General features: G+C 34.4%; 66 protein-coding genes and 1 other annotated feature (2 of these 67 running past the window's edge). Of the genes, 57 read left to right on the top strand and 9 right to left on the bottom strand.

Features of this window, described 5'->3' with window-relative positions:
- The 15 genes from BN1225_RS14835 to obgE form a co-directional block, all read left to right on the top strand.
- Nucleotides 1–49, top strand: partial view of a hypothetical protein gene (locus BN1225_RS14835; RefSeq protein WP_187117533.1) — the 3' portion only. 110 nt of this gene lie to the left of the window's left edge; only the last 49 of its 159 coding nucleotides appear in the window; its start codon lies off the left edge, out of view; it ends in the stop codon at nt 47–49.
- 68 nt (nt 50–117) lie between these two features.
- On the top strand, nt 118–504 hold the full coding sequence (locus BN1225_RS04675) for an SPOR domain-containing protein (protein WP_041138644.1): 387 nt from the start codon (nt 118–120) through the stop codon (nt 502–504).
- On the top strand, nt 501–1,175 hold the full coding sequence (gene radC / locus BN1225_RS04670; RefSeq protein ID WP_041138643.1) for a RadC family protein: 675 nt from the start codon (nt 501–503) through the stop codon (nt 1,173–1,175). Before BN1225_RS04675 ends, radC begins: the two co-directional genes overlap by 4 nt.
- Before the next feature lie 94 nt (nt 1,176–1,269).
- Nucleotides 1,270–2,067, top strand: coding sequence for a ChbG/HpnK family deacetylase (locus BN1225_RS04665; protein ID WP_041138642.1), 798 nt, complete (start codon nt 1,270–1,272; stop codon nt 2,065–2,067).
- Nucleotides 2,068–2,203: 136 nt separating this feature from the next.
- On the top strand, nt 2,204–3,055 hold the full coding sequence (mreC, locus tag BN1225_RS04660) for a rod shape-determining protein MreC (RefSeq protein ID WP_041138641.1): 852 nt from the start codon (nt 2,204–2,206) through the stop codon (nt 3,053–3,055).
- Nucleotides 3,048–3,566, top strand: a complete 519-nt coding sequence (locus BN1225_RS04655; RefSeq protein WP_147585173.1) for a hypothetical protein — start codon at nt 3,048–3,050, stop codon at nt 3,564–3,566. The genes mreC and BN1225_RS04655 overlap by 8 nt, the downstream gene beginning before the upstream one ends.
- Entirely contained in the window at nt 3,563–4,147 is a 585-nt protein-coding gene (locus BN1225_RS04650; RefSeq protein WP_052466343.1) for a septum site-determining protein MinC, read from the top strand. Before BN1225_RS04655 ends, BN1225_RS04650 begins: the two co-directional genes overlap by 4 nt.
- A 4-nt stretch (nt 4,148–4,151) precedes the next feature.
- On the top strand, nt 4,152–4,937 hold the full coding sequence (gene minD / locus BN1225_RS04645) for a septum site-determining protein MinD (RefSeq protein WP_041138640.1): 786 nt from the start codon (nt 4,152–4,154) through the stop codon (nt 4,935–4,937).
- Nucleotides 4,930–5,832 (top strand): hypothetical protein, encoded by a 903-nt coding sequence (locus BN1225_RS04640; protein ID WP_041138639.1) that lies wholly within the window; start codon nt 4,930–4,932, stop codon nt 5,830–5,832. The genes minD and BN1225_RS04640 overlap by 8 nt, the downstream gene beginning before the upstream one ends.
- Entirely contained in the window at nt 5,819–6,397 is a 579-nt protein-coding gene (locus tag BN1225_RS04635) for a peptidoglycan DD-metalloendopeptidase family protein (RefSeq protein ID WP_041138638.1), read from the top strand. Before BN1225_RS04640 ends, BN1225_RS04635 begins: the two co-directional genes overlap by 14 nt.
- Nucleotides 6,372–7,073 (top strand): site-2 protease family protein, encoded by a 702-nt coding sequence (locus tag BN1225_RS04630; RefSeq protein WP_041138637.1) that lies wholly within the window; start codon nt 6,372–6,374, stop codon nt 7,071–7,073. Before BN1225_RS04635 ends, BN1225_RS04630 begins: the two co-directional genes overlap by 26 nt.
- A gap of 49 nt (nt 7,074–7,122) precedes the next feature.
- Nucleotides 7,123–7,191: a sequence feature (ribosomal protein L21 leader region), on the top strand.
- 19 nt (nt 7,192–7,210) lie between these two features.
- Nucleotides 7,211–7,519: a 50S ribosomal protein L21 gene (gene rplU / locus BN1225_RS04625; protein ID WP_041138636.1), complete on the top strand. Its 309-nt coding sequence runs from the start codon at nt 7,211–7,213 to the stop codon at nt 7,517–7,519.
- Nucleotides 7,520–7,521: 2 nt separating this feature from the next.
- Nucleotides 7,522–7,836 (top strand): ribosomal-processing cysteine protease Prp, encoded by a 315-nt coding sequence (locus BN1225_RS04620; protein WP_041138635.1) that lies wholly within the window; start codon nt 7,522–7,524, stop codon nt 7,834–7,836.
- Nucleotides 7,837–7,839: 3 nt separating this feature from the next.
- The gene (rpmA, locus tag BN1225_RS04615; RefSeq protein WP_041138634.1) at nt 7,840–8,124 is read left to right on the top strand and encodes a 50S ribosomal protein L27; all 285 of its coding nucleotides are present in this window, start codon (nt 7,840–7,842) and stop codon (nt 8,122–8,124) included.
- 60 nt (nt 8,125–8,184) lie between these two features.
- A complete protein-coding gene (gene obgE / locus BN1225_RS04610) occupies nt 8,185–9,474 on the top strand; it encodes a GTPase ObgE (RefSeq protein WP_041138633.1) in 1,290 nt (429 codons plus the stop codon).
- A gap of 121 nt (nt 9,475–9,595) precedes the next feature.
- Here the strand turns inward: obgE and BN1225_RS04605 are convergent, their stop codons facing one another.
- From BN1225_RS04605 to BN1225_RS04585, 5 genes are all read right to left on the bottom strand, one after another.
- Nucleotides 9,596–10,003 carry a VOC family protein gene (locus BN1225_RS04605; protein ID WP_041138632.1) on the bottom strand — a complete coding sequence of 136 codons (408 nt, stop codon included), beginning with the start codon at nt 10,001–10,003 and terminating at the stop codon, nt 9,596–9,598.
- A gap of 47 nt (nt 10,004–10,050) precedes the next feature.
- On the bottom strand, nt 10,051–10,884 hold the full coding sequence (locus BN1225_RS04600; protein ID WP_041138631.1) for a helix-turn-helix domain-containing protein: 834 nt from the start codon (nt 10,882–10,884) through the stop codon (nt 10,051–10,053).
- Between the two features lie 112 nt (nt 10,885–10,996).
- Nucleotides 10,997–11,239 (bottom strand): zinc ribbon domain-containing protein, encoded by a 243-nt coding sequence (locus BN1225_RS04595; protein ID WP_041138630.1) that lies wholly within the window; start codon nt 11,237–11,239, stop codon nt 10,997–10,999.
- Between the two features lie 53 nt (nt 11,240–11,292).
- Nucleotides 11,293–12,189, bottom strand: a complete 897-nt coding sequence (locus tag BN1225_RS04590; RefSeq protein ID WP_041138629.1) for a helix-turn-helix transcriptional regulator — start codon at nt 12,187–12,189, stop codon at nt 11,293–11,295.
- A gap of 40 nt (nt 12,190–12,229) precedes the next feature.
- Nucleotides 12,230–12,952 (bottom strand): XRE family transcriptional regulator, encoded by a 723-nt coding sequence (locus BN1225_RS04585; protein WP_052466341.1) that lies wholly within the window; start codon nt 12,950–12,952, stop codon nt 12,230–12,232.
- Nucleotides 12,953–13,144: 192 nt separating this feature from the next.
- On the opposite strand from BN1225_RS04585, the gene BN1225_RS14725 reads away from it, so the two are divergent.
- Nucleotides 13,145–13,300 carry a hypothetical protein gene (locus BN1225_RS14725; RefSeq protein ID WP_156133046.1) on the top strand — a complete coding sequence of 52 codons (156 nt, stop codon included), beginning with the start codon at nt 13,145–13,147 and terminating at the stop codon, nt 13,298–13,300.
- 44 nt (nt 13,301–13,344) lie between these two features.
- Here BN1225_RS14725 and def read toward each other — a convergent pair whose 3' ends face one another.
- Together def and BN1225_RS14330 are read right to left on the bottom strand one after the other, a co-directional pair.
- On the bottom strand, nt 13,345–13,914 hold the full coding sequence (gene def / locus BN1225_RS04580; protein WP_041138627.1) for a peptide deformylase: 570 nt from the start codon (nt 13,912–13,914) through the stop codon (nt 13,345–13,347).
- 52 nt (nt 13,915–13,966) lie between these two features.
- Nucleotides 13,967–14,173: a sporulation protein YjcZ gene (locus BN1225_RS14330; protein WP_074434799.1), complete on the bottom strand. Its 207-nt coding sequence runs from the start codon at nt 14,171–14,173 to the stop codon at nt 13,967–13,969.
- Nucleotides 14,174–14,287: 114 nt separating this feature from the next.
- Here BN1225_RS14330 and BN1225_RS04575 point away from each other — a divergent pair, with 114 nt between their 5' ends.
- The 37 genes from BN1225_RS04575 (at nt 14,288) to BN1225_RS04390 (ending at nt 51,761) form a co-directional block, all read left to right on the top strand.
- On the top strand, nt 14,288–14,554 hold the full coding sequence (locus BN1225_RS04575) for a UPF0223 family protein (RefSeq protein ID WP_041138626.1): 267 nt from the start codon (nt 14,288–14,290) through the stop codon (nt 14,552–14,554).
- Complete coding sequence (locus tag BN1225_RS04570; protein ID WP_041138625.1) at nt 14,551–15,759, top strand: FtsW/RodA/SpoVE family cell cycle protein; 1,209 nt, start codon at nt 14,551–14,553, stop codon at nt 15,757–15,759. The genes BN1225_RS04575 and BN1225_RS04570 overlap by 4 nt, the downstream gene beginning before the upstream one ends.
- A 33-nt stretch (nt 15,760–15,792) precedes the next feature.
- Nucleotides 15,793–16,122 (top strand): spore coat protein YlbD, encoded by a 330-nt coding sequence (gene ylbD, locus BN1225_RS04565; protein WP_041138624.1) that lies wholly within the window; start codon nt 15,793–15,795, stop codon nt 16,120–16,122.
- Entirely contained in the window at nt 16,119–16,328 is a 210-nt protein-coding gene (locus tag BN1225_RS04560) for a YlbE-like family protein (protein ID WP_197066534.1), read from the top strand. The genes ylbD and BN1225_RS04560 overlap by 4 nt, the downstream gene beginning before the upstream one ends.
- A gap of 8 nt (nt 16,329–16,336) precedes the next feature.
- Nucleotides 16,337–16,699, top strand: a complete 363-nt coding sequence (locus BN1225_RS04555; protein ID WP_041138623.1) for a YlbF/YmcA family competence regulator — start codon at nt 16,337–16,339, stop codon at nt 16,697–16,699.
- The gene (rsmD, locus tag BN1225_RS04550) at nt 16,690–17,244 is read left to right on the top strand and encodes a 16S rRNA (guanine(966)-N(2))-methyltransferase RsmD (protein WP_041138622.1); all 555 of its coding nucleotides are present in this window, start codon (nt 16,690–16,692) and stop codon (nt 17,242–17,244) included. Before BN1225_RS04555 ends, rsmD begins: the two co-directional genes overlap by 10 nt.
- A gap of 3 nt (nt 17,245–17,247) precedes the next feature.
- Nucleotides 17,248–17,736, top strand: a complete 489-nt coding sequence (gene coaD, locus BN1225_RS04545) for a pantetheine-phosphate adenylyltransferase (protein WP_041138621.1) — start codon at nt 17,248–17,250, stop codon at nt 17,734–17,736.
- Nucleotides 17,737–17,934: 198 nt separating this feature from the next.
- Nucleotides 17,935–18,810, top strand: coding sequence for an aspartate carbamoyltransferase catalytic subunit (locus BN1225_RS04540; protein WP_041138620.1), 876 nt, complete (start codon nt 17,935–17,937; stop codon nt 18,808–18,810).
- The gene (locus BN1225_RS04535) at nt 18,803–20,074 is read left to right on the top strand and encodes a dihydroorotase (RefSeq protein WP_041138619.1); all 1,272 of its coding nucleotides are present in this window, start codon (nt 18,803–18,805) and stop codon (nt 20,072–20,074) included. The genes BN1225_RS04540 and BN1225_RS04535 overlap by 8 nt, the downstream gene beginning before the upstream one ends.
- A 10-nt stretch (nt 20,075–20,084) precedes the next feature.
- On the top strand, nt 20,085–20,840 hold the full coding sequence (locus BN1225_RS04530) for a dihydroorotate dehydrogenase electron transfer subunit (RefSeq protein WP_041138618.1): 756 nt from the start codon (nt 20,085–20,087) through the stop codon (nt 20,838–20,840).
- Nucleotides 20,833–21,753: a dihydroorotate dehydrogenase gene (locus tag BN1225_RS04525; protein WP_041138617.1), complete on the top strand. Its 921-nt coding sequence runs from the start codon at nt 20,833–20,835 to the stop codon at nt 21,751–21,753. Before BN1225_RS04530 ends, BN1225_RS04525 begins: the two co-directional genes overlap by 8 nt.
- Nucleotides 21,746–22,456, top strand: a complete 711-nt coding sequence (gene pyrF, locus BN1225_RS04520) for an orotidine-5'-phosphate decarboxylase (protein WP_041138616.1) — start codon at nt 21,746–21,748, stop codon at nt 22,454–22,456. Before BN1225_RS04525 ends, pyrF begins: the two co-directional genes overlap by 8 nt.
- A gap of 2 nt (nt 22,457–22,458) precedes the next feature.
- Nucleotides 22,459–23,319: an MBL fold metallo-hydrolase gene (locus tag BN1225_RS04515; protein WP_041138615.1), complete on the top strand. Its 861-nt coding sequence runs from the start codon at nt 22,459–22,461 to the stop codon at nt 23,317–23,319.
- Complete coding sequence (pyrE, locus tag BN1225_RS04510) at nt 23,316–23,948, top strand: orotate phosphoribosyltransferase (RefSeq protein WP_041138614.1); 633 nt, start codon at nt 23,316–23,318, stop codon at nt 23,946–23,948. The genes BN1225_RS04515 and pyrE overlap by 4 nt, the downstream gene beginning before the upstream one ends.
- A 195-nt stretch (nt 23,949–24,143) precedes the next feature.
- Entirely contained in the window at nt 24,144–25,124 is a 981-nt protein-coding gene (locus BN1225_RS04505; protein WP_041138613.1) for an extracellular solute-binding protein, read from the top strand.
- A 47-nt stretch (nt 25,125–25,171) separates the two neighbouring features.
- Nucleotides 25,172–25,948, top strand: coding sequence for an ABC transporter ATP-binding protein (locus BN1225_RS04500; protein WP_041138612.1), 777 nt, complete (start codon nt 25,172–25,174; stop codon nt 25,946–25,948).
- Nucleotides 25,932–28,424 carry an ABC transporter permease subunit gene (locus tag BN1225_RS14930; RefSeq protein ID WP_074434798.1) on the top strand — a complete coding sequence of 831 codons (2,493 nt, stop codon included), beginning with the start codon at nt 25,932–25,934 and terminating at the stop codon, nt 28,422–28,424. The genes BN1225_RS04500 and BN1225_RS14930 overlap by 17 nt, the downstream gene beginning before the upstream one ends.
- A 242-nt stretch (nt 28,425–28,666) precedes the next feature.
- Nucleotides 28,667–29,932, top strand: coding sequence for a lipopolysaccharide biosynthesis protein (locus BN1225_RS04490; RefSeq protein ID WP_041138611.1), 1,266 nt, complete (start codon nt 28,667–28,669; stop codon nt 29,930–29,932).
- 22 nt (nt 29,933–29,954) lie between these two features.
- The gene (locus tag BN1225_RS04485) at nt 29,955–30,950 is read left to right on the top strand and encodes a glycosyltransferase family 8 protein (RefSeq protein WP_041138610.1); all 996 of its coding nucleotides are present in this window, start codon (nt 29,955–29,957) and stop codon (nt 30,948–30,950) included.
- Nucleotides 30,951–31,188: 238 nt separating this feature from the next.
- Complete coding sequence (locus BN1225_RS14830) at nt 31,189–32,631, top strand: ABC transporter permease (protein WP_197066533.1); 1,443 nt, start codon at nt 31,189–31,191, stop codon at nt 32,629–32,631.
- A gap of 12 nt (nt 32,632–32,643) precedes the next feature.
- Nucleotides 32,644–34,605, top strand: a complete 1,962-nt coding sequence (locus BN1225_RS15095; RefSeq protein ID WP_082029276.1) for an ATP-binding cassette domain-containing protein — start codon at nt 32,644–32,646, stop codon at nt 34,603–34,605.
- Between the two features lie 12 nt (nt 34,606–34,617).
- Nucleotides 34,618–36,891, top strand: a complete 2,274-nt coding sequence (locus BN1225_RS04465) for a glycosyltransferase (protein ID WP_041138609.1) — start codon at nt 34,618–34,620, stop codon at nt 36,889–36,891.
- A gap of 57 nt (nt 36,892–36,948) precedes the next feature.
- Nucleotides 36,949–38,391: a glycosyltransferase gene (locus BN1225_RS14025; RefSeq protein ID WP_052466339.1), complete on the top strand. Its 1,443-nt coding sequence runs from the start codon at nt 36,949–36,951 to the stop codon at nt 38,389–38,391.
- A 93-nt stretch (nt 38,392–38,484) separates the two neighbouring features.
- Complete coding sequence (locus tag BN1225_RS04455; RefSeq protein WP_041138608.1) at nt 38,485–39,282, top strand: glycosyltransferase family 2 protein; 798 nt, start codon at nt 38,485–38,487, stop codon at nt 39,280–39,282.
- A gap of 8 nt (nt 39,283–39,290) precedes the next feature.
- On the top strand, nt 39,291–39,980 hold the full coding sequence (locus BN1225_RS04450; protein ID WP_041138607.1) for a glycosyltransferase family 2 protein: 690 nt from the start codon (nt 39,291–39,293) through the stop codon (nt 39,978–39,980).
- A 13-nt stretch (nt 39,981–39,993) separates the two neighbouring features.
- The gene (locus BN1225_RS04445; RefSeq protein ID WP_041138606.1) at nt 39,994–40,344 is read left to right on the top strand and encodes a DUF2304 domain-containing protein; all 351 of its coding nucleotides are present in this window, start codon (nt 39,994–39,996) and stop codon (nt 40,342–40,344) included.
- 41 nt (nt 40,345–40,385) lie between these two features.
- Nucleotides 40,386–41,264, top strand: coding sequence for a glucose-1-phosphate thymidylyltransferase RfbA (gene rfbA, locus BN1225_RS04440; RefSeq protein WP_041138605.1), 879 nt, complete (start codon nt 40,386–40,388; stop codon nt 41,262–41,264).
- Between the two features lie 11 nt (nt 41,265–41,275).
- A complete protein-coding gene (gene rfbC / locus BN1225_RS04435; protein ID WP_041138604.1) occupies nt 41,276–41,851 on the top strand; it encodes a dTDP-4-dehydrorhamnose 3,5-epimerase in 576 nt (191 codons plus the stop codon).
- On the top strand, nt 41,852–42,886 hold the full coding sequence (rfbB, locus tag BN1225_RS04430; RefSeq protein WP_041138603.1) for a dTDP-glucose 4,6-dehydratase: 1,035 nt from the start codon (nt 41,852–41,854) through the stop codon (nt 42,884–42,886).
- A 53-nt stretch (nt 42,887–42,939) separates the two neighbouring features.
- A complete protein-coding gene (gene rfbD, locus BN1225_RS04425; protein ID WP_041138602.1) occupies nt 42,940–43,797 on the top strand; it encodes a dTDP-4-dehydrorhamnose reductase in 858 nt (285 codons plus the stop codon).
- The gene (locus BN1225_RS04420; protein ID WP_041138601.1) at nt 43,787–45,199 is read left to right on the top strand and encodes a DUF2142 domain-containing protein; all 1,413 of its coding nucleotides are present in this window, start codon (nt 43,787–43,789) and stop codon (nt 45,197–45,199) included. Before rfbD ends, BN1225_RS04420 begins: the two co-directional genes overlap by 11 nt.
- Before the next feature lie 207 nt (nt 45,200–45,406).
- Complete coding sequence (gene cps2T, locus BN1225_RS04415) at nt 45,407–46,567, top strand: beta 1-4 rhamnosyltransferase Cps2T (RefSeq protein WP_041138600.1); 1,161 nt, start codon at nt 45,407–45,409, stop codon at nt 46,565–46,567.
- Between the two features lie 2 nt (nt 46,568–46,569).
- On the top strand, nt 46,570–47,655 hold the full coding sequence (locus tag BN1225_RS04410) for a glycosyltransferase family 4 protein (protein ID WP_052466337.1): 1,086 nt from the start codon (nt 46,570–46,572) through the stop codon (nt 47,653–47,655).
- A 13-nt stretch (nt 47,656–47,668) separates the two neighbouring features.
- Nucleotides 47,669–48,577 carry a UTP--glucose-1-phosphate uridylyltransferase GalU gene (galU, locus tag BN1225_RS04405; protein ID WP_041138599.1) on the top strand — a complete coding sequence of 303 codons (909 nt, stop codon included), beginning with the start codon at nt 47,669–47,671 and terminating at the stop codon, nt 48,575–48,577.
- 15 nt (nt 48,578–48,592) lie between these two features.
- A complete protein-coding gene (locus BN1225_RS04400; RefSeq protein ID WP_052466335.1) occupies nt 48,593–50,167 on the top strand; it encodes a glycosyltransferase family 2 protein in 1,575 nt (524 codons plus the stop codon).
- A 9-nt stretch (nt 50,168–50,176) separates the two neighbouring features.
- Complete coding sequence (locus tag BN1225_RS04395; RefSeq protein WP_041138598.1) at nt 50,177–50,905, top strand: glycosyltransferase; 729 nt, start codon at nt 50,177–50,179, stop codon at nt 50,903–50,905.
- Entirely contained in the window at nt 50,898–51,761 is an 864-nt protein-coding gene (locus BN1225_RS04390; RefSeq protein ID WP_041138597.1) for a glycosyltransferase family 2 protein, read from the top strand. The genes BN1225_RS04395 and BN1225_RS04390 overlap by 8 nt, the downstream gene beginning before the upstream one ends.
- Nucleotides 51,762–51,827: 66 nt before the next feature.
- Here BN1225_RS04390 and BN1225_RS04385 read toward each other — a convergent pair whose 3' ends face one another.
- Both BN1225_RS04385 and BN1225_RS04380 read right to left on the bottom strand, forming a co-directional pair.
- Entirely contained in the window at nt 51,828–53,081 is a 1,254-nt protein-coding gene (locus BN1225_RS04385) for a M28 family metallopeptidase (protein WP_041138596.1), read from the bottom strand.
- Nucleotides 53,078–54,256 carry a trans-sulfuration enzyme family protein gene (locus BN1225_RS04380; protein WP_242857693.1) on the bottom strand — a complete coding sequence of 393 codons (1,179 nt, stop codon included), beginning with the start codon at nt 54,254–54,256 and terminating at the stop codon, nt 53,078–53,080. Before BN1225_RS04380 ends, BN1225_RS04385 begins: the two co-directional genes overlap by 4 nt.
- Before the next feature lie 95 nt (nt 54,257–54,351).
- Here BN1225_RS04380 and BN1225_RS04375 point away from each other — a divergent pair, with 95 nt between their 5' ends.
- From BN1225_RS04375 to BN1225_RS04360, 4 genes are all read left to right on the top strand, one after another.
- Nucleotides 54,352–54,618 carry a LysM peptidoglycan-binding domain-containing protein gene (locus BN1225_RS04375; RefSeq protein WP_041138594.1) on the top strand — a complete coding sequence of 89 codons (267 nt, stop codon included), beginning with the start codon at nt 54,352–54,354 and terminating at the stop codon, nt 54,616–54,618.
- 87 nt (nt 54,619–54,705) lie between these two features.
- Nucleotides 54,706–55,143: an FMN-binding protein gene (locus BN1225_RS04370; RefSeq protein ID WP_074434797.1), complete on the top strand. Its 438-nt coding sequence runs from the start codon at nt 54,706–54,708 to the stop codon at nt 55,141–55,143.
- Nucleotides 55,144–55,284: 141 nt separating this feature from the next.
- Entirely contained in the window at nt 55,285–55,920 is a 636-nt protein-coding gene (locus tag BN1225_RS04365) for a cysteine hydrolase family protein (protein WP_052466333.1), read from the top strand.
- Nucleotides 55,920–57,321, top strand: the 5' portion of a protein-coding gene (locus BN1225_RS04360) for a nicotinate phosphoribosyltransferase (protein WP_041138593.1). It continues 77 nt past the right edge of the window; only the first 1,402 of its 1,479 coding nucleotides appear in the window; its start codon is at nt 55,920–55,922; its stop codon lies beyond the right edge, outside the window. Before BN1225_RS04365 ends, BN1225_RS04360 begins: the two co-directional genes overlap by 1 nt.

Genomic DNA, 57,321 nt, shown 5'->3' with positions numbered 1-57,321 from the left:
TGCCGGACGTCTTTCAATCCCAAATATCATTTCGATTGAGTGGCGCTAAATGATTTTTAGCTTTTATTCAGCATATTCTCTTTTTTCTGTTCATAGAGTATAGGGGAGGAATAAAAGATGATTAAAAAAAGAAGATTCGTCGTATTCATGGCAGCCGTTCTCACCATTGTTTTTGGCAGTTTGTATGTCGTGGCATGCAAACAGTTTGTTAAGCAGTATAATCAAACCTTCTATGTAGTACAGGTAGGTGCCTTCTCCACCCAGGATAATGCGGATGAGATGGTCACCAAACTGCAAAGTAACGGACATACCCCCTATACTTATAAGAAGGATGGATTGATTTATGTATTAAGTTGTTTATCAACCGATGAGCAGGAAATTTCCAATGAAATGCAGTCTCTTAGCAGTCAGCAGATTTCAAATGTGAAAAGAGATTACACATATACGGGCAGTGCGCCATTATCTGTGGATACGATGCTTGCCTTTTTAGAGGGAAACGGATGATTATCAGAGAAATGGCAAACAGTGATCGGCCACGTGAAAAAGCTTTGCATTTTGGCATAGAGTCGCTTTCTCACGTGGAATTGCTGGCTTTGCTGATTCGTTGTGGGACGAAAGAAGAATCTGCATTGATGCTGTCACAGCGCATCATTAACGAAGCAGGGGGCTTTAATCAGCTCGTTTTGATTACTTTATCAGACCTCATCGAGATTAAAGGCATCAAGCAGGCAAAGGCGTTAGAAATTTTAGGCTGTATTGAATTGGCAAAACGCTTGCAGCAGATTAAATTTACTGAGAGCACAACGGTGCAAACTGCACGAGAAGTCTATGAATACATTGGTGCTAAACTAAAATTTGAACAGCAGGAAAAATTTTATGCTTTATTTCTAAATACAAAGAATCAGATCATTAAAGAAAAACTGCTTTTTATCGGAACTTTGAATATGAGTATCGTTCATCCACGTGATATTTTTAAAGAAGCCGTTTTAAGTAATTGTGCCGCAGTGATTTGTGTACATAATCATCCAAGTGGTAATCCCACCCCTTCAAAAGAAGATATTATCATGACAAAAAAATTAGTAGAGATTGGTGAAATGATGGCAATCCCTATTTTAGATCACATTATTATCGGTCAGGAAAACTATTACAGTTTAAAGGCGAATCATTTGATGTGACAGATTTGCCATGGCAGATGTGGCATTTTAATGTATTGAGTGCAAACAGATTCGAGTGCTACCATTATAATAGATAGAAAGTGAGGGAAAAAGGATGAAATTAATTATTCAATCAGACGATTATGGAATTACTGAAGCTGTAGCCTGCGGTATTATTAAAGGAATTAAAGAAGGGGTAATCAAATGTACTGGGATGTTCACCAATATGCCTTCTTCTAAAAAAGCGGCAGAGATGATCAAAGAATGCCCTGATGTATGTTTAGGGATTGATCTTAATCTAGTAGCCGGGAAACCATGTGCTGACCCTAGTAAAGTACCATCATTAATCAAAGAAAATGGCTATTTTTACTCTTCACGTGAAAGAAGAGCGATGGATGAAAAATGTGAAAATCATGATCATTTAAGTGCTCATTTAGATGAAGTGATGATTGAGGCGGAAGCACAGATTGAAAAATTTATTGAATTAAACGGCAAACTGCCGGAATATTTACATGGACATGCTTATTCATCTCCTACTGTTTTTAAAATGCAGGATGCGATGATGGAAAAATATGGTGTCGGAACAAGTCGTGGATTCATGGAATGCAATCATATCGATCGTGGAAGCAACAGTTGGTATACAGTTCCTTTTGGAATTGAAGACCAAATGAAAACAGATACGAAAGACTTTATTATTCATGATAAAATGGGAATTTTAAACAGTGAATACGGAGCGATTATATCGCATTGTGGTTATGTAGATGCGCCATTATTTGATGTATCTTCATTTACAATCATTCGTACAAAAGATTTAGCGGCAATGCTCAGTGATGAGGTAAAACAATGGATTAAAGATAATCAAATCGAATTGATTACTTATCGTGATTTGCCAAATCACCCATTAAAAAAATAATAGTTTAGAAGCAGTGATCGGATCATTATCATCCTCACTGCTTTTTATTTTGGGAAAATAAGTTAATTATAAAAAATATTTTATTTTAGAGGGACTATGGTATAATATAGAATTGAATGAATGAGAGGTACGGGCGATGAGAGAAAGAAAGAAAGCAATACAAAAAAAGATATTATGGGCAATCGTTATTGGGATTATGACATTGTCTTTTGTGGGACTGTTTTTTGGCAGAAAGAATACTGCTTTTGAACAAGTGCTGAAAGAAACGTTTCAATCTATTGAATATTATTGTATTAAACGTCCATTGCAATTCTTTTCTGACTTGAAAGATGAGTATGTCTCAATGCGAAATGTGTATGAAGAAAATGAGCGTTTGCGTGCAGCTTTGGATGATTATGCTGCGGTTTCCGGACAAAATGAAATACTTACGAAAGAAAATCAAGATTTAAAAGACTTAACCGGAATAGAAAATCTGCCAACCGATTTCAAGGCAAAGAATGCTTCGGTGATTTCCCGTGATGTGGAAAGTTGGAATAATAAATTAATGATCAGTGTCGGGTCTCAAAACGGTATTGAAGAAGGACTGGTAGTCATGAGCAGCAGTGGAATGATCGGAAAGATTACCTCTGTCAGTGAATTGACATCAACCGTGACCTTGCTGACTTCTGAAAATAATGCTTCTCAGGTACCGATCATGATAAAAAAGAAAGATTCCGAAGAATATGCTTATGGCATGCTGAAAGAATATGATGTAGAAAAGAAATGTTTTGTCATTGATATGATCGAACAGATCGAGGTAGAAATCGGAACCGAAATCTTTACTTCCGGTTTAGGGGGGATTTCTCCGCGAGGGATTCTCATCGGCTATGTCGAAAGCCATATAGTTCCTGAAGATCAAATCTTACCGAAGATATACGCAACACCTTCCAGCAGTTTTAATGACTTAAATTATGTAACTGTCCTGCAAAGGAGTGATGCAGGTGAATAGTAAACATTTTCCCCGTATACTCCTTCTTTGGCTGGCATTCATGCTGGATAGTGTACTGAGTTTCTTTCTCCCTTTTGATTTTACCAAGTCAAGTCCGATGCTGATCAGCTGTATGGGACTGATGATGTTTACCTTGATTAATAATGAACTTAAAGATGAAGAATATCTGCCTTATGCGGTAATAGCGGGGGGCTACTATTCTATTTTATATGCCGATTCTTTGTTTATTTATATTCTCATTTATTGCGTGGTGGCCTATTTTGGACGTAAATATATGAAATATTCTTCTTATTCTTTCATAGAATCATATATTTTTATTTTTTCGACAATAATCTTTCAAGAGGTTGTGATATATATAATGATGATCATATCACAGGTAACCAAACTGGGTGTCTTGAAATATCTGACTCTGCGATTATTGCCGACTTTAGTATTAAATTCGATCCTGTTTGTTTTCGTGTTTTATGGTTATAAATGGATATCACGAAAATTTCAGGAGAAGAGCGTATGAATGTAAAAATTAAGGGAATCAATGATTATTTGTATTTTGAACTTAATGAACAAGTTCAGTTTAATTGCATATTGGAAGACTTAAAAAGCATTTTGGATTCTTTGCCGAAAACGACACACGGCTATTTTCCGAAGGCTTTTTTTGATTTAAAGAGCCGAATTTTATCGAATAAAGAAATGTGTTGTCTACTCGACATGCTTTATGGCAGTCAAAAAGTATTGTTTGGCGGCATCAAGGAACAGCTTGAAGGACGTACGATGAAATTAGTTGAAAAAGATATTTACAACGGAGAAGTAATAGAGGCTGATAATCAGGATTTATTAGTCATCGGTAATGTTCATGTCGGAGCGATTGTACGCGGAAATAAGAATATTTATATTATTGGAAAAGTAGAAGGTGCGATTGAAGCCTTGGCAAAAGATTCAACAATCAACCTTTCTAGTGCTAATCATGCAAGAATCAGCATTTTTAATCGATTATGGCAAGATGTGACAATCTTCACTTTATCATTATTCTATTATAAAAATGATCAAATCCATATGTTAGATCAACAATACATAAATAAAAATAGTAGGGGGTAAAAATATGGCTAAGACAATAGTAGTAACTTCAGGAAAAGGTGGTGTCGGAAAAAGCAGCGTAAGTGTCAATCTAGCCTACGCATTAAGCGAGCATAATTATAAAGTCTGTCTGATCGATGCGGACTTTGGCTTAAAAAACCTGGATGTAATGCTGGGTCTGGAAAACAGAACATTGTATGACATGCAGGATGTAATCGATGGAAAATGTACCATTGAACAGGCTTTAGTAAAGGATAAACGTTATAAATCATTATCTTTATTACCGGCATGTAAGTCACTGCAGTTTGAAGATATTAACAGCGATCATATGAAAAATATTATCAATGTCATAAAAAAAGATTTCGATTATATCATCATTGATAGTCCGGCAGGAGTGGAAAAAGGATTCAATTATGCTATCTCACTTGTGCAAGAAGCGATTCTTGTGGTTAATCTAGATATTGCCAGTCTTCGTGATGCGGATCGTGTAGTAGGCTTATTGATGAAAGAAGGCGTTCATAATATTTCGATGGTCATCAATAAAGTGAATCAGGAGGATATTGAAAAACAGCGTTCACTCAATATTGATGACGCTAAAGAAATTCTGTCTTTACCGATTTTAGGTATCGTGTTTGAAGACCATTTGATGATTGAGGCAAATAATAAAGGGGTTCCGTTGTTTATGAACAAGCAATCGGATATCCATCGTTGCTTTATGAATATTGTAGGAAGAATAGAAGGAAAAAGCATTCCATTTGCCACACTCAAAAAGCAAACTTTCTTGAAGAAACTATTCAAGATACATGCATAAATATAATCAGTACGTTTATTTACTGATTAATGGTGCTTTGCTTTTTCTCTTATTATGTGTTGGGTATTTATTAAGTCCACTCTTTACAACGCTTTTTTCTACTTTGTTTAAAGTATTAAGCCCCTTTGTTTTTGGCTTTATCTTAGCATCCCTGATTTATCCGGTGATTGCGCATATTCATTCCAAAGTATTAAAGATGCTTGTGATATTACTTATCTATTTAGGATTGGTATTTGCCTTTGTCACTTGTATCCTGGTGACATTACCACATCTGATCAATGATTTTTATCGCTTCTTGGCATTTTTCCATATTGATCTATTTAAGATGAATAAGCAGGTATTTACATCCTTGCAGTTGTCTTCGCAAGTTTTAATGGGCATCATGAATGCCGCTGTTATCAGTTTGTTTTATCTCTTTGATGAAGGAATGGTGGCAAAAATTTATTACCGCATTCCTCATCATAATAAATTATTGAGCCGTTATTATGATTTTATTGAATACTTCTATGCCCTTGTTCTTCATATTCTTATTCGACTGGGGCTGGTTTTATTACTGATGCTTGCGATTAAGCAGCCTTACGCATTAATTATCAGTTTATTGGGAATTGTTTCCTTGATCCCAATCGTCGGTAATATTATCTTTTATGGAATTATGGTCTTATGCTTGGTGTATAATCCGATCATTTTAATTCCCTTATTGTTGTTGGCACTTTTTGATCTGTACTTTTATCGTACCCATCGTTATAATCTCTTAAAAATGCTGGTGGTTTTTATCGCATTGAGGATTATTAATATATATTTGGTCGTATTTACCTTACCTGTCTATTTTATGGTGATAGAAACAAAGAAATCATCATATATTATAGCAGGGGAGGAAGACCATGAACGACGTTGATTATATTAAACACAGAATGAAAGCCAGAAAAGTTCGGCGATTGAATGACAATCATTTTAAACATTTTTACAATTACATGGTCAAAGTAATGATAGCGATCATGATCGGTATTGGCGTCATGACCTATTTTAAAGTTTGGCCGGAGCAAACCGTTATCAAAAAATTTATTATGGAAGATTTAAACGTGAATGCCTTAGTACAAAATATCTCTGCTTATTTCAGTCCTTTTTTTGGCAAGAAAGAAGAAGCGGTACCTGTTGCCAATGTGAGTGAGTATCAACTGCTAGACAAGAACTATTATAAGAGCGGCAGTAATCAGGTATCTATTCTTTGTGAAGGGACAGTCATTTATAAAGGACATCAGGATATTTTAAAAGATTATGTCATCATTCAGGGGATTAATGGACTAAAGATTACGTATGGCTGTATCCAAGATTCAAATCTTAATTTATATGATTATGTACATGCCGGAGACACGATCGGTGTTTACGATAAGCAGTTTATTATGATCTTTGAATATGATAATAAGGAAATTACTTATGAAGAAGCTAAGCAGATGCTTTAAAGTTCATCCGGTGACGTTCATTTATTTTTTGATTGCTTTGCAAGTGGGATATTTTAAGAACTATTTAATTATTTTTTCAATCGTTTTATTCCATGAAATGTGTCATCTGCTGATGGCATATTTTTTTAACTTTAAGTTAGGGAAAATGACGTTGCTGCCATTTGGTGCTTACTTGGAAATTCTTTATTATGGTAACTATCATGTATTAAAAGAACTGTTGGTCAGTATCATGGGACCATTAAGCCATATTATTATTTGGGCAGCTTTACTTTATTTGAAGCCATATTTAGGGGCAAGTACATTCCATTATGCTTTACAGTTTAACTTTTTGATGCTGCTTTTTAATCTGCTGCCGCTGTATCCGTTAGATGGCAGTAAGGTTGTCCTGATCGGGTTGTCCTTTATATTTCCTTATAAGCTTACTCTATATTTGACCGGTATTTTGTCGGTGATCTGTTTAAGTCTGTTATGCGGGTATTATTTAGGAGTGGAAGTTCTTTTAATCTATGCTTATCTTTGGTTGCAGCAAATTCTTTATTTTAGGCGAATCGAAGAAATCTATACTCAGCTGTTAATGCTGCGCAATCAGTTTGTTCATTACAAACACATCAAATGGAATAAAGGATACTCGATTTATCGTCCATATTTCAATATTTATTTAAAAAAAGAAGAATAAAAGATTGAAAATAAAATGATTTTATGCTAACATATGAAATGTTGTAGACCTCTAGCTACAACCGCACATATAAGGTATTAAAGCTTAGCTGCCTTTGTTGGCGAGTCTTAGAGAAAATTATAGGAGGTGCGAAATTAATGTACGCAGTAATTGAAACAGGTGGAAAACAATTAAAAGTTGAAGCTGGACAAGCGATCTTTGTAGAAAAATTAGATGTTAATGAAGGTGACGTTTATACTTTTGATAAAGTATTATTCGTTGGTGGAGATGACACAAAAGTGGGGGCTCCTTATGTTGAAGGGGCTACAGTTCAAGCTAAAGTAGAAAAACACGGAAAAGATAAGAAAGTGATTGTCTACAAATATCAACCTAAAAAACATTACCACAAAAAACAAGGTCATCGTCAACCTTATACTAAATTAATCATCGAAGCTATCAATGCTTAATCATGATTAAAATCATTGTTGAAAAAAAAGAAGATAAAATAAGTCGACTGACTATTACGGGTCATGCTTTATTTGAAAATCGTGGGAAAGACATCGTTTGTGCTGGTGTGAGTGCTGTCGCAATCGGTGGAATTAATGCGATTCACGAATTTGGTTTGATTGACTATTGTGACTATACCGTAGAAGAAGGGCGTGTCGACATGTTAATAAAGGATTGTTTACATATGGAATTGCAAGTGATACTAGAGACACTTCATATTCAGTTGAAAACAATCGAAGAAAGTTACTTTGAGTATATATCTATCCAGGAGGTGTAACGCATGTTATTAAAATTAGATTTACAGTTATTCGCTTCTAAAAAGGGAGTTGGGTCAACTAAGAATGGTCGTGACTCTGAATCAAAAAGATTAGGAGCTAAATTAGCAGATGGACAGACTTGTACAGCTGGGTCTATCATTTATAGACAAAGAGGTACTAAAATTCATCCGGGTACAAATGTAGGTAAAGGTGGAGATGACACTTTATTTGCAAAAGTAGACGGTGTGGTTAAATTTGAAAGATTAGGTAAAAAGAAAACTAAAGTTTCAGTATATCCAGTTGCTTAATTAAAATCCCTAAAGGGATTTTTTTGTTAAAATTGTGAATAATGAAATTGAGGTGAAATCATGCAATTTATTGATAAAGCAAAAATATATGTAGAAGCCGGAAGCGGCGGAGATGGAGTTGTTGCCTTCAGACGTGAAGCTCATGTGCCAAGAGGCGGTCCTGCCGGTGGTGATGGAGGACGTGGCGGAAGTATTATCTTTGAAGCCACAACTTCTTTATCGACGTTGTTGGATATCCGTTTTAAACGTGAATATCGTGCACGCAACGGTGCTAATGGTATGGCGAAGAAAATGGCAGGTGCCAGCGGTCAGGATATGATCGTGAAAGTACCGGTTGGAACAATGTTAATTAATGAAGATACAGGAATGACGATTGCCGATTTAACAACAGATAAACAGCGAGTTGTCTTAGCTAAAGGCGGACGTGGCGGACGTGGGAATGCTCGTTTTGCTACCAGCCGTAATCCTGCACCGACAATCTGTGAACGTGGAGAACCGGGAGAATCCTTTAATGTCATCTGCGAATTGAAGCTGTTAGCGGATGTAGGGCTTGTGGGATTCCCATCAGTTGGGAAATCTACCTTATTATCGGTTGTTTCTCGTGCAAGACCGGAAATAGCAGATTACCATTTTACCACGATCGTACCTAATTTAGGTGTGGTTCAGGCAAAAGACGGGCGTTCTTTTGTCATGGCAGATTTACCCGGATTAATCGAAGGTGCCAGCCAAGGCAAAGGATTGGGTCATCAGTTTTTGCGCCATATTGAAAGATGCCGTGTTATTGTGCATGTGATTGATATGGGAGCAAGCGAAGGACGCGATCCAATAGAAGACTACCGTATTATTAATGACGAATTAGCTGAGTATAAATATCGTTTGTTAGAACGTCCTCAAATTATCATCGCCAATAAGATGGATATGGAGGGTGCTCAGGAAAACTTAGAACGTTTTAAAAAGGAAGTTGGAGAAGATGTCGAAATCTTCCCGATAAGTGCGATTACTCATGAGGGATTGGATCTGCCGATTTATCGTATTGCCGATTTATTGGCACAAACACCGGAATTCCCTATGGACGAAGAAGAAATTCAGGAAAAGAGTGTTCTATATACGTTCGAAGGAGACTCACAACCAGAATTCAATATTCATAATTTAGGCAATGGCATCTGGGAAGTGACCGGAGAAAAGATCGAAAAAATCGTGGCGATGACCAGCTTTGTTTCTGATGACTCGTTTAAGCGCTTTGCTTTAAAAATGCGTAATTTAGGCTTAGATGAAGCTTTGCGTGTAGCCGGTGCAGAAAATGGGGATACGATTCGCATCTTAGATTTTGAATTTGATTGGATGGATTAAGAGGAAGCAATTCCTCTTTTTTATTGGTAAATGAGAAGTTTATCTTGGGTAAAAATAAAAAACGCAAATTGCAAATACAAATTATGTATTCGCTTTTGCGTTTTTTTGTCTATAAAGATGTTTAAACACCACTGGCATCATTTAATTCAAATAGATTGCCTTCAGGATCTCTAAAATAAGTACAGCGCATTCCCCATTCTTCAATATACTGTGGTTCTCCCAAAAAAGAAACGCCGGCGGCTTTTAAACGCTGATAGTCTCCATCTAAATCAAGGCTTGGAATGACAGCAGTAATAGTATCTGGCTGCTTTAACGTTTCCGGCTGCGTATAACCTTGAAACATGGGCATATTATCTCCGGAAAAAATGGCAAAGCATGGCGGTGTGTCACTGCTTATGGCAAAAGAAGTATAAGGGCCGTTTCGATCGCCCCAAACAGGACAGAGTCCTATTTTTTGTGTGTAAAAGTCAAAGCATTCCCCGTAGTCTTTTCTTACTAGAATACGAATGGTAGTTTCATTAAATTTCATCTTGATTTATCCTTCTTTCTATATGTTTTACATCTTCTATTATAGAATCAATATTTCGCTATTTCATTGTAAAAATCGGACATATGCTCTCTATATTCCTGTGGAGTGATACCGCAAACAATCTTAAAATCCTTCACAAAATGAGAAACATCATAATACTGTAGTTTTTCGCATACAAAGGCTAAAGAGTACGATGTTTGATTCAATAAATCAATAGCTTTATTGATACGAACTAATCGTGAGAAAGCTTTCATACTCATTCCTAAATATATATTAAACAGCCGATTCAAGTGACGAGAACTATAAAAAACACAGTTGGAAATTTCAGAAGACGTGATCATTCCTTGTGTTTGAATGATGGATATTAGTGCTAGCGCAAGTTCGTTTGGGTACAGTAATTGAATATGGGATAATAGTTTCTTTTCTACCGCGTTTAATAATCCCTCGGCAGATGAGGACGTGATAAGAAGGTGTCGAAGGGACTGATCGAGCGTGTCATCGATGGAAGAAAAAGGGATAGTTTTATCGGTAAGCGTCTTTTGATTAATTTTAGTGAATGGGAAGAATCCAGCCGGCTGAAATTCAATAATGAAAATTATATCATAGGTATTTGCAATAGCTCCCACTTTTTGGGGCTGAGTAGTCGGACCGAATAATAAACTATGGAGTCCGTTTGCATTATGAAAAAAGACGAGAGTCACACTCCCATGGGGCATAATCGTGTATGCATCCGAAATCATCTTTTTACTAGGGAAAGTAATGGTGAAATTGGAAATAAGATTGCTTAGGGATTCATTAGGCAAGACATAAGCAAAATCTTCCCCACACGAAAGAACGGTACGATGGCTGCTGAGTTTTTTTAAGCTGTTTTTATTAATCATGACGGAACACCTTTCTTATGAATATCTATGTACAGAATATCATAACTGCCATGAATTTAAAATGTGTATAAAAAAAGATCTATCTGGCGATAAACCCTTCTTGTTTAAATGATTATGCTTTCCATCGTTTTAAATGAGGAAAGAATTCCTGCATCATTTTTCTGGCTTCTTCAGGTTTCATGTCTTTCATCATCGGAACACAAAATTCGATCATTTCTTCCATGGTGCATTCTTGAGTGAATTTTCCCTCCGCATAACAATATTTACAATAGTCTTGATTTAAACTTCCATCCTCATTTGTTCCTAATACTTCATTTGTAAGCGGCATTCCACAGCTTTGGCAAAATTTTTCCATTGTCTTGCTCTCCTTTCATTTACAAGTTCATTATACAATGGATAACCTGACAACTAGCTGTCATATTTATGACGAATGTCTTCGATTATTTTTAGTAGACCTTCTTTGATTTCTAAAGGTGCGAGCACGGTGACCTGATCCCCAAAAGATAAAAGATAGCTATAGACCCATTGTCTATTCTCCAAGTCAATTTCCATAATCATGCTTCCGTCTTCGAGCGGCTGAACATTGCTGTATTCATCACGGATTCGAAAAGCAGCTTCCGGTTCAAATTTTAAAGTCAGATGAATGCTCTCTGTATTGGTCTGCTGATGTACTTGCGGCAAAGCATCTTGATGATCTTTTTCAAAATGTTCCTTAGTGGTAATCAAATCTTCCATGCGATTCAATTTAAAGTAGCGATAGTCCTCGCGCATACGACAATAGGCATACAAATACCAGTCCTGATATTTAAAGATTAATCGGATCGGTTCTACGGTTCGACGGCTTTTTTCTCCGTTATTGTTGTAATAGGTGAAGGTTATCCTCTGTTTTGAAAGAATCGCTTCTTTTAATTGATGGAAAAAGTCATTGCCTTGCTGATTGCTCCAACTGTTAAAATCAACCTCGATCCAAGTGCTTTGCTCCTGTTGGAAAAAATGGCTGAGTTTATCCATGATTTGTTTTGATGCTGAATGATCTAAGCGACGAATACATTCAATCGCAGTTAAAATTTCACTTTGTTCTTCTTTGGACAGATACGTCTTATTTAAAATAAAATTATCTAACAGACCGATGCCGCCGCCTTTGCCTTGCATAGTGTAAACAGGAATGCCTGCCATATTTAAGGTGTCAATATCACGATAGATAGTACGGGTTGATACTTCAAAATGTTCTGCCAGTTCAACGGCAGTGACATTCTTTTTATTCAATAAGATATAAACAATTTCAAACAAACGGCTAATATGCATAAAATCACCTCTTTTTCTATTCTAACATAAAAGTCATCAGCTAAGCTAATGACTTATCATAAGACCCAATGACTTTTCCTACACAAGTTATATTCATTGAGGAAGTAAATTGTATATCCGGATAATCAGGATTGTGAGAGATGAGTTTCTTTTTTCCTAACTCTTTCACAAAAGCTTCTCCATCGATGATAAATAATCCTTTTTCTCCTAGAAGAATCTGATTTTGTTTTTTGATTAGTAAAATTTCACCATCAAAATAAGTGGGCTCCATACTATGTCCGTTAACCCCTATGGCAAAATCTGCATTACAGGTTTCATCAACAGAGATACTTTCGCTGGGGATGCCATCAAATAAGTATTCTCCGCTGCCGCAGCTGGCTAGCCGAGGATAACAGTCAATGTAACGTTGCGGAATAGAAACGACCGGATCCACAATCAATGGTGCGTCGGATACTCGACGTGACATTTCTTTGTCTAAGATGAAATCAATCATTTCCTGTCCGGCTTTTTCTATCTTTCGATACTTTTGAATAAGGGCTTGTTCTGCAATGGTAAGCTGCAGTGTCGCAAATGCACTTTCGCAAAAATAATTGGCATCTACTTCTAAAATCCAGCATAGTTTTTCAATCATATCAAAATCCGGCTTACTCAATCCTTTTTCCCAGTTGCTGATGGTCGTATTTTTTATATTCAGCATTCGTGCCAGTTCGGACTGCTTTAACTGTTTATTTAATCGGGCACTTTTAAGTTTATCTCCAAACATCATGTCACTTCCTATCTAATAGCATTATATCATGATTGATGTATTTTACAATATAAAATCCATATTATATGTAATATTTTGGATAAATCCATTGACAATGGATGGAATATGAATTAATATGTAGATAGTTCAAGAAAAATGAAAATAAATTATATAAATACATTGTAAATGGAATTAAAGGAGAGATGAAGTATGTTGAGTGAAGCACAGCAGTTATTATTATTTGTTATTGTGGGGGTTGTCTTGTTACCGGTATTTTTATCGGCGGTGAATTGGCGTAATGTGAAATATTTGATTCGGGGGCAGGTCATGGTGATTGCCCGTAATGTTTATTTCAGATTAAGATAAAAGAGTGAAAACGAAAACGGTACTTCTCACAGTACCGTTTTTGTCTATTCAATTTCCATTGCGTTTGGCTGTGCCATGAATGGATGATCTTTATTTATGTAGTCATAAAAAAGTTTCCCGTCAAAGTGATCCAATTCGTGTTGGTACACGATTGCGTTGTACCCTCTGGCAACAATAGTGACCTCTTGTTTTGTCAATTCATCATAGCCTTTGATGGTGACTTTTGCGTGGCGATGGACATAACCTTCATGTTCATTTAATACAGACAGACATCCTTCTCCGGCTTTTAAATAGGCCATTTTTGGTGTATAAGAAACAATTTTAGGATTGACTAAGGCGTAGGCTTCTTTCTTGATAACATTTCCATCTTCATCATAATCTTGGATCAAGATGGCACACATTCTTTTAAGGACGCCTAATTGAACGGCGGCAATGCCCACTCCGGGTCGTAATCCATATTTTTCGGCAATTTCATCATCTTGCGAATTTTCCAAGTATTCATACATAGATAAAATTAAGTCGTGATCTTCTTTTGATAAAGGAAGAGGGACTTCTTGAGATTTTTGTCTTAGAAGCTCATGGGAATCATCTAAGATATCTTTCATTGTTAACACATTTATCACCCCGTTCCCATTTTAACAAATAAAAACTGCTAAGGGAAGCCCCTTAGCAGATTTTAGTACAACCACAGATGATTAATAATAAGAAAACAACAAGGACGATTGCAAACCAGCTACTACCTCCGCCGAATCCGCCGCATCCGCCACCGAATCCTCCACATCCGCCACCACATCCATAAGATACAGGGTAGAAAGAGCAAGGATTGCAGTAGCTTTGGCATCCACAACCAGTGTAATTATATCCACAGTTCATATTGTTCCCTCCTTTCATCATATCATATTCGCTATCCAATAAAATGTTTGGATATTAGCCCAAATTACTTTATTCAATTTATATTTTGTAGTAAAATAAAAACGGGTGATTAAAATGGACTATGAATATCCTTTTGAGAATGACTGGTCAATGGAGGAAATTGTGACGGTCATCTCTTTTTATAACTGTATTGAAAAAGCTTATGAAGAAGGCATTGCACGCGATGAACTGATGAATGGTTATCGTGAATTTAAGAAAGTGGTGGATTCTAAGGCACTGGAAAAACAATTAGATCAGCAGTTTAAAGCAGCTTCCGGTTATTCGATTTACGAAACGATGAAGCAGGCTAAAGAAAATGATTTGATAAGGATGACGTTATGAAGCGCTATAAATCGCAAGATCGTTTGATCTTTTTGGCGATTACCGTACTTTCTATTTTAGGGATTGTGATGGTCGGTTCTGCATCTATCGGAGCAGCGACGACAAACGGGAGTACATGGGCGATTACCAATATCATTAAACAGTTAGTCTTTTGTTTAGTGGGATTGTTTTTGATGATTGTGATTTCGCGTTTATACAACAGTGCGATTATTAACCGCCGTACTTGGGGGATTGTCTATGTAGGCATCATTGGTCTGCTTTTATCCTGCCTCTTGTGGAGTGCAGAAAAGGGGACACAGGCATGGATTCGCGGACTCCCTTTTGGTATCACTATTCAGCCATCAGAATTTTCAAAGATTATTTTAGTATTGATTTTAGCGTATCTGTTAGTGGATATGCCAAAAAAATATCGTTTGAAGCATCCGACGACTTATCGTAGTTTGCAAAGCTATGAGAATGCCTTGAAAATGCGTCGTATTCACTGTATTTATAAACCGTTGTTTGTGGTGCTGGTTGCCATTGCGGTCATTGCTTTAATACAAAACGATACAGGAACAGCAGTTATTACTTTAGCGATTTGTCTTGCCAGTTTCTTTGTGGCCAAGGAACGTATTTATACGAAAGTACAGAATTTAATGCTGATTGGAGTTATTGTTGTGATCGTAACATTACCGCTTTGGTATAACTTTATCATTAAAGGATATATGGCAACGCGTTTCCAAACTTGGCTCAATCCATTATCGGATGTGACCAATTCGTCACAGCAGGTGGCTAATGCCCTGATTGCGATTACCAATGGCGGCATCTTTGGGGTTGGTTTGGGGAATTCCACCCAAAAGTTTGGTTATATTCCCGAAGCACACAATGACTTTATATCAAGTATTATATTAGAGGAATTGGGATTGATCGGATTAGCGCTGATCTTGATTCCTTATATGATCATTATTTATCGCTTATTAAAATATGCAAAACGTGCCAGTGACCCTAAGACAACGATTGTCTTGACCGGAATCGCTTCCTATTTCTTTTTGCATTTGTTTATTAATCTTGGCGGAGTATCGGGATTGATTCCAATGACCGGTGTGCCTTTGCTGTTCGTCTCTTCCGGAGGATCAAGTACAATGGCAGCCTTCGTTGCCATCGGGGTGGCCCAGGCTTTAATATCAAAAGAAAATAAAATCGCAGAAATGAAGTCACAATCTTAATCTTCTTGAATATATTAGATTAGGTGATAGAATATGGCGAATCTTGATGAATTCAAACAGTTCGTAAGAACGATTCCAGGAATCAGAAATGAAGTGCTGGACGGGCATTATACCTGGCAGCAGCTTTATGAAATTTATACAATTTACGGTGAAAAAGATAAAGTATTTGAACGTTATGTAAATGAAACAAAAGAAAAAGATCAGTCTTTGGACTTATCGAAATTAATGTTTATTTTAAAAAATATTGATCTGGATGCAGTGAGCAGAAGTTTGGATGGTGTACAGAAGTTATTGAATATTGTCGTGAAAATGAACGATAAGGAAACGGATGAAAATTCATTTTATAAGGATCGTCGTTTATGAGACATGCGTTATTCTATGAATTAATGCAAAATAATGCTTATATGGCGTATATTCGGACACATCCTAAATGGTATAAGCTGCTTTATCGTCATCCGGAGATGATGAAAGAATTTATAGAAGAATATAAAATTGAAAACAAACTGACATTTACAGATAAAATCGATAAAATGAGTTTGCTTTTACAAATGGTTGAAATGATGATGTAGGAGAATGTATGGAAGAAATGCTGGACGAATTGATCGAAGCGATTTGCCTCGATCCCACGTATACTAAATTTAAAGAATGTGAACAAAGATTGCCGCAGGAAGAATTGCTGCTTATAGAATATCGTCGAGTATTGGACGAATATCAGCAGATGAAGCAATATGCTCAGCATGTTGATATTTCCTCTACAAAAGAAAAGCTGAAAACGGTGCAGAAAGCAATGAATGAGTCAAAGATTATTCAGGACTACTATGCTTCCTATCATCAGCTTAACGATTTTCTGTCTGTTTTGACGGACTTGATCTTTCAAGATTTATCAAAAGACTTATCGACCTCTCCCTATTCCATGAAGCAGGTGAAATCATGCGGGTAATTGCGGGAAAATATAAAAGTCGCAGCTTGCAGACGATCACGTCTTCTTCAACACGACCGACAACGGATAAAAACAAAGAAAATTTATACAATATCATTGGTCCGTACTTTAACGGCGGCAATTGTTTAGATCTTTTTGCCGGATCCGGGGGACTGGGAATAGAGGCTTTGTCAAGAGGAATGGAGTGTCTTTACAGTGTCGATAATAACTATCGTGCGTACACGATTATTAAAAAGAATATTGAAACTTTAAAAATGAATGAAGAAACACATGTTTTAAAAAGTGATTATCGCAAGGCAATCGATAAATTAAGCAAAGATGCCATCACTTTTGATCTAGTGCTGCTAGATCCGCCATACGGTAAAAAGATCATTCAGCCGTTATTAATGAAATTGCAGGAATTAAAATTATTAAATGAAGGATGCATCGTAGTGTGTGAAGACTTGAAGGAAGAAAGCTTTGAAGAAACGTATCTTTCTTTGAGAAGGATTAAGCAGGTGAGTTATGGGATCACTGCTTTACATATCTACCAATTTGAGGAATAAACGATGAGAAAACATACAATTGGGGTTTATGCCGGAACATTTGATCCGGTAACAAACGGACATATTGACATTATTGAAAGAGCGAGCCGTCTCTACGATCAGCTCTATGTGACGATTTTTGAAAACATTGCTAAAAATAAATTGTTTACATTAGAAGAAAGACTGTCTTTTTTACGTGGGGCTACTAAAGATTTGGATAATGTGATTGTGGATTCCAGTGATTTGTTAGCAGTGGAATACGCTAAAAATGTAGGGGCAACGGTTCTGGTCAGGGGACTAAGAGCTACAACGGATTTTGAATATGAATTACAGATGGCTTTCACAAATCAGTTTTTGGATGAATCGATCGAGATGGTATTTTTAATGACCAAGTCTCAGCAGTCTTTTATTTCATCCTCATCCGTAAAGGAAATTGCCTCTTTACAGCATGATGTGAGTGAACTGGTTCCGCCATGTGTTAATACTGCACTAAAGGAAAAATATAAACGTTAAGCAGCTGAAATATCGGCTGTTTTTTTATTCCTTGAAATAAATCATAGATTATGTTGAAAAAGCAAGTAATTTTTGATAAAATTAATTGGGTAAAGAAACCCCGTTAAAGAAGTGGGTATAATAAAATAGAACAATCGATCTGTTTGATACCTGCTGAAGGTATTTTTTTTGTATAAAATAAGACAAAGGAGAGAGACGATGAAAAATATTGTAAATTTAGAGTATTTAACCAATGAAGAAATTTATGAAATATTAGATGAGGCAGATGCCTTTGCAAAAGGTAAGAAAGTAGACTATCAAGGTAGTAAGTGTATCGCTTATCTTTTTTTTGAACCTTCAACCAGAACTCATTATAGTTTTGAAAAAGCTGCTTTGAATCTGAACTGTAAAACACAGAATCTGGATATTCAAAATTCAAGTGTTCTTAAAGGAGAATCTCTCTATGATACGGTTCGATTCTTCGAGTCTATCGGAAGCGATGCAGTAGTCATCCGTCATCCAGAAAACGATTATTATAAGCAATTAATTGGGAAAATCAATATTCCGATTTTAAGTGGGGGTGATGGAACCGGACAGCATCCAAGCCAGTCCTTGTTGGATTTACTGACAATTCGTCAGGAATTCGGCAGTTTTGAAGGCTTAAAAGTGGTGATCGTAGGAGATGTCCAGCATAGTCGTGTGGCACATACTAATTTCAAGATCATGGAGCGATTAGGCATGAGTGTCTATACATCAGGACCACTTGAATATAAAGAAGAGGGAATGAATTATGTGGATTTTGATGAGATTATTCCCCAAGTCGATGTCGTCATGCTGCTGAGGGTACAGCACGAGCGTCACACTTCAAATATGAGTTTAAGCAAAGAAGAATACCATCAGCAATATGGATTAAATCGTCAAAGAGTCGAAACCATGAAAGAAAATGCGATCATCATGCATCCAGCCCCATTTAATCGCAATGTTGAAATCGCAGATGATATCGTGGAATGTGAAAAAGCAAGAATCTTTAAACAAATGGAAAACGGGGTCTATGTCAGAATGGCATTGATCAATCAGGTATTAAAAGATGAATAAGATCTTATTTAAAAACGGGCTGGTATATTATCATCAAAAACTATCTCCATTAGATGTATTGGTCGAAGGAGATACTATCAAAGCGATTGAAGAAACAATCATTGACAAAGAAGCACAGGTCATTGATTTAAAAGGAAAATTGTTGACCCATTCTTTTATTGATATTCATGTTCATTTAAGAGAACCGGGATTTGAATATAAGGAAACCGTCGCAACCGGAACCAAAAGTGCTTTATATGGGGGATACAGTCATATTGTGGCAATGGCAAATACCTTGCCTTGTATGGATGATGAAGAAACGATTGAGCGATTCGAGCAAATTGTTGCTAAAGATGCCTGTGTGCATACTTACACATATTCAGCAATCACAAAAGGATTGGCTGGCAACGAATTAGTAAAAATGAAGGATAATCTGCATCGTGCCATTGTGGTAGGATTTTCAGATGATGGCAAAGGTGTACAAAGTGATGCCATGATGAACGCGGCTATGACAGAAGCGAAAGCCTTGCATTCTATTATTGTGGCACATTGTGAAGACGAAAGTGAATTAAAACCAGGTGGTTGTGTTCATGATGGACGTTATGCAAAAGAACATGCATTAATCGGGATTAATAATGAGAGTGAATTTAAACAGGTAGCACGTGACTTGGATATTGTCAGAACAGTACGCAACCGATATCACGTCTGTCATGTGTCGACTCGTCAAACAGTTGATTTATTAAGAAAAGCAAAAGCAGAGGGACTGCCTGTCAGCGGAGAAGTAAGTCCGCATCACTTAGTATTAACCGATGAGAATATTAAAAACTGTGATCCGAATTACAAGATGAATCCACCGCTTCGCTCTAAAGAAGACCGTGAAGCCTTAATAAGAGGATTGAATGATGGAACATTATCGGTTATTGCGACAGATCATGCACCACATAGCGATGAGGAAAAGGAGCGCCCTATTTCAAAAGCACCCTTTGGTATCATCGGGCTGCAGCATTGTTTCCCTCTTATTTATACCTATGTGGTAAAAACAGGAGAGACAACACTGGAAACCGTACTGGAAGCAATGAGCGTCACTCCGGCAAAAGTGTTGAATTTGCCTATTGAATTTGAAGTCGGAAGTAAGGCAAATCTTTGTGTCTTTGACTTAGAAGAAGAATTTATTATTAAAAAAGAAGATATTGTGTCAAAAGCAAGCAATACCCCATTTATCGGATATCCATGTTATGGTAAAATAAAATATAATATGATCGAAGGAAAACTAACAGAATTTTAGGAGGAAGAAAATGGAAAAGCAAGGAATGATGACGATCGTTTCCAATACGCCACTTGCTAAAGATGTGTATGAAATGGTGCTAAAAGGAGAGGCGGCTAAAAACATCAGCGCTCCCGGACAATTCATCAACATCAAATTGGATGACGGGCAAACGACTTATTTAAGAAGACCGATGTCGATTCATGATTATGATGAATCTCATATTACATTGGCATATAAAGTAGTGGGTGTGGGAACTGCAAAAATGAAGACGATGAAACCAGGAGAACAGCTTGACGTATTAGTAGGGCTGGGAAATGGCTTTAGTTTAGAACCGATTAAAAAAGCATTGATTATAGGGGGCGGGGTAGGTGTTCCGCCAATGTATAATCTCGCAAAAAAACTTGCTGCACAAGGAACAACCGTTATAACTGTCTTAGGTTTCAACAGTGCTTGTGATGTGTTTTATGAGGAAAAGTTTAAAGCCTTGGGAACAACGTATGTCTGTACCATGGATGGAAGCTATGGCGTTCAAGGGAATGTTGTAGATGTTATTAAAAAAGAAGGGATCGAATATGATCGCTACTATGCATGTGGTCCTGAAAAAATGCTGGATGCGCTTGTGTTGTTTGATGATGTGAATGGATATCTTTCATTTGAAGCCCGCATGGGATGCGGATTTGGAGCATGTATGGGATGTTCTTGTAAAGTGAAAACAGCACCTTATAAACGCATCTGTGTTGAAGGTCCAGTCTTAAAATCAAGTGAGGTGATCATTAATGAATAGATTAGCAATTCAATTACCGGGATTAAATCTTGAAAATCCAATTATTCCAGCCAGTGGAACCTATGGTTTTGGCTATGAATTCTCTCAGTTTTATGATATTGATTGTTTAGGAAGCATCATGATCAAGGGAACGACGATCGAGCCTCGTTTTGGAAATCCACTGCCTCGTATTGCCGAAGGGCGTGCTGGGATGCTGAATGCGATAGGACTGCAAAATCCCGGTGTGGATAAAGTCATGAGCGAAGAATTAGAAAAACTGCGTGTAGTATACCATCATAAAGTGATTGCCAATGTTGCCGGCAGCAGCATGGAAGATTATGTAGCTTGTGCCTCTAAAATCTCAACTCATGATATGGTAGGAGCATTGGAGTTAAACATCTCTTGCCCGAATGTGAAAGCGGGGGGAATTCAGTTTGGAACCGATCCACAGATGGCGGCTGATCTTACAAAAGCAGTCAAAGCAGTATCTAAGGTACCTGTTTATGTCAAGCTGTCTCCAAATGTGACGGATATTGTCGCGATGGCAAAAGCTGTAGAGGCGGCTGGTGCTGATGGTATCACAATGATCAATACATTGATCGGAATGCGCTTCGATTTAAGAACGGGAAAACCGATCATTGCCAATAAAACCGGAGGATATTCGGGACCGGCAATCTTCCCAGTTGCATTGAAAATGATTTATCAAGTATATCAGGCAGTAAAAATTCCGATTATCGGAATGGGGGGAGTCAGTGAAGCACGAGATGTAATTGAAATGATGAGTGCAGGAGCAAGTGCGGTGGCGGTAGGAAGTGCTAACTTAGTAGATCCATATGCATGTAAGAAAATTATTGATGCATTACCTGTCTTGATGGATGAATTAAATATAAAAGATTTGAAAGATATTATTGGAAGGAGCCATCAATATGACTGATAGCAAAGTAATTATTGCGTTAGATTTTAAAAGTAAACAAGAAGTGATCGATTTCTTAGACCGTTTTAAAAATGAAAAACTTTATGTAAAAGTGGGAATGGAACTTTTTTATGGACAAGGCATTGAAATGATCGAAGAAATAATAAAACGTGGGCATTCCATCTTTTTGGATCTAAAACTTCATGATATACCAAACACCGTTAAGAGCGCAATGCGTCAGTTGGCAGCATTAGGCGTAGATATGGTGAATGTTCATGCCTCAGGGTCAATAGCGATGATGAAAGCAGCCATTGAGGGCTTAAATGAAGGGGCACAAGGGAAAACAAGACCACTATGTATTGCCGTTACCTGCTTAACTTCATTAGATCAAACAGTCTTGGATGATGAATTGATGATTCATGAACCACTAGAAAAAGTGGTGCTGAAATGGGCTGAGAATGCAAAAGCGGCAGGATTGGATGGTATCGTCTGTTCACCTTTAGAATCAAAAATTGTTCATGAACATTTGGGCATGGATTTTGTTACGGTTACTCCGGGAATTCGTTTAGCAAGCGACAGTGCTGATGATCAAAAACGTGTGACAACACCAAAGTTAGCTCGTGAATTGACATCAAGTTATATCGTAGTAGGACGTACGATTACCGGGGCAAGTGATCCTGTAGCAACATATAAAGAAGTATTGGATCAATTTCAAGGGGCATAATCATGGCATTGAAATTAAAGCCATTAACTCAGCATGTGTATTGTTTAAGTGATCCGTTGGATCGTAAAAAGCCGCTATTAGTTTGTATCGCCGGTGATGATCAGCTTTTAATGATTGACGGCGGGGCCTCTATTCACCATATGGAAGCGATGTTAGCGGAAATAGAGCAAGATAATACATTGAATTCTCTTTCTAAATTAGGTGTAGTGAGCGATTGCCACTGGAATCATGTGTTTGGACTGCAGGTCTGTCATTTCCCTTATATTGCTCATAAGCAAGCAAAAGACACATTGGAGAAAATGGCGGCATGGGATTGGTCCGATGAGATGTTGGAGCAATATATCAAAGAGGATAAACTGCTTCCGAGTGAAGTTAAAGAAATCAAACGGGAGATGCCTGATCGCAGCGACTTGCATATTCAGGTTCCTTGTATCATGTACCGTCATCAGTTGGAATTGGACTTAGGAAATTTATCTTGTCTGTTAGAACATATTGAATCGGATCACAGTCCGGACTCTACAGTGGTGTATTTAAAGGAAGATAAAGTATTGGTAGTTGGAGATTGTATGAATTTTGGCATGCATTATACGACACCAAGTTATTCAAGACAGTTGTTTCATGTGATTGACATGTTGTTAGCGTATGATGCGGAATACTTTGTTTTTTCTTCGGAAAATAAGGTGTTGGATCGTAATGAATTTATTGAGCATTGTGAATATCTGAAATTGTTGGGGGCGACAGTTTCTCAGCATTATGATGATTTTGAAGCAATCGAAAATGAATTGGGAAGTATAAAAAAAGAAGATATTAAATATATTCATGCTTTTATTGAAGGATTAAAGAGAGGAAAAGGAATATTATGAAAAAATTAATTGCAAAAGATCTATTGGACATCAAAGCTGTGTTTTTACAGCCAAATGATCCCTTTACATGGGCATCAGGAATAAAATCACCGATTTACTGTGATAATCGTTTAACATTGTCTTATCCAAAAGTAAGAAAAGATATTGAAGAGGGATTGGCACAATTAGTGAAGGAAAATTATCCTGAAGCAGAATGTTTAATGGGAACGGCTACGGCAGGGATTGCTCATGCTGCATTGGCGGCTGAAATTTTAGGATTGCCAATGGGATATGTTCGTGGTGGAGCGAAAAAACATGGCAGAAATAACCAGATTGAAGGGGTGGTGACTCCGGGAATGAAAGTCGTTGTGGTGGAAGATCTTCTTTCTACTGGCGGAAGTTCAATCGAATGTGTGGAAGCATTGAGAGCAGCTGGGTGCGATGTAATTGGATTAGTAGCGATTTTTACTTACGGATTGCCGGCAGCTATCGAAAACTTTAAAAATGCGGATTGCAAGTTTGTTACATTAACAGATTATGATACTTTGATCCCGGTAGCGGTTGAACATCATTATATCAAAGAAGAAGATATGGAAAAATTAAAAGCATGGAAAGCAGATCCAAAAGACGAGAGTTGGATGGAAAAATAATAATTCGAGGACTGACATTTTAAAGAAATGTCAGTTTTTATTTTTATAGGCTAAGAAGATTTTATGCTTGAATTTGTTTCAAAAGTGTTAATTTTACTATAAATATATTATATTTAAACATATATTGTGTGAAAAAGCCTTGATTTTGTTATAAAATAATGTATGATATAGGTGAAAATGAACAAGGAGAGACTTATGAAAAAAGGATTAAAATTAATTTTAAGTTTAATTGTGGCATTTAGTATTGTTGGATGCTCTAGCAATGATAAAGGGAAACCAACAATTGTGCTTTATTCATCAGCAGAAGATTTTAGAAATGAACATTATCAAAAAAGATTAAATGAGCAATTTCCGGATTATAATATTTCGGTGCAATATGTATCTACTGGAAATACTGCGGCAAAAATAAAAAGCAGTGGGAAGTCAATCGAAGCAGATATCATTATTGAGTTGGAACATACGTATTCACAGCAGTTAGAAGAAAATTTTCATACATTAGATGATTCTTTATATACTGAGGTCATGGATGAATTTATTCCTCAAAGTAAAAAATATGTGCCTACTATTCGCTATAGCGGTGCTATTATTATCAATGAAGAAGTTTTAAAGGCAAAAGGATTGGATGTGCCTACGTCATATCAGGATTTATTAGATCCAAAATATAAAGGACTAATTTCAATGCCAAATCCAAAGGCTTCTGGTACGGGATATATGTTTTTGAAGAATTTAGTGAACGTGATGGGGGAAGAAGAGGCATTTGCTTATTTTGACCAGTTATCAAATAACATTCTGCAATATACATCATCTGGGTCGGGACCAGTAAATGCGTTGGTTCAAAAAGAAGCGGCAATTGGATTGGGAATGACATTCCAGGCGGTTGAAGAAATAAATAAAGGGGCTGATTTAACTATTACTACTTTTAGTGAGGGTGCTCCTTGGACTACCAATGATACCGCTATTATTGAAGGACGTCAGGATAAAGAAGGCGTTAAAGAAGTTTTTGAATTCTTTGTCAAGACATTGATTAGAGAGAATGCAGAATTATATATGCCAGAGCCGGTTTTAAAAGATCAGACTTCATCTATTGAAAATTATCCAACGAATATTCAATATGGAGATATGTCTACGAACACGGTTGAAGTAAGAGAAAATTTATTAGCCAAATGGAAATATTAAAAGGTGGTTAAAGCCACCTTTTTGTTAGATTAGAATGGAGGAAGAAAATGGGACATTTTATGGAAGTCAGTCATCTTCATAAAATTTATGGAGATAAAGTTGTTTTAAATAAAGTAGATTTTACATTGGAAGAGGGAGAATTCTTATCCGTTTTAGGTCCCTCAGGCTGTGGAAAAACAACTTTACTTAAATTACTAATTGGAATTGAACAGCAGACATCAGGAACGATTAAGTTAAATGGAGAAGATATTTCTAAATTAGATTCATCTAAGCGTCATATGGGAATTGTTTTTCAAAATTACGCTTTATTTCCTAATATGACTGTACTTCAGAATGTAGAGTATGCGTTAAAATTTCAGGATCAATATAAAAAAGAAGCAAAAAAGATTGCTTTGCAAGTTTTAGAACAAGTTGGGTTAAAAGAACATATTAATAAAAGAATTGATCAGTTATCTGGAGGACAGCAGCAGCGAATTGCGATAGCCCGCACATTAGCGTTGAAACCAGCGGTTATTTTATTTGATGAACCGCTTTCCGCTTTAGATGCAGCCAATCGTTTAACAATGAGAAAAGAAATTAAGCAAATTCAAAAGCAGTATAATTCGACGATTATATATATTACTCATGATCAGGAGGAAGCTTTTACAATGTCAGATCGCATCATGGTAATGAGTGAGGGTCATATTGAACAAATTGATACTCCAATTAATATTTATAATCATCCGCAGAATGATTTTGTTAAAGAGTTTGTTGTCGATCATTTACAAACGAAATTAAATGATTTAAAGAAATGTATGGTGAGCATAGATGAAAACGAAATCTAGAGGACATCAACTAATAAAGATTTTGCTGCTGGCTTTCTTTATTGTTTCGATCATTCTTCCGTTATTTAGTATTTTTATCAAAGTAGCTGAAACCAATATTGTTGATATTTTTAAATCTCCGCAATTTTTAACAGTCATTAAGAACTCTTTGATTTCGACAACTTTAGCAGCCTTCATTTCCGTTGCTTTAGCGGGAATGGCAGCTTGGTTTTTGTTGCGTTCCAATTTAAAGTTTAAAAAAATTTTGCTCATCCTTTTTACTATGCCGATGTTGATTCCATCAATTTCTCATGGGACAGGACTTGTCGTATTATTAGGTGCAAACGGAGTATTAACCAATTTGTTTAATTTAAACTTTAATATTTATGGGTTAACAGGAATTGTTTTAGGTTCTTTGCTTTATTCTTTTCCTGTGGCATTATTAATGTTTTATGATGTGTTTAAATATGAAGACTGTTCAGTTTACACTTCGGCAAATGTATTGGGGATTCCTAAGTATAGTCAATTTTTAAAAATTACTTTGCCATATTTAAGAAAACCTTTAATTTCTATTTTCTTTGCAGTCTTTACGTTGATCTTTACAGATTATGGGGTTCCATTGATGGTGGGCGGTAAATTTATGACCCTGCCATTATATATGTATAATGAAGTCATTGGCTTATTGGATTTTGGGAAAGGGGCAGTTATCGGCTTAGTTTTAATTGTTCCGGCTTTTGTTGCTTTTATTCTGGATTTATTGAATAAGGATAATGCTGCGATGTCTTTTGTCAATGCCGAATATATTATCGCTAAAAATAAAGTGCGCGATGTTATTGCATCGATCTACTCATTTATTCTTTCACTGGGTTTGATGCTTCCCATATTGACGTTTGCCTTTTTGATGTTTATTAAAAAATATCCAATTATGATTGAATTTTCAATGACACACATTACTCGAGCAATGGATATGGGATTAAATAAGTACTTAGTTAATTCGATCATTATTGCGATTTTTACAGCTTTAGTAGGGACAACGATTGCCTATATTACTGCATATTATACATCAAGAGTTGGTGGCAAGCAGATGCGCTTCTATCATTTAATATCGATGGTGACTTTAGCGATTCCGGGGATTGTTTTAGGGCTTTCTTATGTGTTGTTTTTTAAAGGAAGCTTTATTTATGGAACATTGGCAATTTTGATTTTAGTAAATATTATCCATTTTTTCTCATCCCCATATTTAATGGCTTATAATGCACTGGGTAAGTTGAATCCGAATTATGAAAATGTCGCCAAAACATTAGGTATCAAAAACATTCATTTGATTAAAGATGTATTTGTGCCGCAAACACTGTCAACAATCTTAGAAATGTTTACTTACTTCTTTGTTAATGCAATGGTGACTATTTCTGCAGTATCATTTTTGAGCAGTCTATCAAATCAGCCATTAGCGATGATGATTCCTAATCTGGAAAGTATGATGTTAATTGAATCTATTTCTTTTGTTTCCATTGTTATTTTAGTGGTTAACTTATTAATGAAAATGTTAATTTACGTTATAAAAGTAGGTTTAGCACATTTAAAAAGAAAAGGGGATGTATATGAGATGAATTTGAACAGAAAAGAATTTGATATCTTAACCCTGTTAGATAAAGAAAAAGATGGGAACTTTACACAAAGGAAATTGGCGGAAAAATGTAATGTTTCAGTAGGAACGATTAATGCGGCATTGGGAACATTGAATGAAAAAGGCTATTTGGATGATCAAAATCATATTACGGATAAGGGGTATGAGGCATTAGAACCGTATCGGGTTAAGAGAGTGGTCATTATAGCTGCGGGATTTGGTTCAAGATTAGTGCCACTCACAATTAATACACCTAAACCTTTAGTCAGAGTAAATGGAGTAAGAATTATTGATACTATTTTAGATGCTGTAACTGCTGTTGGAATAGAGGAAATTGTTATAGTGCGTGGTTATTTAAAAGAACAATTTGATCAGCTGTTGTATAAATATCCGCAGATCAAATTTATTGATAATCCTTACTATAATGAGGCAAATAATATTTCTTCTGCAATGTGTGCCAGACATTTGCTGCAAAATGCCTATGTATTAGAAGCGGATCTGGTGGTGTATAATCCGGATTTAATTACAAAGTATCAATATACAAGTAATTATTTAGGTGTTAAAACTGATTTGACAGATGATTGGTGTTTCCAAACTAAAAATAATATTATCACCAAGTTGTTAGTGGGTGGAAGAAATGTTTATCATATGTATGGGATTTCGTATTGGAATGAACAAGATGGTGAAAAATTAGCTGAAGATATTAAAAACACATATGAGTTACCTGGTGGAAAAGAGCGCTATTGGGATCAGGTGGCTTTAGAATATTGCAAGGATCATTATAAAATTGAAGTGAGAGAATGCAGTTTTGATGATATCATTGAGATTGATTCTTATGCGGATTTAAAAAAGATTGATCCGCATTATTAATGAAATTATTATATAGAATTAAGTCCTGTTATTTTTGTGGGCTTAATTCTTATTTTTTTAAGTAGCAATGCAATGTTATGAACATTTATGCAATTGACTATTACTTTAAAAATCTTTATAATGTACTAGAATATTATGATAAAAAATTTAAATAATAGTTCTTTTTTATATACAAAGATTTTGATAAAAAGGAACTATTATATCTTTTTACTGTAATGTCATGCAGAATAGGAGCTAATTAAATGATGATTAAACGTTGGATTATTGGAAGTAATGAAAATGTTGATAAAAAATCTGTTTTTTGGAATATGATTGCTAGTACTCTTAATGCTGGGTTGTCAGTTTTATTTTTACTTATTGTAACTCGAATATTAGGGGTAGTGGAGGCTGGTATTTTCTCCCTTGCATATTCGGTTTCTATGATGATGCTTACTATTGGACTGTTTGATATGCGTACTTATCAGGCCACCGACGTGAGTGAAGGTTCAAATTTTAAATATTATTTTACTTCAAGGGTAATCACTTGCATTTTAATGTTAATTGGCAGTGTTTTTTATGTGATGGTTAAAGGATATACAACATATAAAATTATCATTGTACTTTTATTGTGCTTGTTAAAGATGTTTGACGCATTTGAAGATGTTTTTCAGGGTTTGTTCCAACAAAATGAACGTTTAGATATTGCTGGAAGACTTCAAGCTTTGCGATTAGCAGCAGTTATTTTTGTTTTTTTTATAACTTTAATAATATTTAAAAATCTAGTCTTTTCAATAACATTGAGTATTATTACATCACTTGTGATTATTCTTTTCTTATTATTACCTGTGGCTAGTAATTTTGCTAAAATAGAATTATGTTGGGATAAAAATCAATTGCTTAAAATATTTATGGCTTGTTTCCCATTGTTTTTAGGTTCTTATTTAGCTCTTTACACTGAAAATTCACCAAAATATGCAATTGATCAGTTCTTACAGCCAGAATTTCAAACTTATTTTAATATATTGTTTATGCCTTCTTATGTTATTAGTCTTTTTAGTAGTTTTGCATTTCGTCCTTTGATTACTCCAATGGCAAAAAGTTGGACGGATCATTATTTTAATAAGTTTATGGGATATATTAAAAAATTAGTTCTATATGCAGTCGGGTTTACTACTATAACATTAATTGGGACATACTTTTTAGGAATTCCTGTTTTATCTATTTTATACAACACTGATTTATCTGCCTATAAGAATATTTTAATACTTCTTATTATAGGTGGAGGGGTTAACACATTAGGGACGTGTATATATTATGCTATTACAATTATGAGAAAACAAAAAATATTATTGATTGGATACGGAATTTCAGCACTGTGTGCATATTTGATTACTCCAATTATAGTCTCAAGATATAATTTACTTGGTGGTGCAATTATATTTGTAATATTAATTTTTATTAGAACAACATGCTTTTTGTTTTCGTTTTTATTTTATTATAAGAAAGAAAAAAGAAGACTACTCAATTAGTTTTTATTATAAGGAGAAAAATATGAATATATTATATACGTTTAATGATAAATTCGTTCCGCAAGTTGGAGCAAGCATTTGTTCAGTGTGTGAAAATAATAAAGAAATAGATGAAATTCATTTTTATCTTCTAACATATCAACTTGAAACTAAAAGTAAACAGTTCCTGGCTGAGTTTATTTCTAATTATAGTAGAAGAGTGACTTTTATTTCTTTAGCTGATTTAAACTCTTATTTTACTTTTGAGTTTGATACGTTAGGATGGAATCCAGTAATATTAGCACGACTATTAATTGCAAGTTTATTGCCAGAAGAAGTGAATCGTATTCTATATTTAGATGGAGATACTATTATAAGGGGGAATTTGGCTGGTTTATGGAATACCTCAATGGGTTCATGTGTTATAGGTGCATGTGTAGAGCCTACTGTAGATATTAAAAGAAAAATTCAATTAGGATTGGAGAATGCACCGTATTTTAATTCTGGAGTTTTATTGATAAATCTCAACCAATGGAGAAAAACTAACGCTGGGGAAAGAATAATTAACTTTTATAAAGCAGGGCAAGGACGATTGTTTGCACCAGATCAAGATGCTATTAACGGTGCATTAAAAAATGAAATTTTTATATTATCTCCTAAATATAATTTTAGTAATACTTTTTTATATTATCCATATCGCACAATTAAACGCATGATGGGGAAAAACATATATATTTCCGAGGCATGTTATCAAGAGTCTAAGTGTGATCCCTGTATTATTCATTACTTAGGAGAAGAACGCCCTTGGAGAAAAGGGAATAGTCATAAATATAAAAATGATTTTATTTATTATTTAAATTTGACTCCATGGAAGCATACTGCAATGGAAGATGGTTGGCAACTATATTTTATTTGTTGGAGAATTTTTAATTTTTGTATGACTCCATTTCCAATGATTCGTTATAAAGTAATTAATTCACTAATTCCAGCTTTTATGAGATACCGTTCAAATCAATTAAGTAAAAATAATGAAAAATAATAAAGTTATTAAAAGTTTATTTTGAATGTATTTCTGTATTTTAGAGATTTTTATTCAATGAATAATTAATTGGCTAGCCATCATAACATGAAGTGAATTGGGAATAATGATGATAAGTATTGGTTATTTGTAATTATGGACGCTAAATAAAAAACATTGAAATTATGATATCTAAGTGATAGAATCTATCTGATATAATCGAGGTTTATTATTTATGGTTAGAAGAAAGGAAGTTAGCATGAAAGAAAATCAAAATAGATTAAGAAAGCATTGTTTATTGGTCTTAGTGGTATATATATTATTTATAGTAAGTTTTTTTAGTACTAGCCAAAAACAACTAAAATATGATCAAGGACCAATTATAAATACGGGGATAAAAAACGAATCATATCTTGAAGAGTTAGAGAATGGACAGAGTGTGATACAAGAGAGTGCTATTGGTGGTAAATACATTGACTATTTTGAGATTACTTTTGGTACTTTCGATAGAACGGATTTAGTTGGTAAGATAAATATCAAGTTAGTACAGAGTGAATTAGCAAAACCTATATTTGAATCAACTATTGAAATGAATGAAATAAAAAATGCTACACCTATGCGCTTTTTAGTGGAACAGGTACTTGATGAAACAAATGGAAGTGTAAGATTAGAGATAACTGCTTTAGAAACGCAACCAGGCAAAAGTGTTACAATTTTAACACAAAAGTCAAATGTGAATGAAGGAGATCAACTTTTTGTCAATAATCAAATTTTAAGTAATACAGGAATATGCGCGAATGTTTCTTATTTAAATAATGCTTCTTATTACCCCATATTGTTGCCTCTAGGTATTACAAGTGTTTTAATATTAGCATTATATTTATATCGTTTACAATTGGCAAATGCGACTGGGAAAAAATGTATGGGATTAGGCTTTGTACAAAAAATGTATAGATATCAATTTTTATTGGAACAATTAGTACAAAGAGATTTTAAGACAAAATACAAACGATCAGTTTTGGGTGTATTATGGAGCGTATTAAATCCATTATTGACTATGGCTGTCCAATATGCTGTTTTTTCACAATTGTTTAGGTACCAAATTGCTAATTATCCTGTTTATTTATTAACTGGGACAGTCATTTTCAATTGTTTTACAGATGCAACAAATCAAGGAATTTATTCTATTATAAATAATGCTTCATTAATTACAAAAGTATATGTTCCTAAAAATATTTATCCAATTTCAAAAGTTCTATCCTCTTTTGTAAACTTGTTATTCTCATTTATTCCATTACTTTTACTAGCCTGGTTTACGGGATTGCTACCAAGTGCATCATATTTAATGATTCCATATGGTATTTTATGTTTGATTGTGGGGGCAATTGGATTAGCTTACATATTATCAGCCTTAATGGTATTTTTTAGAGATGTTCAATTTTTATGGAGTTTATTTACATTAATGTGGATGTATGCAACACCAATCTTTTATCCTATTGACATTTTGCCTAATTTCATGAGAATTTTAATGAAGTTTAATCCAATGTATTATTTTGTTGAATTTTTTAGAACAATATTAATTGAACGGATTACTCCTGAACCGTTATCTTTTGTTGTTATGGCTGTTTCAGCAGTTGTATTTCTAATAATAGGTAATGCTGTTTTTAAGAAACTAGAAAACAAATTTGCTTTATATATTTAAGGAGGATGAATTATGACATTAAAGAAAATGGAAAATGTAACAGAATCGCGAAATGAAATTACTTCATCTTCAATGAAATTAAAGGATGTTTTATTCATCAATGGTTGTACATTGCCACAAACAACTAGATATCGCATTGAAAATCAACGTGAACAGTTAGCATATGAAAATATAACTTCGGAAGCCGTGTTTTTTGATAAATTAAGTTTAGATTTAGTAAAAGGTTTTAAAATGTTTATTTTTTATCGTTGTCCGTATACTGAGTCTGTTAGTGGTTTTATTAAGATAGCACAAAAAATGAATAAAGCTGTGCTTTATGATATTGATGAATTAGTTATTGATGGTGAGTATACAAAATCAATTAAGTATCTAGATACAATGAGTGAAGAAGAAAGAAATCTTTATGATGATGGCGTAGTTAGAAATATGCAGACTTTAAAACTTTGTGATGGTGCTATTACTGTAACTGAAACTTTAGCAAAAGAATTGAAAAAGGTAGTTAACGAAGTATATGTTAACCGTAATGTTGCATCAGATAGATTAGTTAAACTTTCTAAATTAGAGAATTATTATCAAGATGGATTGATTAAAAGTGATCCCCAATATTTGGCAGATGAACAAAAAGTGATATTGGAAAAGGTAAAAAAAGAAATTTCTGAACGTGAAGGTAAAATACGTTTGGGTTATTTTAGTGGAAGTATTACGCATAATGATGATATCTTAATGATTACGCCGACCCTTATTAGATTAATGGATGAATATGATAATTTAGAGATGTTTTTTGTTGGAGAAATAACGGTTCCTAAAGCTTTTGATCAATTTAATGGACGAGTAAAGATATATGGATTTACGGATTGGGAGCAACTACCTAGCATGATTTCATCTGTTGATATAAACCTTGCTCCACTAGAAGATACAACTTATAATCAGGCAAAATCTGAGGTAAGATGGATAGAATCATCATTAGTTAAAGTTCCAATGATTGCAAGTAATGTAGGGGCTTATAAAAGAATGATTGAGGACCATGAAACAGGTATTTTATGTAATAATACAGAGGATTGGTATGGAGCTATCAAAGAATTAATTGACAATGAGACTTTGAGACAAAAAATTTCTGAAAATGCGTGTTTGGTAGTTTCACAAAAATGCGTTACCTATTCAAATTCAAGGAGTTTTTGTAAATATATCAAAGAAACATATTTGAATAAAACATTGAAAAATGAAATTGAGACGATTGAAGAGTTGAATGCACAAAAAATAATAGATGTGCGTAATGTTGGAATTCGGTTTACAATGTCTAGTGATAAAATTTTAAGTTTAAAAGAATGGGTTACAGCTTTACTTTCCAATAAAGTAAAAATGAATGAGTATTGGGCATTAAAAGATGTATCTTTTTCAGTTGCTAAGGGGGATGTTTTAGGAATAGTCGGACGTAATGGTGCTGGAAAGAGCACTTTGCTTAAAATTATTTCTGGAATTGTAGGTTCTACAAAGGGATCAGTGACAGTAAATGGGAATATTGTTCCAATGCTAGAATTAGGATCAGGATTTGATTTTGATTTAACTGGAAGAGAGAATGTATATCTAAATGGAGCAATTTTAGGATATTCCAAGAGCTTTTTGAAAGAGAAGTTTGATGATATTCATGAATTTTCTGAACTGGGTGAGTTTATTGATATGCCTATTCGTAATTATTCTTCTGGGATGCTGATGCGATTGGCTTTTTCCATTGCAACAGTAGTTGAGCCGGAAATTCTTATTGTTGATGAAATTTTGGCAGTTGGCGATGAGAATTTTCAAAGAAAGAGCAAAAAACGAATGCTTGAATTAATGAGTGGGGGAACGACGGTTTTATTTGTTTCGCACAGTATGGATCAAATTCGGGAAATGTGTAATAAAGTAGTTTGGATTGAAAAAGGTGTTGTTAAAATGTTTGGCGATACTGAAACGGTCTGTGATGCTTATTCTATTTAGGAGGGAACTCAAGTGATTTTAAGAATAAAAAAATTATTTGGAAAGGTAAAATATTCTTTAGCCAAAGATGGGATAGCGAAAACCGGTAAACGTATTGCAAAATTTTTAAAAAGAAAAATTATTGGTGGAATTAATGATGAATTTCCTAGCCCTGAAGTAAGTTATATGGATGTTTTATTTATTAATGGTTGTACTTTACCCCATCCAACTCGTTATCGTGTAACACATCAAATAGAGCAATTAAAAGCTGGTAATATTTTGTCTAATGAAATCTTTTATGAGGATTTAACCTTAGAATTAGTAAAAAATTATCGTACATTTATTTTTTATCGTTGTCCTTATACTGAAGTTATAGGAGAATTTATAAAAAAAGCAAAAAAGCTGAATAAATCAGTATTGTTTGATATTGATGATTTGGTAATTGATACTAAATATACAGATTTAATTAAATACGTAAAAACAATGTCTCCACAAGATCTGGCTTTATATAATGAAGGTGTTGAAAGAATGCGTAAAACGCTTTTGTTATGTGATGGTGCAATCACAACAACTGAACGTTTAGCTGAAGAACTAAAGCATTATGTACCAAAAGTATATATTAATAGAAATACAGCCTCATCGAAAATGATTCAATTATCGCAACTTGAGAATTATTATAAAGAAGAATTCATAAATTGCAAAGTAGAAACATTGAGTAATACTCAAAAAAGGATTTTAACTAAAGTTAAAAAAGAATTGTCTGAGCGTGAAGGCAAAATACGTTTGGGTTATTTTAGTGGAAGTATCACACATAATGATGACATTTTGATGATTTTACCGGTGGTAGAAAGAATATTGAAAGAATATCCTTATGTTGAATTGCATATTGTTGGCGAATTAGATATTCCAGTTTCTCTAATGGAATTTAAAGATCGAATAAAAGCTCGGGGATTTGTGGATTGGCAACAACTTCCACATTTAATAAGTTCGGTTGATATAAATCTTGCTCCATTGGAAAGTACAATTTTTAATGAGGCTAAATCTGAAAATAAGTGGATTGAAGCAAGCTTAGTAAAAGTCCCTACTGTAGCTAGTAACTTAGGAGCTTTTAAAAAGATGATGAAAAATGAAGTAACAGGGTATCTGTGCGATAATAATGATGAGTGGTATACAAATTTAATAAAATTAATAGAAGATAAAAAGTTGCGCCGAAAAATTGGTAAAGCGGCATATGAAGAAGTATTAGAAAATTGTACAACAATATATAATGGTTATAAGTTTGCTAAATATATAATTGATAATCGTCGTCCTAACTTAATGTTTGTTATGCCATCTGTACAAATTAGTGGCGGAGTACTGGTTATTTTAAAACATGCTGCCATTTTGCAGTCTGCGGGGATTGATGTTACGTTGATAACGCAGGGACAAGAGACGGGATATGTAGATAAAGATGGAGCAATACTACCAGTTCTTTCTGATAAAAATAATCTTTACTATGGAACCTTCGATAAGGGAGTGGCTACTCTTTGGTCGACATTAACATTTGTGACACAATATGAGCATATTAAAGAAAAATTCTATTTTGTTCAAAACTTTGAAACTGATTTTTATGAGTGGGGACATATTTTTAAAGTGCAAGCAAATCAAACATATAATCCTTCTGTGGATGTCAAATTTATTACAATTTCCGCATGGTGTAAGGATTGGTTAGAAAAAAAATATGGGCGTCGAGCTGATTACGCCCCTAATGGTTTGGATCTTACATTATTTAAGCCACATAAAAGAAAACTTGATGGAAAAATTAAGATTCTAATTGAGGGTAACAGTGAAGATTATTATAAAAATGTTGATGAAAGTTTTAAAATTGTAGATTTGTTGGATAAAGATAAATATGAAATTTGGTATTTATCTTACCAGGGGACTCCAAAAAAAGGATACTATGTAGATCGGTTTATGCATAAGGTACCTTATGAAGAAGTATCTAAGATTTATGGTGAATGCGATATCTTATTGAAAACAAGTATTTTAGAAAGCTTTTCTTATCCTCCGTTAGAAATGATGGGGACTGGCGGGTATGTTGTTGTTGCACCTAATGGTGGAAATATTGAATATCTTGTAGATAGAGAAAATTGTTTGTTTTATTCACATGATGACTTATCAACTGCTGTTAACGCTATCGAAGAGATAAGAAATGATTTAAGTCTGCAAGAGAAATTGTATGCTGGTGGAGTAAAAACAGCAAAAGAGCGTGATTGGAATAATATTGAGGATACAGTATTATCTTTGTATAATATTAGTAGACAATAAAGTAATCTAGTATATACTTGAAGTATATACTAGATTATTTTTAATTAGGAGAAAATTATGGTAAAAAAAATAATTAAATTATATTGGTTTCAATATCATCAATTTAGAAGAAGACTTGCACAATATCAATATAATAAAAAATTACATAATAGCATTATAAATACAAAGAGTGTATCTGGAATTTTTCAATTTGATATTATTGTGCCTTTGTACAATACTCCTGAAAATTATTTCATTGAAATGGTAGAATCTGTATTAAATCAATCCTATCAAAATTGGAGGTTAATACTTGTTGATGCTAGTACAAATAATCTTTTAGAGAGTATAATTATGAACAGATATAAGGGTGAAAATCGAATTAAATATTATAAGTTGAAAAAAAACCTAGGTATTGCTGAAAATACAAATGTAGCATTCGCAAAAGTAACTGGTGATTATTGTATGTTATTGGATCATGACGATTTTTTAGCAGTTGATGCTTTAGAATCGGTATATAAAGTGCTTGATGGCGAATCATCAATTGATTTAGTTTATACTAACGAAGATAAGTACGATGATCAAAGAGATTTTTATTTTGATCCTTATTATAAGGGCTCACCAGATATATATAAGCTAAGAAATAATAATTATATTTGTCATTTGTTAATTATAAGTAAGGATTTATTAAAACAAGTTGTCGGTGAAAGAAGTCAATATGATGGAGCACAAGATCATGATTTTATATTAAGATGCTTTGAAAAAGCTAAGAAAATAAAACATGTTCCAATAATTTTATATCATTGGAGAGTCCACGATGAATCTACTTCTGCTCACCCAGAAAGTAAACACTATGCTTATGAAGCAGGAGAAAGAGCAATTATTGATCATCTTGCTCGTAGTAAAATAAAAGCTGAAGTCATTCAAAGCGATTATCCTGGATTTTATCATGTATTTTATCAGAATACAACAACACGAGATGTTGCCATTTTATTTTATTGTTCAACTGATACCTATAAAATTAATTTAATATTTTATAACTTAAATATTGGTAATGAAAAGATATTTTTAATAGATAGTAATGGTAAAATAATAAATTATAAGACTCATAAAATTGTAAATTTCTCTGAAATAAAATTTGAATACTTGATTATTATTAACGAACATTATTCTATATTAAATGATTCTTGTATAAAGAATCTGATTGGGATTTGTAAACAAGATAAAATAGCAGCGATAAGTGGTAAAGTTGTTAGTAGGTTTGGGGTAGTTCAAACTTTTGGAGCAATAAAAAAACACCACTATTTAGAAATATTACCTTTTGGTCAAAATATAATTACCCAAGAAACACAATATATAAATTTAAATTTATGTTGTTTAAAAGTAGATAGTATTAAAGATCATGAATTTTTAACAAATGCGATTATTAAAAATTTTGGAGTAGTAAAAAAGGGTGATTTAATTAAAAATCCGCGATTGTTAGCTTTATATGAACCGTCATGCATTGCATATTTTAAATCATGAAATCAAGTTTTAAAGAAAACTTGTGTAATATTAGAAAGAATGGTAAAATATACAGGTATTTTATATAGAAGTCAATAATTAGGAGGCATTATAGTGGAGCAGAAAAAACATACATTTGCTATTTGTGCATATAAAGAAAGTGAGTATTTAGAGGATTGTATACGTTCGTTAGAGGATCAAAAACAAGATACTCAAATAATTATTGTAACTTCTACACCTAATGATTATATTTCTGCTTTGGCAAATAAGTATGAACTACCATTGTTCATAAATACAGGCAAAAGAGGAATTACTGAGGATTGGAATTTTGCATATAAAATGGCTAACACTAATTATGTAACTATAGCACATCAAGATGATTTATATTATCAAGATTATGCTTTTGAGGCTATTCGGTACTTAGATAAGCATAGTAATACATTAATTTATTTTACTGATTATGCCGAAATCCGAAATAATGCAACCATTTATGATAATAGACTTTTGCGGATAAAAAGAATAATGCTGTCACCATTGAAAATAAAAAAATTTGGAAATAGTATTTTTATTCGTCGGAGGATTTTATCGTTGGGATGTCCTATCTGTTGTCCTTCTGTTACTTTTGTCAAATCAAATTTGCCGGAGATGGTTTTTACTTCCGGGTTCAGATCAGACGAAGATTGGGAAGCATGGGAGAAATTATCAAAACTTAAAGGACGTTTTGGCTATAATTCAAAAGTTCTCATGGGGCATCGTATTCACGATGGCTCAGAAACGAGTGCTATTATAAATGATAATGTTCGCAATAAAGAAGATTTACAAATGTTTAATAAATTTTGGCCTTTACCAATTGCTAAATTTTTAACTAAAATATATGCTAATAGTGAAAAATCCAATGAGTTAAATGAGTAGGTGAGAAAATGAAAAAATTAATTATAATACCTGCATATAATGAGAGTGAAAGTATTGTTGAAACAGTACAAGATATTATAAATAATGCGAAAGATTTTGATTATATTATAATAAATGACTGTTCGACAGATAATACGAAGGAATTGTGTGAACAAAATAATTTTAATGTTATTAACTTGCCTATTAACTTAGGAATTGGTGGAGCAGTTCAAACAGGTTACAAGTATGCTAAAGAAAATGATTATGATTTAGCAGTTCAAGTAGATGGAGATGGTCAGCATGATCCGGCATTTCTATGTGAAATGTCCGAGTATTTAATAACCCATGATTTAGATATGGTGATTGGGTCACGGTTCATTAAAAAAGAAGGATTTCAATCTTCACTTATGCGGCGAGTAGGAATTAAATATTTTACTTGGATCATACGTTTGTTGACTGGAGAAGTGGTAACAGATCCCACATCTGGATTAAGAATTATTAATAAAGAGATTATAAATATATTTTGTAAAGAATATCCGAGAGACTATCCTGAGCCAGAAAGTATCGTTGTTTTATTAAAGCTACATAAAAAAATTGGTGAAGTTCCTGTCATTATGCGAGAACGTGCAGGAGGAATATCATCAATTTCCGCAGTTAAATCTGTTTATTACATGATAAAAGTATCACTTGCTATTTTTATTGAAGCCATAAGAAAATAATCGGAGGAAACCTATGGATATAAAGTTACAAATTATTATTGCTGTCATTATTTTTTTGGTTCTTATTTTCATTATTAATATGATTCGCAAAGGCCAGCTAGTTTTGAAGTATGCGTTGACATGGATACTTGTTGGTGTTGGAATATTAATTTTAGATTTATTTCCTAATCTAATTTCGGGGATTGCTAGTTTAATGGGAGTTGGGCAACCAATTAATATATTATTTTTCTTTGGTTTTTGTTTTGCCTTATTGTTGATATTTGTTTTGACGGTAACTGTATCTAAGATGTCTATTCAAATTAAAGATTTGGCGCAACAAATTGCATTAAACAATCAATCAAATGAAAAGACGAAGAACAGTTAGGGTTCATATATTTTAATTTTATAGAAGAGGAGAATTATGTTATGAAAGGTATTGTTTTAGCGGGTGGAAGTGGGACTCGTTTATATCCCCTTACAAGAGTAACAAGTAAACAATTACTGCCAATCTATGATAAACCCATGATTTATTATCCGTTGTCAGTATTGATGAATGCAGGTATTAAAGATATTTTAATTATTTCTACGCCTGATGATACACCAAGATTTGAATCGTTGTTAGGTGATGGAAGCCAATTCGGAATTAATTTGCAATACAAAATACAACCCTCTCCTGATGGGTTGGCACAGGCTTTTATCTTAGGCGAAGAGTTTATTGGCAATGACAGTGTTGCTATGATTTTAGGTGATAATATTTTTTATGGCCATGGTTTAACAAAACGTTTGAAGCAAGTAGCATCTAGAGAAAGTGGTGCAACAGTATTTGGGTATTATGTAGATGATCCAGAACGTTTTGGTGTGGTAGAATTTGATAACGATGGTAAAGCAGTGTCTATTGAAGAAAAACCAGAACAGCCCAAATCTAATTATGCAGTAACAGGACTTTATTTCTACGATAATCATGTTGTGGAATATGCCAAATCGATTCAGCCATCTCCTAGAGGTGAATTAGAGATTACAGATCTAAATAAAATTTATTTAGAAAAGGGTCAGTTGGATGTTATGCTTTTAGGTCAAGGATTTACTTGGTTGGATACAGGAACCCATGAGTCTTTAGTGGAAGCAACAAATTTTGTGAAAACAGTGGAAACACATCAAAATAGAAAAATCGCTTGTTTAGAAGAAATTGCATATACAAATGGTTGGATGAGCAAAGCAAAACTAGCAGAAGCATATGAAATGTTTAAGAAAAATCAATATGGAAAATATTTAAAAGATATTCTTGATGGGAAATTTATCGACTAAGAGGTGGAATGATGAACGTTATTGAAACAAAAATACCAGGTGTATTAATCGTTGAAACGGATGTTTTCGGAGATCACAGAGGTTACTTTGCGGAAACTTATTCAAAACTTAAATATGTAGAAATGGGTATCTGTGTTGATTTCGTACAAGATAATATGTCATTTAGTGCTCAAAAGGGAACGTTGCGTGGATTGCATTGGCAAAATCCTCCTTATGCACAATCTAAATTAGTGAGTTGCACGAAAGGAAAAGTGATCGATGTAGCGGTAGATATCCGTAAAGGAAGTCCAACTTACGGACAATGGGTATCCGTTGAATTAAGTGCCGAAAATCATAGACAGTTCTTTATTCCCCAAGGCTTTGCTCATGGGTTCTTGACCTTAACAGATGATGTGGAATTTAGATATAAAGTGGATAATGTGTATAATAAAGAATCCGAAGGTGGAATGCGTTATGATGATCCTACCGTTAATGTGGATTGGGGAACGCTGTTAAATGGTATTGAACCTGTCTTAAGTGAGAAAGATATGATAGGACCGACTTTAGAAGAGTCGGATAATCAATTTATATATGAAGGAGATAAATAAATGAAGATTTTAGTAACAGGTGGAGCAGGTTTTATCGGAGGAAACTTTGTTCATTATATGGTGGAAAAGTATCCTGAAGATATGATTGTGAACTTAGATTTATTGACTTATGCTGGAAATTTAGAGACATGTAAACCGGTAGAAGGAAAACCAAATTATAAATTTGTTAGAGGTGATATTGCCGATAGAGAATTTATTTTTAAATTATTTGAAGAAGAAAAATTTGATGTTGTAGTTAATTTTGCGGCTGAGTCACATGTGGATAGAAGTATTGAAAATCCGGAAATTTTTGTAAAAACTAATATTCAGGGAACAACAACTTTACTAGATGCTTGTAATAAATATGGAATTAAACGCTATCATCAAGTGTCAACAGATGAAGTTTATGGAGATTTACCACTAGATCGTCCTGACTTATTTTTTACAGAAACAACACCACTGCATACCTCTAGTCCATATAGTTCCTCTAAAGCAAGTGCAGATTTATTTGTATTAGCATACTATAGAACTTATGGATTACCAGTAACAATCAGCAGATGTTCAAATAATTATGGACCTTATCATTTCCCAGAAAAATTAATTCCATTGATGATTTCAAGAGCATTGGCAGATGAATCATTACCTGTTTATGGGAATGGAGCAAATGTCAGAGATTGGCTGCATGTGTATGATCATTGTGTTGCTATTGACTTAATTGTCAGAAAAGGAAAAGTTGGAGAAGTATATAATGTCGGCGGACATAACGAAAGAACCAATTTAGAAGTTGTTAAAACCATTTTGAAAGCGTTGGATAAACCTGAATCATTAATAACTTATGTGGAAGACAGAAAAGGGCATGATATGCGTTATGCCATCGATCCTCATAAATTAGAAACAGAATTGGGATGGAAACCTAAATATAATTTTGATACAGGAATTCAACAGACGATTGAATGGTATTTAAACAACAAAGAGTGGTGGCAAAATATTCTTTCAGGAGAATACCAAAACTATTTTGAAAAAATGTATGTGGAAAAAGGTAGAGTAAAGAGTTAATCAATAATTTAACCCATTTGGAAAAATGGGTTTTCTTTGAAAGGAGATTTATAATGAGAATACTCGTAACTGGTGTTAAAGGACAACTTGGTCACGACATTGTAGAAGAATGTAAAAAAAGAGATATTGAAGCCATTGGGGTAGATGTTGAAGAAATGGATATTATCAATGCTGCAAAGGTCGAAAGTGTTATAAAGGAAAGTAATGTAGATGTTGTAGTCCATTGTGCTGCATGGACAGCAGTTGATAAGGCAGAAGATGAAGTAGAATTATGTACAAAAGTAAATGTGGAGGGTACTCGTAATATCGCCAAAGTATGTAAAGAATTAGATGTTAAAATGATGTATTTTTCTACAGATTATGTTTTTGACGGACAAGGTGACCATGAATGGAAAGAATATGATGAAAGACATCCACTTAATGTTTATGGACAAACAAAATGTGATGGAGAAATTGTCGTGCAAGAGTTACTAAAAAAATATTTTATTGTAAGAATTGCATGGGTATTTGGGATAAACGGAAATAACTTTATTAAAACAATGCTTCGTTTAGGAAAAGAACGTGGTACTGTAAGTGTTGTTAATGATCAAATTGGCTCACCAACCTATACATATGACTTAGCACGGTTAGCAGTAGACATGATTCAAACAGAAAAATATGGTATCTATCATGCAACAAATGAAGGTTTATGTAGCTGGTATGAATTTGCCTGTGAAATTTTCAAGCAAGCCGGACTTGATGTAAAAGTATTACCGGTGGATTCAAATGCATTTCCGGCTAAGGCGAAAAGACCAAGCAATAGCCGTATGGCTAAAACAGAGTTGGATAAAAATGGTTTTAATCGACTCCCGACTTGGCAGGATGCATTAAAAAGATACTTAATCAGTATAGGTGAGTACCATGAAAAATAGAAGTGTTAGTAAACAATTTATTTTTTTAGCTTTAATTTTTGGCTTTATTATGATGATAGTAATACCACCATTTCAATCTCCTGATGAAGATAGCCATTTTAAAAAGGCTTATGTTATTTCAAGAGGTGATTTTTATCCTAGCATTAATGAAGAAAAGGTGGGTTACTTTTTACCAGACAAGATGCTTTCATACATTAACGAAAAATTAAATTATATTGGCGATCTAGATAAAAAAGAAAGTTATAAAGATGTGCTATATGGAGAAAGGGATACATCAGGCTTTCAAAATTACACTTTTCAGTCTTTCTCAACTGACAGTGTCATTCCTTTAGGACATTTAGCACCAGCTATAGGTATATTTACTGGAAAAGTATTAGGGTATATTTTTGGATTAGAACATTTTAGCACTGTTTATATGCTTTATTTTGCCCGTTTAGGCTGTTTAATTTTTTATATTGCGATGGTTTGGCTTGCAATACGTATTACACCTGTATTTAAAAAATCTTTTATGCTCATTGGGCTTTTACCAATGAGTCTTGCCCTTGCTGCGACAGTATCCTATGATGGACTACTTATATCGTTAGCACTTTTAGCAGTGGCATTAACGTTGCGCTTATTCTTGAATGAAGAAGAAAGTTTAAATTGGAAATATTTAGCTGTTTTTTCCATTATAGGAGTTATCTTTTTGAATATAAAAATGGTATACAGTTTTGTCATGGTACCATTAGTTTGTTTGCCTTTAAAGAAATCTTTTGATTGGAAGAAAAGTTTTAAATTTATTGCAGCATTAGGTTTTATTATTTTGGCTGGTACATTTCTTATAAAATTTCCAGTGCCATCAATTAATGTTGCTAGTGGTGAAACAAGTTTAACATCTCAACAGGTCAACTATATATTAAATCATCCAGGGAATATGATAAATGTTTTATACAATGAAATGTTTGTTAATCGTTTCTTTTATCTTTCTGGCATGGTTGGCATTTTCGGATTATTGGATACATATCTACCGGTATTTATTTATATAGGTGTCTTAATATTTATCATTATTCTAATTTTCTTGGATGCTAATAGCTATGATGGAAAATTAAATATCTGGTTTAAAAGTATTAATATTCTTTCTTTTTGTGTTGGAGTAATCGGTATTTTTATTGCATTTTATATTTTATGGACACCAATGATGCCGGGTTATGGTATTGGGGCTGATTCTATATCAGGTGTTCAAGGTCGATACTTTATACCATTATTAGTATTATTGCCTATAATGTTTCAGAGTCACCGTATATCAAATAATCCGTATATCAAGAAGTATAAAACAGTTTGTTTAGATAATTGTTATTTGTTACCAATTATTGCTTTATCTGTTTCAGTAATGACAATATGCTTCAGATATTGGGCAATTTAAATATTGAGTAAAACTGCTTTTGCAGTTTTTTATTTTCCTTGATATATGAATAGAGGATAAAATGCATAAAATTACATATTTAAAAATTAAAATTATGCAATGAGTTATAAAATAAATTAATATAGAAACCACTAGATTTTTGATTTAAATTAATGCATATATACCATAAAAATGATATAATATTTAAAAATGTTGAAGGAGATTATCATGAAACATGTTTTTATAATTGGGTGCAAAGGATTGCCTGCTCGTTATGGTGGGTTTGAAACGTTTACAGATTGTTTAGTGTCAAAAAAGCAGTCTGAACAGATAAAATACCATGTCGCCTGCATGGGAGATGACAATGAAGAATTTGATTACCATGGGGCACGTTGTTTTAAAGTCAAGATGCCATCATTAGGACCGGCAAAAGTGATTTATTATGACAAAGAGGCGATTCATCGAACTCTGCAATATATTCAGCAAAATCAAATCAACGATGCAGTCGTCTATATGTTGGGATGTACTGCTGGTCCGTTTCTCCATAAGGCATACTGCCAATTTAGAAAATTAGGTGTTCAATTCTATATTAATCCGGATGGTCATGAGTGGAAACGAGATAAATGGATTTGGCCCATTAAGAAATATTTAAAATATTCAGAACGTGTATTAGTCAAACATTGTGATCGTGTTATCAGTGACTCCGTTGGAATCGAAAATTATGTATTAAAAGAATATGCCACCTATCATCCTAAATCAACATTTATTGCCTATGGTGCTGACTTACAAGAAGACAGTTATGCAATGGATCATTTAGATACTCTTTATGAATGGTATAAACAACATGATATTGTGAATCACCAGTATTATTTGATTGTTGGCAGGTTCGTACCGGAAAATAATTATGAAATGATGATCAGTGAGTTTATGAAAAGCCATACTCATAAAAAACTTGTCATTATAACGAATGTTGAACACAATAAATTTTATGAACAACTTAAAAAGAAGACACATTTCGATCAAGATTCCAGAATAGACTTTGTCGGAACAGTTTATGATTCTAAACTCTTATATTTAATAAGAAAAAATGCATTTGCTTATCTTCATGGTCATGAAGTAGGAGGGACTAACCCTTCTTTGCTGGAATCCTTGGCAACTACAGATTTGAATTTATTATTAGACGTTGATTTTAATAATAGTGTTGGGCTAGACAGTGCCAAATATTTTAATAAACAGCCTGGGAACCTATCTTCATTAATTGATCAGGTCGAGGTGATAGAATCTGATAAAATTGAAGCATTAGGAAAAAAAGCAAAGCAAAGAATTCGGGAAGTTTATAATTGGCCTCTTATTATTCGACAGTATGAAGATTTATTTAAAGGAGAGTAAGGATGGCAAGAATATTAGTACTCACCAACATGTATCCATCTAAAAAATATCCTCACTATGGTGTATTTGTTTTAAATACGGTCGAATTATTAAAGCAAGATGGACATCAAGTAAACGTCATTAGTAAACCTAAAAATGACTCAAAAATTATGCGATTGATTGATTATATCCTCTTTTATATGCACGGTATATTCAGCTGTGTGTTTGGGCATTACGATTATGTATATGGACATTATATTTCTCATATCTCATATCTTGTCAAGATCATTCATTATTTGAGACCTAAGATAAAAATTGTATTGAATGCCCATGGAAATGATGTTGTCATTGAAGAAGAATGGATGTATAAAAATGAACAGCGTTCAGCAATGATATTGCCTTTAGCGGACAAGATTGTTGTTCCTTCGGAGTATTTTAAAAAGGTGATGGCTGAGCAATACCATATTAAAGAAGATAAAATCGTCCTCTACCCTTCTGGCGGAATTAATTTATCGATCATTCATAAAAAAAATCCCGTGGAAGCAAAAAAAGCATTACATCTTGATAGCAATACTCACTATTTAGGCTATGTGAGTCGTATTGAAGCTCACAAAGGTTGGGAAATTTTCGTGAAAATGGCTCAATTCTTAAAAGAGCAGGGAGATCCAAGAAAGTTTGTGATGGTGGGCACTGGAGATCAAGAAAAAGAATTAACAAAGATCATCACAGCTTGTCATTTAGAAGAAGATATTATACGTATCCCCTTTATATCTCAAGCGGAACTGGCAAATGTTTATAGTGCATTAGATTACTTCATTTTTCCGACATATCGCAAAAGTGAAAGCTTAGGGCTAGTTGGACTGGAAGCCATGGCTTGTGAAACGATTGTCCTTGCGGCAAATAATTATGGACCTACCAGCTATATTAAGGATGGACAAAATGGATATTTCTTTGAGTCACAAAATGTGTTAGACTTAGTATGTAAGATAAAAATGATGGATGCACTGAGCGATATAGAAAAACAAAAGATTCAGCAGGCGGCTCTTGGGACAGTGAAAGCTTATGAAACTAATGCTACAGCACCAATCATTAGACAAATATTTAAATAATAAGGAGACTTCTATGAATAGAAAAATTAAAAACTCTGCAACTCGTATTCGCAAAGCTGTCATTCCGGCAGCAGGGTTAGGAACCCGCTTTTTACCGGCAACAAAAGCTTTACCGAAAGAAATGCTGCCCATCGTGGATATTCCTACCATTCAATATATTGTAGAAGAAGCAGTAGAAAGTGGAATTGAGGAAATTTTAATTATCACCAATAGTACAAAACATGTCATGGAAAATCATTTTGATAAAAACTATGAGTTGGAAGAAAGATTGAAAGCCTCTGGAAAAATGAAACAATTGGAGCAAATCGATGAGATTGCCAATTTAGCGAATATTTTCTATATTCGTCAAAAAGAACCAAAAGGATTGGGAGATGCCATTTTATGTGCTAAATCATTTATTGGCGATGAACCTTTTGCGGTATTATTAGGAGATGACGTCGTCGTGAATGAAGGTGGAAAAGCGGCGTTAAAGCAATTGATTGATCAATATGAAGAAACTCGTGCTTCCATTGTCGGCGTACAGACGGTCGATAAAAAAGATGTCAGCAAATACGGGATTGTTGCCCCATCTCAATCACATCCGGCTTCAGGAAGATTGGTCAAGCTATCAGACATGGTAGAAAAGCCTGCAACAGATCAAGCTCCAAGTCAAATGGCTGTTTTAGGACGCTATGTTTTGAATCCGGAAATATTTGAATTGTTGGAAACACAAGGACGAGGAGCTGGAAACGAAATTCAGTTAACCGATGCGATTAAACGTTTAATGGATCGTCAAGCGGTTTATGCCTATGATTTTGAAGGAATTCGCTATGATGTAGGGGATAAATTCGGATTCATTAAAGCAACAATCGATTTTTCATTAAAACGTGAAGATTTAAAAGATAAAGTACAGGAATATATAAATACATTAGTAACAAAATAATCAAAGGAGATCACCATGGATAAAATAAATAAAGGAATGAAGCTAATCAAAGAACTCAAAATTAAACGATTGCTTCGCAGCCTTAATATTTATCTGTTTGGGGATTTCTTTTTATATCAGAGTTGGTTAAGAAAGAACTTGAATCACCCCGATTATAAGATTGCCTTAACAAGTAAGGTAATGATCTATATCTGTGATACGAATCATAAATTATTGGCACGAACATTGAATTCAATAAAAAAGCAAACCTATTCTTACTATGAGGTAAATGTGATTCAACCTTCTGATCTATCACAACTTTTAGTAACTGCCGATTACTGTCTTTTTTTAGAAGCGGGGGACCTTTTGACAAAGAATTGCCTTTGTGAACTGATGCGTAATATCAAGGATCAGGATGCGGTATATAGTGACCATGATCTTTATAGTCGAATCGGATTTTTCAGACCAAAATTTAAACCGGATTTCAGTATTGATCTGTTAAGAAGCTATCCTTACATTCATCATGCAATCCTCTTTACTAAAGAAGCGGTCAGCAACGTAGAGGCGAGCAGTTTTAATGCGTTCATGTATGAGCAGATGCTGAATCTATTCGTGGATAAAAGACTTGTGGGACATGTTCCCAATATTTTGTTTCATTTTCGCAGAGAAATGCTGATTACTAAAACTCTCGGTGATATATTATTAAAGCATTATCAAAAACTTGGATTAGCTGTTAGAATCGATCAAAGCAGCTTCTATTTTCAAAGCGAATATCTGCCAAAGGTCGAATTAGTCTCAATCATTATTCCAAACAAAGACCATGCGGATGATCTGAAAAAATGTATTGAGACGATTTTTAAATATACCGATCCGAACTTATTTGAAATTATTATTGTTGAAAATAACAGTGAAACTCAAGAAATTTTTGACTATTATGATGAACTAAATAAAATAAAGAATATCCGAGTTGTATATTGGGAAAGTATTTTTAATTACTCAGCGATTAATAATTTTGGTGCTACATTTGCCAACGGGGATTATCTTTTATTTTTGAACAACGATGTGGAGATTATCAATAAGGACTGGCTGTTAAGAATGCTGGGAGTCATTCAGCGAGAGGAAGTTGGCATTGTCGGGGCTAAATTGCTTTATGGCGATCATAAGGTTCAACATGGCGGTGTGGTAATCGGCACATGGGGATTAGCGGCTCACATGTTTTTAGGACAGGATGAAAATTATCAAGGTTATATGTATCGAGCTGCCGTAAAACAAGATTTGAGTGCTGTCACTGCAGCATGTTTGATGACAAAGAGAGATTTGTTTTTTGAACTTGACGGATTTGAAGAAGAACTAAAGGTGGCCTTTAATGACATTGACTACTGTTTAAGAGTAAGAACGAAAGATAAACTGATTGTTTTCGATCCGGAAGTGGTCTTGATTCATCACGAATCCTTGTCACGGGGAAGTGATGAAGTTTCTGCTGAGAAAAAACAACGGTTTAATTCAGAAGTGGCCTTTATGAAAGAACGATGGGAAAGCTTTTTATTAGAGGGTGACCCTTATTATAATATCAATTTAACACTAGACAGAACCGATTATATGATAAAGTAGGTGAGAGATATGATAAGTATTATTTGCATTAGCAACAACAAAAGAGTATATAATGACTATTTGGCTAAATCTTTATTTACTCAACGTTCTTGCAGCTATGAAATCTTGAGAGTGGATAATCAAAATAATCAATACCCCAATGCGATTCGTGCTTTTAATTCCGTGATTAAAGAAGCAAAAGGGGAGTACTTGATGTTTGTTCATCAAGACATTGCTTTAGAGGATGAGTATTTTTTAAACAAGGTGGAAGCCTATTTTAAAGATCATCCGCAAACCGGAATCGTCGGTATAGCAGGAGTGAAGGATCGCCATATTTACAGTAACATTGAACATTCATTACCGCGAGTTCGTGTCAGTGAAGATTTTTTAACCAATGAAGTAGCTGTCAATAGCCTAGATGAATGCCTGTTTGTCATTCCTAAACAATGTTTGCAAGAGCATCCTTTTGATGAACAGGTCTGTGATCATTGGCATCTCTATACAGTGGAATATTGCTATCAGATGAAAAAGTTGAATAAAGATGTTGTTGTACTGCCATTAAAGGCATATCATCTATCACAGGGAGATTTTATGAATGAAGGTTATTATGAAACTTTGTTGAAGGTCGCAAATAAATATCATAAGGATTTCAATCGAATTGAAACCACAATTCGCTCATGGTCTACGCATCCCTTCATGCTGAAATTAAATATACGCTATTTACGTTATAAAAAGGCAAGGATGGAAAAACATGGATAAGATCGGGATCATTTTAGTCAATTATAATGCTTATGAGGATACGAAAGAATGCATAGATAGTTTAAAGGGCATTACTTATCCGAATTATGATATCTTTGTTGTGGATAATGACTCCCAAGATGATAGTCCCGATCGTCTTCAACAAATAAAGGATATTCACTTTATCAAAAGCGGCAGAAATGGTGGTTTTGGCTATGGAAATAATATTGGTATTAAAGAAGCTTTAAAACAAGGCTGTCAAAAAATTTTGCTGCTCAATAATGATACGACAGTAGAACCCGATTTTCTAACCATATTAAACGAGGATTTAGAAGATTTGCGAATTGGAATTATTGCTCCTAAGATATTAAACTACTATGACACTCATAAGATATGGGCATTAGGCGGAGAAATGAATTGGTCATTATTTGTTGCTTATAATTCTTTATGCGATCAAGAAGATCGAAATCAAAGAATAAAAAAGAAAGTTGATTTTATCAGTGGATGCTGCATGCTGATCCGCAGTGAAATATTTGAAAGTATTGGGTATTTGCCAGAAGATTATTTTATGTATTTCGAGGATTTGGATTTTTGTCTGCAAGTCAGCAGGAAATATGAATTATGGGTAGATAGTCAGGCTGTGATCTATCACAAAGTCTCTGCTGCTAGCGGTGAAGACTCTCCGTTTCAATTAGAATGGGTCAATCGCAGTCAAATTAAGTTCATGAAGCGTTACGGTCCTCAAAGACCAAAATATACTCAGCATCGACGTCAACTATATTTACGTAAATGGGCAAGAATTACTTCTTATTTAATGAAGTTTGATTATTCAAGAGCACATGCTATATATAAAGGAATAAAAGAATCAAGAAAATGAAAAAGACATTCCTTTGCAAACAGATGTATTGTCTGCAAAGAAATATCTTGGATCATTCTTGATTTTTTATTTTTCTTCCGTTTTAATATCTAAATACTGATGAATATCTTTGACCATATTTTCAGGCATTTTTCTGACAATCGGATTGATTTTTGCTTTATCGATACGATCAGCAAAAGTTAAGACAAATTCCGTTGTATGTGCCAGACTATCACTGCTTAACCAATCAATTAAATCATAACGGCAATGAATGAAAGCACCACCTTCTGCACCAAAGCGGGCAAAGCTGACAGCGGGTACGCCGGCATTAGCAAATGGTGTAGAATCACTAGAATATACTTGTTGCTTGACATTCAAAGAAAAATCAATTTCCTTAGCTAGATGTTCAATATAATGACATAACGATTCGTCAGCGGTCACCATTGCCAGATCTTTTCCTAATACACATCCGGCAACATCCACATTAATTGTGAGAATAGACTTATCCAATGTATCGGCATATTTTTGAATATAATATTTTGAGCCTTCTAAGCCAACTTCTTCGCTTCCAAACCATAAGAAATTCATTGTACGTTTTGGTGGGTTTTCTTTGAAATATCTTAATATTTCCATGATGATGACAGACCCTGCTCCATTATCATAAACTCCGGTTGAAAATGGCACACTGTCATAATGACCGCAGAAATTAATTTCTTCATCAGGATACTCACTTCCGGGAATGCTGACCATGACGTTATGACTGGTCCATTCCTTTTTTGTTTGAATCAATTTTACTTTTACTTTACTCGCTTTTTTTAAGACGATTTCCTGAGCATCACGAGCTAATATATTAAATCCTGGCAGACAGCCATATTTTTTCACACTTTCACGTAATTTGCGTTCTTCTAAATCACTTTCTTCCAAAGTATCTTTGATGGTTCCTTGGAATGTTATGAAAGCTAAGGCTTCGGACTTCACAATCTTTTCAAAGTTCTTAATACCGGGACGGGTATTCATTAAAATAACTTTCCCTTTCACATCATGTAAATCAATATCATTTAAGTCTTCTACATACTTAAATTCAGCGATTGTCTCCTCTAAATTTCCGCTGCAGGTAAATCCTGTTACACGATAACTTTTTTGATAAGGTTCTGTTACTTCTAAGACAGCTTCTTCGATGATATCGTTTCTAACGGGAAATGCATCCAGTTTTCCTTCTAAACCGATCGCTTTAATTTCATTAAGCAGAATCTGTGCGGCTTGTAATTCTTCTTTGCTTCCGCTTGTGCGAATAAAACCAATCTTTTTCAATAAATCAAATTCTCTGTTTCCGTTAATCATTTTGCTTCCTCCATTTTCTCTAAGGCTTGTTTTAAATCTTCAATTAGCAGTTCACTGCCTTCTAATCCACAATGAATGCGAATAATCCCTCTGCCACATCCGCAGCTCTGTGCTTCTTCTTCTGTTTTCATCAACATGGGCGTACACACTAAGCTTTCAAAGCCGCCCCAAGAAACCCCAATTTTAAATAAGTTTAAATGATCGACAAAAGATACGATTTCCTCTGTTTTTTTGGTCTCTAACTCAAAAGCCAATAATCCGGTACTTCCGCTTTGTTGTGACTGAATCAATGCATATTGCGGATGACTCTTTAATCCCGGATAATATACTTTTGATACTAGCGGGTGATTTTCTAAAAATTCAGCGACTCGCAATGCTGTTTTAGCATGTGCCTCAACACGAACAGAGAGCGTTCGCATTCCACGAATCATCAAATAAGCAGCCTGCGGATCTAAGATGCCGCCCATTTGTTCTCTTAATGTGTGAATACTTTTATAAAGAACTTCATCATTGGTCACAATCAATCCGGCAATAATATCGCTATGTCCACCTAAATATTTACTTGCGGTATGCATCACAATATCAACTCCCATGTCAAGGGGCTTTTGAAAAAGCGGCGTGCAGTATGAGTTATCCATATAAGTAGTAATTCCCTTTTCTTTTGCAGCTTTTGTGATTGATCGAATATCCTGTACACTAAAAACAAGGGATACCGGGCTTTCTAAAATAATCAGGTCTGTTTGATCGGTTATTGCCCCTAAGACATCGTCTGTACAGCTCCCATCGACATACGTCACGTTCATTTCCATTTTAGGGACTAAGTAGGTATCAATAAAACTCGTAAGCACACTGTATGCATTTTTTACGCAAACAATATGACTGCGGCATTTTAGAACTGCCATAATAGCTGTTGTTGCGGCTGCCATTCCGGAAGCAAAAGCCATACCATATAATCCATTTTCGAGTGCGGCTACCTTCTTTTCCGCAATCATCGTAGTGGGATTATCGACACGTCCGTAAAAAAACTGCCCCGGTTTTCTTGTCTCTGCCTTATAGTATTGCGTGATGTCATCAAAATAGTGGAGCGAACTCATATATACAGGCGGATTGACAGCATTCAAGTACTCATCATGATCTTCGCCATAGTGACCGGTGATCCAGCGTTCATCCTTCATTTTCATTCTCCTTTATTCATTTTCTTCATTATAGTACATTTGCCCTGACAAAAACAATCCTTCCTGCATAATTTAAAAGTAGGGAGGCGAAGTAAATGTACAATGATGAAATGTACGATATGTATCAACGTAAAGCAGTGAATAAAGTGGGTGAGATCTATTTGTATGTAGTAGAAAAAGGAGATAACCTTTGGCAAATCGCTAAACAGTTGAATTCAACTGTAGAATGGATCAGAGCGATAAACAATTTAGATCAAAACGGAACAATCTATCCACAACAGCAATTATTAGTACCGGTAATGGACAAGCGTCCAAGACCACCATATCGTGAAATGCCAAATCAATATGATTTATACTTTTAAATACTAAGTTCGCTTAGTATTTTTTTAATTTTTTTTGTATAATCTTTTTGTTTCGCTTCACACTAATTGTAAAAGGAGCGAAGAAAAATGAAAAAATTACTTTTGATATTGCCATTAGTACTTTTGTGTGGATGTAAATCTGTAAAAGAAGGCGCTAATGATATGGCGAATACTGTGAATAAATATAATGATGGCATCTATACTACTACAGTGCAAGGATACGGTGGCCCATTTGAAATCAGTATGACGTATAAAGATGATAAAATCATGGATGTGACGGTTGGTGAAAATAACGAAACACCATCCATTGGTGGAGTTGCGGCAGAACAAATCTCAAAAAATGTCGTTGAACAAAACACAGTCGAACTTGATACTATTTCAGGTGCAACAGTGACATCAAATGCCATGTATGACGGATTAAAGGTGATCGAAAGAAGAGCCAATAAAGAAACAGCTGATGAAGGCGGAAACTTAAATAACGGTCAGTCTTCTAACAGTGAAGGTCAGCCTACTCAACAAGACTAGTAGAAACTAGTTTTGTTTTTTTATATAGATTTACTCATAAAGAGTTCAAAATCATTAAAAAAACACAAAATGAGTGATATTTTATAGAATTTTCTTACAAAAAAGAATACAATATAAAATGAGTATATTGGGGGTGTTATAATGGCAAGAATACAATCATCCATCAATGAAACATTGCCTTGGATGGATCAGAATAATTTGAATCAATCGGACTCTTTAATCGTGATCGTGGATATGATCAAGGGGTTTGTGGAAGCTGGAAACATGGCAGATCCAAAGATAGCAGAGACGATCCCCGCTCATTTGCAGTTGTTTAAAGCACTGCCTTTGGCGGATCATCTTTATTTTGTTGATGCCCATTTAAAAGATTGTCAGGAGTTTGCCTCTTTTCCTGAACATTGTTTAAAAGGCAGTCAGGAAAGTGAAATTGTCGATGCACTAAAAGAAGATAGTCTGCATTCTAAGATAATCTATAAGAATTCGACAAATGGTTTTTTAGCTCCGGACTTTATTGATCACTTAGACGATTATATGCGTTATAATCGCTTTATCATTACCGGTTGCTGCAGTGATATCTGTGTTTTGCAGTTTACATTAAGTTTGCAGACGTATATTCATGAACATGATTTAAAAAAACAGGTTTATGTGGTGATGGATGCCATTGACACTTATCATATGGAAGGTGTCCATGATGCCAAAAGATTTAATGAAGTGAGTTATCAGTTACTTAGTGCAGCAGGAGTTCGCTTCGTAAAAATGAAAGAAGGAACAAAATAATGAATCAAATACAAGCTTGTGAAAAAAGAAATCTAACGTTGGTCATGGATCTTTATGAATTAACCATGGCTTATAATTATTATAAGAATGGATTGAAAGATCGTATTGTTTATTTTGATATGTATTATCGTAAAAATCCGGATGAGGGCGGCTATGTTATCTTTGCCGGTCTTGAACAAGTCATTGAATGTATCAAAGATTTGCATTTTAGTAAAGGGGATATTGACTATTTAAGAAGTCTTCATTTATTTGATGAAGAATTTCTAGGTTATTTGAGTACGTTGCATTTTACCGGCAATCTTTATTCTGTCAAAGAAGGAACCCCGGTTTTTCCTAATGAACCTTTGATGACGATTGAAGCCAAGATCATCGAAGCACAATTGATCGAAACGGTTTTACTGGTCACTGTAAATCATCAGTCTTTAATTGCGACAAAAGCACATCGTATTGTCATGGAGGCAAAGGGAAGACCGATTATGGAATTTGGTGCTCGTCGTGCCCAAGGCTATGATGGGGCAACTTATGGGGCACGTGCTGCTTATATTGGGGGAGTTGCTGGTACTGCAACGGTTTCAGCGGGGGAAGCTTTTGGCATTCCGGTAGTAGGAACGATGGCCCATTCATTTGTCCAGCTGTTCGACACCGAATATGAGGCATTTGCGACCTACGCCAGAACCTATCCGGATAATTGCGTCCTTTTAGTGGATACATACGATGTTTTGAAACTAGGTGTACCCAATGCGATAAAAGTGGCACAGGAAGTGCTGATTCCAATGGGAAAACGTTTAGCCGGAATCCGTATTGATAGTGGGGATATTGCCTATTTATCAAAGAAAGCAAGAATGATGCTGGATGTTGCTGGATTGCATGATTGTAAAATTACAGCTTCCAATTCTTTAGATGAGTATATTATTCGTTCCTTATTGAATCAAGGAGCACAAATTGACTCATTTGGCGTAGGGGAAAACCTGATTGTCTCTAAAAGCGCTCCTGTATTTGGTGGCGTTTATAAATTAGTCGCAACGACAAAAGAAAATGGAGAGATTGTTCCGAAGATCAAAATTTCTGAAAATACAGATAAAATTACGAATCCGGGATATAAAAAAGTCTATCGTTTATTCGATAAGGAAACAAACAAGGCGATCGCAGATTTGATTGCCTCTCATGATGAAATCATTAATCCATTAGAAGATATTACGATCTACCATCAATCCAATATATGGAAAAATAAAACGATCGAAGCGGGCACTTATGAATATGAAGAGTTACAAGTTCCGATCTTTAAAGATGGTCAGTTAGTGTATCCATTGCCAACGATTAATGAGATTCGTCAGTATGCAGCCGTTCAGGCTGAAAAGATGTGGGATGAAATTTTCCGTTTGGAATATCCACATATTTATT

It is taken from the genome of Beduini massiliensis (assembly GCF_000829905.1).
Lineage (GTDB): Bacteria > Bacillota_I > Bacilli_A > Erysipelotrichales > Coprobacillaceae > Beduini > Beduini massiliensis.
Note: the sequence above shows the minus strand (reverse complement) of the source record. Positions and strands in the feature narration are given on the sequence as shown.

What these genes read in the sequence shown, in the direction of transcription:
- BN1225_RS04590 (WP_041138629.1), bottom strand. Translation starts at nt 12,189, where the DNA reads ATGCATATTAGCCGTTTGTTTGAAATTGTTTATATCTTATTGAATAAA.
- BN1225_RS04640 (WP_041138639.1), top strand. Translation starts at nt 4,930, where the DNA reads ATGCATAAATATAATCAGTACGTTTATTTACTGATTAATGGTGCTTTG.
- BN1225_RS04530 (WP_041138618.1), top strand. Translation starts at nt 20,085, where the DNA reads ATGGAAAAGCAAGGAATGATGACGATCGTTTCCAATACGCCACTTGCT.
- BN1225_RS04445 (WP_041138606.1), top strand. Translation starts at nt 39,994, where the DNA reads ATGGATATAAAGTTACAAATTATTATTGCTGTCATTATTTTTTTGGTT.
- BN1225_RS14725 (WP_156133046.1), top strand. Translation starts at nt 13,145, where the DNA reads ATGTTGAGTGAAGCACAGCAGTTATTATTATTTGTTATTGTGGGGGTT.
- BN1225_RS04390 (WP_041138597.1), top strand. Translation starts at nt 50,898, where the DNA reads ATGGATAAGATCGGGATCATTTTAGTCAATTATAATGCTTATGAGGAT.
- obgE (WP_041138633.1), top strand. Translation starts at nt 8,185, where the DNA reads ATGCAATTTATTGATAAAGCAAAAATATATGTAGAAGCCGGAAGCGGC.
- BN1225_RS04585 (WP_052466341.1), bottom strand. Translation starts at nt 12,952, where the DNA reads ATGTTTGGAGATAAACTTAAAAGTGCCCGATTAAATAAACAGTTAAAG.
- BN1225_RS04595 (WP_041138630.1), bottom strand. Translation starts at nt 11,239, where the DNA reads ATGGAAAAATTTTGCCAAAGCTGTGGAATGCCGCTTACAAATGAAGTA.
- coaD (WP_041138621.1), top strand. Translation starts at nt 17,248, where the DNA reads ATGAGAAAACATACAATTGGGGTTTATGCCGGAACATTTGATCCGGTA.
- BN1225_RS04620 (WP_041138635.1), top strand. Translation starts at nt 7,522, where the DNA reads ATGATTAAAATCATTGTTGAAAAAAAAGAAGATAAAATAAGTCGACTG.
- pyrF (WP_041138616.1), top strand. Translation starts at nt 21,746, where the DNA reads ATGACTGATAGCAAAGTAATTATTGCGTTAGATTTTAAAAGTAAACAA.
- BN1225_RS04410 (WP_052466337.1), top strand. Translation starts at nt 46,570, where the DNA reads ATGGCAAGAATATTAGTACTCACCAACATGTATCCATCTAAAAAATAT.
- rfbD (WP_041138602.1), top strand. Translation starts at nt 42,940, where the DNA reads ATGAGAATACTCGTAACTGGTGTTAAAGGACAACTTGGTCACGACATT.
- ylbD (WP_041138624.1), top strand. Translation starts at nt 15,793, where the DNA reads ATGGCGAATCTTGATGAATTCAAACAGTTCGTAAGAACGATTCCAGGA.
- BN1225_RS04400 (WP_052466335.1), top strand. Translation starts at nt 48,593, where the DNA reads ATGGATAAAATAAATAAAGGAATGAAGCTAATCAAAGAACTCAAAATT.
- BN1225_RS14930 (WP_074434798.1), top strand. Translation starts at nt 25,932, where the DNA reads ATGAAAACGAAATCTAGAGGACATCAACTAATAAAGATTTTGCTGCTG.
- BN1225_RS04630 (WP_041138637.1), top strand. Translation starts at nt 6,372, where the DNA reads ATGAAGAAGCTAAGCAGATGCTTTAAAGTTCATCCGGTGACGTTCATT.
- BN1225_RS04365 (WP_052466333.1), top strand. Translation starts at nt 55,285, where the DNA reads ATGGCAAGAATACAATCATCCATCAATGAAACATTGCCTTGGATGGAT.
- BN1225_RS04500 (WP_041138612.1), top strand. Translation starts at nt 25,172, where the DNA reads ATGGGACATTTTATGGAAGTCAGTCATCTTCATAAAATTTATGGAGAT.
- rfbB (WP_041138603.1), top strand. Translation starts at nt 41,852, where the DNA reads ATGAAGATTTTAGTAACAGGTGGAGCAGGTTTTATCGGAGGAAACTTT.
- BN1225_RS04525 (WP_041138617.1), top strand. Translation starts at nt 20,833, where the DNA reads ATGAATAGATTAGCAATTCAATTACCGGGATTAAATCTTGAAAATCCA.
- BN1225_RS04555 (WP_041138623.1), top strand. Translation starts at nt 16,337, where the DNA reads ATGGAAGAAATGCTGGACGAATTGATCGAAGCGATTTGCCTCGATCCC.
- BN1225_RS04420 (WP_041138601.1), top strand. Translation starts at nt 43,787, where the DNA reads ATGAAAAATAGAAGTGTTAGTAAACAATTTATTTTTTTAGCTTTAATT.
- BN1225_RS14025 (WP_052466339.1), top strand. Translation starts at nt 36,949, where the DNA reads ATGGTAAAAAAAATAATTAAATTATATTGGTTTCAATATCATCAATTT.
- BN1225_RS04560 (WP_197066534.1), top strand. Translation starts at nt 16,119, where the DNA reads ATGAGACATGCGTTATTCTATGAATTAATGCAAAATAATGCTTATATG.
- pyrE (WP_041138614.1), top strand. Translation starts at nt 23,316, where the DNA reads ATGAAAAAATTAATTGCAAAAGATCTATTGGACATCAAAGCTGTGTTT.
- BN1225_RS04490 (WP_041138611.1), top strand. Translation starts at nt 28,667, where the DNA reads ATGATGATTAAACGTTGGATTATTGGAAGTAATGAAAATGTTGATAAA.
- BN1225_RS04600 (WP_041138631.1), bottom strand. Translation starts at nt 10,884, where the DNA reads ATGATTAATAAAAACAGCTTAAAAAAACTCAGCAGCCATCGTACCGTT.
- rfbA (WP_041138605.1), top strand. Translation starts at nt 40,386, where the DNA reads ATGAAAGGTATTGTTTTAGCGGGTGGAAGTGGGACTCGTTTATATCCC.
- BN1225_RS04380 (WP_242857693.1), bottom strand. Translation starts at nt 54,256, where the DNA reads ATGAAGGATGAACGCTGGATCACCGGTCACTATGGCGAAGATCATGAT.
- BN1225_RS14830 (WP_197066533.1), top strand. Translation starts at nt 31,189, where the DNA reads ATGAAAGAAAATCAAAATAGATTAAGAAAGCATTGTTTATTGGTCTTA.
- minD (WP_041138640.1), top strand. Translation starts at nt 4,152, where the DNA reads ATGGCTAAGACAATAGTAGTAACTTCAGGAAAAGGTGGTGTCGGAAAA.
- BN1225_RS14330 (WP_074434799.1), bottom strand. Translation starts at nt 14,173, where the DNA reads ATGAACTGTGGATATAATTACACTGGTTGTGGATGCCAAAGCTACTGC.
- BN1225_RS04485 (WP_041138610.1), top strand. Translation starts at nt 29,955, where the DNA reads ATGAATATATTATATACGTTTAATGATAAATTCGTTCCGCAAGTTGGA.
- BN1225_RS04665 (WP_041138642.1), top strand. Translation starts at nt 1,270, where the DNA reads ATGAAATTAATTATTCAATCAGACGATTATGGAATTACTGAAGCTGTA.
- BN1225_RS04385 (WP_041138596.1), bottom strand. Translation starts at nt 53,081, where the DNA reads ATGATTAACGGAAACAGAGAATTTGATTTATTGAAAAAGATTGGTTTT.
- rpmA (WP_041138634.1), top strand. Translation starts at nt 7,840, where the DNA reads ATGTTATTAAAATTAGATTTACAGTTATTCGCTTCTAAAAAGGGAGTT.
- rsmD (WP_041138622.1), top strand. Translation starts at nt 16,690, where the DNA reads ATGCGGGTAATTGCGGGAAAATATAAAAGTCGCAGCTTGCAGACGATC.
- BN1225_RS04675 (WP_041138644.1), top strand. Translation starts at nt 118, where the DNA reads ATGATTAAAAAAAGAAGATTCGTCGTATTCATGGCAGCCGTTCTCACC.
- rfbC (WP_041138604.1), top strand. Translation starts at nt 41,276, where the DNA reads ATGAACGTTATTGAAACAAAAATACCAGGTGTATTAATCGTTGAAACG.
- BN1225_RS04505 (WP_041138613.1), top strand. Translation starts at nt 24,144, where the DNA reads ATGAAAAAAGGATTAAAATTAATTTTAAGTTTAATTGTGGCATTTAGT.
- mreC (WP_041138641.1), top strand. Translation starts at nt 2,204, where the DNA reads ATGAGAGAAAGAAAGAAAGCAATACAAAAAAAGATATTATGGGCAATC.
- BN1225_RS04575 (WP_041138626.1), top strand. Translation starts at nt 14,288, where the DNA reads ATGGACTATGAATATCCTTTTGAGAATGACTGGTCAATGGAGGAAATT.
- BN1225_RS04650 (WP_052466343.1), top strand. Translation starts at nt 3,563, where the DNA reads ATGAATGTAAAAATTAAGGGAATCAATGATTATTTGTATTTTGAACTT.
- cps2T (WP_041138600.1), top strand. Translation starts at nt 45,407, where the DNA reads ATGAAACATGTTTTTATAATTGGGTGCAAAGGATTGCCTGCTCGTTAT.
- BN1225_RS04540 (WP_041138620.1), top strand. Translation starts at nt 17,935, where the DNA reads ATGAAAAATATTGTAAATTTAGAGTATTTAACCAATGAAGAAATTTAT.
- BN1225_RS04635 (WP_041138638.1), top strand. Translation starts at nt 5,819, where the DNA reads ATGAACGACGTTGATTATATTAAACACAGAATGAAAGCCAGAAAAGTT.
- radC (WP_041138643.1), top strand. Translation starts at nt 501, where the DNA reads ATGATTATCAGAGAAATGGCAAACAGTGATCGGCCACGTGAAAAAGCT.
- BN1225_RS04370 (WP_074434797.1), top strand. Translation starts at nt 54,706, where the DNA reads ATGAAAAAATTACTTTTGATATTGCCATTAGTACTTTTGTGTGGATGT.
- BN1225_RS04395 (WP_041138598.1), top strand. Translation starts at nt 50,177, where the DNA reads ATGATAAGTATTATTTGCATTAGCAACAACAAAAGAGTATATAATGAC.
- BN1225_RS04605 (WP_041138632.1), bottom strand. Translation starts at nt 10,003, where the DNA reads ATGAAATTTAATGAAACTACCATTCGTATTCTAGTAAGAAAAGACTAC.
- BN1225_RS15095 (WP_082029276.1), top strand. Translation starts at nt 32,644, where the DNA reads ATGACATTAAAGAAAATGGAAAATGTAACAGAATCGCGAAATGAAATT.
- BN1225_RS04570 (WP_041138625.1), top strand. Translation starts at nt 14,551, where the DNA reads ATGAAGCGCTATAAATCGCAAGATCGTTTGATCTTTTTGGCGATTACC.
- BN1225_RS04515 (WP_041138615.1), top strand. Translation starts at nt 22,459, where the DNA reads ATGGCATTGAAATTAAAGCCATTAACTCAGCATGTGTATTGTTTAAGT.
- rplU (WP_041138636.1), top strand. Translation starts at nt 7,211, where the DNA reads ATGTACGCAGTAATTGAAACAGGTGGAAAACAATTAAAAGTTGAAGCT.
- BN1225_RS04535 (WP_041138619.1), top strand. Translation starts at nt 18,803, where the DNA reads ATGAATAAGATCTTATTTAAAAACGGGCTGGTATATTATCATCAAAAA.
- BN1225_RS04375 (WP_041138594.1), top strand. Translation starts at nt 54,352, where the DNA reads ATGTACAATGATGAAATGTACGATATGTATCAACGTAAAGCAGTGAAT.
- galU (WP_041138599.1), top strand. Translation starts at nt 47,669, where the DNA reads ATGAATAGAAAAATTAAAAACTCTGCAACTCGTATTCGCAAAGCTGTC.
- BN1225_RS04450 (WP_041138607.1), top strand. Translation starts at nt 39,291, where the DNA reads ATGAAAAAATTAATTATAATACCTGCATATAATGAGAGTGAAAGTATT.